Genomic DNA, 57,671 nt, shown 5'->3' on the forward strand with positions numbered 1-57,671 from the left:
ATCCTCAAGGCATACGCCACCTCCGAGGTTTGCGGCCGTGTGTAGCTGTCGACCCCAAAGAACGTACCGGGTGCGAGATACGCCTCGTCAGGTTGTGCCTGGGGCGGGAAGATCTCCCAGGCGCTGAAGTCCGTTCGCGCTCGGCTGCCCTTGTCGTCCCAGATCATGGGCCCCAGGTGCGAGCCGATCACCAGGTCCGCCCTGACACAGCGAATAGTGTTGAGGGGTGGGCGCTCGTAGCCCACGCTGCAAATGTGCCCCAAGGCGACATAGCCAGCGGGCGGAATGGGTCGCCATACGGCGATTTCGGCAGAGCCTTTCGAGCCCTGGTTGTTCCACACCGCGGTCAACTCCTCGGGCGGGCGCAGGGCGGTACCGTCCGTGGCGTTGGCGTCACTGACGACCGCGACGATCCGGCGGTTGTTGATCTGGCCGTAACCTTCAACGGCGATATCGCCTAGCGAAAAAAAGTTGTTGAGGTGGTTGGCGGAGGTTTCAGGGCGCCAGAAGCTGGCTGACTTATGCGCGCCAGAGCCTTTGTCATTCCAGAGCAGATGGAACTCGGTGGTGAAGTTGATCAGCAGGTCTTTGTATTGCAGCGAGGTCATTGAGGCACTCTCCAGTGGGTTCGAGACCTCACTATCGAGCAGTTTGCGCAGCACCCAGCGGTAGCTATGTAGGGCGCAAAAAACTAGCGGTACTTACCGTCTTTACCGTGCCCAGCCATCGCCTGGTTACTGCGCAGGCTGATCATCAACTTGATATCGATCCACTCGATGCCCTGGGACTTGAGCTTGGGCAGTTCACGCTCCAGCACCGCGAGGGTTTGCGGGTACGGGTGGCCGATCATCACTGCCGAGCCCTGCTTGTGGGCCAGCTTGATTGCGGTTTGCAATTGCGTGGTGATCGCCGCTTCGGTGCGCTCGTCATCGAGGAAAACATCCCGCGAGACGCTGGCCAAACCAATTTTCTGCGCCTCGGCGGCGGCCACGGTCTTGGCGCTGGTGCGGCTGTCGACGAAGAACTTGTGCCGGCGTTGCAACTCGCCCATCAGCCAGGCCATGGCCTGCGGCTGCGCGGTCATGCGACTGCCCATGTGGTTGTTGATGCCAGCAGTGAAGGGCACGGCCTTGAACGCGGCGTCCAGGCGTTTGCCCAACTCTTCGATAGGCAGCTCGGGGTGCCAGGCGAACGGGCCGGTGGCCGGGTCCATGGGCATGTGCAGGATCACGATTTTGCCGGCCTTGTGGGCTTCGCGGGCGAACTCGGCGGCGTGGGGCGTGTCGGGCATGATCGCCGTGGTCACCGGGCCGGGCAGGGCGAGCACGCGCCGATCCCGGGGCAGGTTTTGCCCCAGGTCGTCGATGATCAGGGTCAGGTAGGCTTTATGCGCTTCGCCGGCAGGGGCCGCTTGGGCGACCCCTGCCAGGCTGCACAGCACAGCGATGATCAGGGCAAAACGCATATCAACGGCTGCGGGTGATGCTCAGGCCTTTGAGCAGGCTCAGCGCCTGGGCCAGCTGGTAATCGTCGTCCTGCGGCATCGGCTTGGCTTTCGCGCCGCTGCCGGTAGGCTGGTCGGCGCCGCCGTTACCATTGCCCAGGTGACCTTGCAGGTCAGCTTCCTTGTAGTACTCGCTGTCGATCTCGTTGGTGATCCTGGCTTTGCGTACTTCGATGTCCGGCACGATGCCCTGGGCCTGGATCGAGCGACCATTGGGGGTGTAATACAGCGCGGTGGTGATCTTGAGTGCGCGCTCGTTGTTCAGCGGCAGCACGGTTTGTACCGAGCCTTTGCCGAAGCTGGTGGTGCCCATCAGCACGCCGCGTTTCTGGTCTTGCAGGGCGCCGGCGACGATCTCCGACGCGGAGGCGCTGCCGCCGTTGATCAGAACAGCCAATGGCACGTTCTCACTGAGGTCGTTGCCGGTGGCCGAGAAGCGCAGCTCGGAGTTGGCGATACGGCCCTTGGTGTACACGATCAGGCCTTTGGTGATGAAGTGGTCGACCACTTCCACCGCCGATTGCAGCACGCCGCCCGGGTTGTTGCGCAGGTCGAGCACAATACCGCTGAGCTTCTTGCCGTTGTCCTTGCGCAGCTTGGCCAGGGCCTTGGCCACTTCGTCGCCGGTCTTGACCTGGAACTGGGTGATGCGGATGTAACCGTAGCCCGACTCCAGCAGCTGGCTCTTCACGCTCTTGACCACGATGGTGGCGCGGGTCAGGGTCACGTCAAACGGGTTGCCACCGTCGCGCACCAGGGTCAGGGTGATTTTCTGGCCGATCTTGCCGCGCATCTTGTCGACGGCTTCGGTCATGGTCTGGCCGCGGGTGGGCTGGCCGTTGATCTTCACGATAAAGTCGCCGGCCTGGATGCCCGCCTTGGACGCCGGGGTGTCGTCGATTGGCGACACGACTTTGATGTTGCCGTCTTCGGCGCCGACTTCAATGCCCAGGCCGCCGAACTCGCCACTGGTGCTTTCCTGCAGCTCGGCAAAATCTTCCGGGCCCAGGTAGGCGGAGTGCGGGTCGAGGTTGCTGAGCATGCCCTTGATGGCATTTTCCAGCAGGGTCTTGTCGTCTACAGGTTCGACATAAGCGGCCTTGATGCGGTCCATGACCTCGGCAAAGGTGCGCAGCTCGTCCAGCGGCAACGGCGCCTTGGTGGTCGCGGCGGTGGCGGCGGGTGCAGCCGGGGCGGCCTGGCCAGCGAAAGCCAGGGGCGCGCCGATCACCAGAGCGATGGTCAGGGCCAGCGAAGTGAGGCGGGACAAATGCAGCATGTCGAACGAACTCCTAATGTAGATGCGGCCCTATCCTTGGGAACGGCACCATTGTGCAGGATCGCTTGGGCGACCCTGCTGACGAATAGCGAAGTACAGCGCCGGGGTGTCCTGGCCACCACTGTTACCCACAGTGGAGATGGATTCACCGGCTTTTACAACATCACCTGCCGACTTGAGTAAAGTCTGATTGTGGCCGTAAAGGCTCAAATAGCCATTACCGTGGTCGAGAATCACCAGCAAGCCGGCGCCACGCAACCAATCGGCAAACACCACGCGCCCACCGTGAACGGCGTGGACCTGGCTGCCGGCTGAGGCGCTGATCATCACGCCATCCCACTTGGCACGGGTGTCGTCGCCACGGGTTTCACCGAAGCGTGCCAGTAATCGACCATCAACTGGCCATGGAAGTTTGCCGCGGGCTGAAGCAAAAGGCCCACCGAACGATTCGCCGGCGCTGGAAACCACTGGGCCAGGGGCTGCACGCGCCGGTTTACGCGGCGTCGGCGCGTCCGTGGTAGCGGCCAGCTCGGCCTCACGCTGGCGCTTTTTTTCGGCTTCCTGCTGGGCGATCAGCGCTTTTTGCCGCGCTTCTTCGGCCTCACGTGCCTGGCGAGCCAGGGTTTCTTCGATGGTTTTGAGCACTTTGGCCAGGTCGGCCTGGTCTTGCTCGCGGGCCTGCAGCTTGGCGTCGCGGGCCTTTACGTCGTCATTGAGCTTGGCCAGGGCCACCTGGCGCTCCTTGCGGACCTTGTCCAGCTCGTCGCGCTGGGCGGTGAGGCTGCTTTTCTGGTCTTCCAGCTGCGATTGCTGGTTGGCGATCTCCTGTTCGACGTTGACCAGCTGGCGCAGGGTCTCGTTGAAGCTTTTCAGCTGCTCCATACGGGCCTTGCTCAGGTAGTCGTAGTAGGTCAGGGTGCGCGCGAATTTTTCCGGGTTCTGCTGGTTGAGCAGCAGCTTGAGGTATTCCTGGCGGCCGTTCTGGTAGGCGGCGCGGGCCTGGATCGCGATCAGGCGTTGCTGTTCAACGCGTGCGCTCTGGAGTTTTTTTTTCTCAGCGTCGAGTCGCTCCAGTTCCGACTCGCTCTTCTTTAGTTCTTTTTGTAGCTCCTGGACCTGCTTCTCCAGCTTGCCCATTTCGGTTTCCGTGCCGCGCAGGTCTTTCTGCACCCCGGATTTTTCTTCCTGGAGCTTGCCGAGCAGTTTTTTCAGCTCGGTAATGTCCTGACGCGTAGCGTCCAACTGTTGTTGGGTTTGTGCGCGCTCATCGGCAAATGCCGGTTGGAGCAGGCAGACAAGAGCAAGGGTAATCAAGGCGCGAAGCATAGAGGCGGGCGACACCAGGGAAAGGGACGGCCTAGTATGCCCGCCAAGCGCGGCAAAAAAAACGCCCAATTCGGGCTCCGAGGCAAGATAGGCGCCGAGTGGCGCAGGTATGGCAGAAAGATATCTACCAAACACCGCAAAGCAAATGTGGGAGGGGGCTTGCTCCCGATGGCGATGTATCAGGCACAGATGCTGTGACTGACCCACTGCTATCGGGGGCAAGCCCCCTCCCACATTGGTTTGTGGCGTGTGTTGGATTCAGACCAGAATCGAAGTGCCGGTCATCTCCACCGGCTTCTCCAGCCCCATCAGCATCAGCATGGTCGGCGCCACGTCCGCCAGTACGCCGCCGTCACGCACCTTGAAGTCACGTTTGCCGACGTAGATAAACGGCACCGGCTCGGTGGTGTGCGCGGTGTGGGCCTGGCCGGTGGATTCGTCGGACATCTGCTCGCAGTTGCCGTGGTCGGCGGTGATCAGCGCTTCGCCACCGACTTTTTCCAGGGCCTCGACGATGCGGCCGACGCACAGGTCCAGGCATTCCACGGCCTTGGTGGCGGCTTCGAGGTTGCCGCTGTGGCCCACCATGTCGCCGTTGGCGTAGTTGACCACGATCACGTCATAACGCTGGTGCTCGATGGCATCGACGATCTTGTCGGTGACTTCCGGCGCGCTCATTTCCGGCTGCAGGTCGTAAGTGGCGACTTTCGGTGACGGGATCAGGATGCGCTCTTCGCCCGGGAACGGTTCTTCGCGCCCGCCCGAGAAGAAGAACGTCACGTGGGCGTATTTCTCGGTTTCGGCGATGCGCAGTTGGGTCTTGCCGTTTTTTGCCAAGTAGTCGCCCAGCACGTTGTCCAGGCTGCTCGCGGCAAACGCGGCGGGGGCCGGGATGCTGGCGGCGTATTGGGTCAGGCCCACGTACTGCACTTTGGGCTGGCGCGCGCGCTCGAATTCCTTGAAGCCGTCTTCGACAAACACGCGGCTCAGCTCGCGGGCGCGGTCGGCGCGGAAGTTCATGAACACCACGGCGTCGCCGTCTTCCACCTTCACCGGCTCGCCGATGGTGGTTGCCTTGACGAATTCATCGCTCTCGCCACGCGCGTAGGCGGCTTCCAGGCCTTGCTGGGCGGTGGCGGCATTGAATTCGGCCTGGCCATCGACGATCAAGTTGTAGGCCTGGGACACACGGTCCCAACGGTTGTCGCGGTCCATCGCGAAGTAGCGCCCGACCAGGCTGGCGATGCGGCCTTTGCCGAGGGCGGCGAAGGTGGTGTCCAGCAGCTCGATGGACGATTGCGCGCTTTTGGGCGGGGTGTCGCGGCCGTCGAGGAAGGCGTGCAGGTAGATTTTGTCGGCGCCGCGCTTGAACGCCAGCTCGGCCATGGCGACCAGGTGGTCCTGGTGGCTGTGCACGCCGCCATCGGACAGCAGGCCCATGAAGTGCACGGCTTTGCCGGCAGCCACTGCTTTATCTACCGCCGCGCAAATGGTCGGGTTCTCGAAGAACTCGCCATCGCGGATTGCTTTGGTCACGCGGGTGAAGTCTTGATAGACCACTCGTCCGGCGCCGAGATTCATGTGGCCGACTTCCGAGTTGCCCATCTGGCCATCCGGCAGGCCCACGTCCATGCCCGATCCGGAGATCAGGCCGTTGGGAACGGTGGCGACGAGGCGGTCGAGTACTGGCTTGCTGGCCGCGTATACCGCGTTGTCGTGGTGGCTTTCACTGTGTCCGAAGCCATCGAGAATTATCAGGACCAAAGGTTTAGGCGTGGTAGTCATAGATCCTCTCGCGGCGGTAATAAAGGAAGACAATTGAAAAGGGAGTGGCAGTTTAAAGCGAAGTTCCGACGACGTCACCGCTTTACGGGGGTTGGCCCCCCCTGACGGCTGTGTATACTTACCGCCATTTTAACGCCCTGGAACCTCCTTGATGGTTGATCACCTGATTGCATTTGCCACTGCCCACTACCTGCTCGTGGGTGCCTTCGTCATCCTGCTGGCGCTGCTGATCGCTCACGAGTTGAGCCGTGGTGGCCGCAGCCTGAGCACGTCGGAGCTGACCGCGATGGTCAACAAGGATGAGGCCGTTGTCGTGGATATCCGCCCGGCCAAGGATTTTGCTGCCGGCCATATCGTCGGCGCCCTGAACATTCCGCAGGACAAGCTGATCGCACGCTTGGCCGAGCTGGAAAAGTACAAGGCCAAGACCATCATTCTGGTCGACGCCCAAGGCCAGCACGCCGGCACCCACGCCCGCGAAATGCTCAAGACCGGTTTCACCGCCGCCAAGCTGTCCGGTGGTATCGGCAGCTGGAAGGCCGACAACCTGCCACTGGTGAAGTGATATGAGCCAGGTTGTCGTGTATTCCAGCGATTGGTGCCCTTACTGCATGCGGGCCAAGGCCTTGCTGGAGAAAAAGGGCGTTGCCTTCGAAGAGATCAAGGTCGACGGCAAACCCCAGGTGCGCGCCGAAATGGCCCAGAAGGCGGGGCGCACGTCCGTGCCGCAGATCTGGATCGGCGCCAAGCACATCGGTGGCTGCGATGACCTGTTCGCCCTGGAGCGTGCCGGCAAGCTCGATGCGCTGCTGCTCGTCTGACTCCCAACCCCTAAAGACCCCAAGATCAAGAAGGATCTGCGATGACTGACCAACAGAACACCGAAGCAGCAGAAGCCCAAGCGCCACAATTCTCGTTGCAGCGGATCTACGTGCGTGACCTGTCGTTCGAAGCGCCGAAAAGCCCGGCGATCTTCCGCCAGGAATGGACCCCAAGCGTCGCGCTGGACCTGAACACTCGCCAGAAAGCCCTGGAAGGCGACTTCCACGAAGTCGTGCTGACCCTGTCGGTAACCGTCAAAAACGGCGAAGAAGTAGCCTTCATCGCTGAAGTGCAACAGGCCGGTATCTTCCTGATCCAGGGCCTGGACGATGCGTCCATGAGCCACACCCTGGGCGCGTTCTGCCCGAACATCCTGTTCCCGTATGCCCGTGAGACCCTCGACAGCCTGGTGACGCGCGGTTCGTTCCCGGCGCTGATGCTGGCTCCGGTGAACTTCGATGCCCTGTACGCTCAAGAGCTGCAGCGCATGCAACAGGAAGGTTCGTCGACGGTTCAGTAATTTCGAACCCGACGCAGGACCCAATGTGGGAGGGGGCTTGCCCCCGATAGCGGTGGATCAGTCACATAGATGTCGACTGACAACCCGTCATCGGGGGCAAGCCCCCTCCCACATTTGTTATGTGTGTTACTTGAAGCCGAGCTGGCGCCAGCCTTCGTAGACGGCGACGGCGACGGTGTTGGACAGGTTCAGGCTGCGGCAGCCCTCGCGCATCGGCAAGCGCAGGCGATGGCCGTCGGGCAGGGCGTCGAGCACCTCGGCTGGCAGGCCTCGGCTTTCGGGGCCGAACAGGAAGGCGTCGCCCTCGGCAAAGCTGGCATCATGGAATGGCCGCGAACCCTTGGTGGTGAACGCGAACAGCCGTGGGTGGCCGAGGCTTTCCAGGCAGCTGGCGAGGTCGGCATGGCGCTTGAGCGTGGCGTACTCGTGGTAGTCCAGTCCGGCGCGGCGCAGGCGCTTGTCGTCCATGTCAAAGCCCAGCGGCTCGATCAAATGCAGGTGGCAGCCACTGTTGGCGCACAGCCTGATAACGTTGCCGGTATTCGGCGGAATTTCTGGTTGAAAAAGGATGACGTGAAACATGCACGGCTCCGAAGGCAAAGATGCGCTGCATTCTACCCCCGAAGAGGACCCAAGGCCGAAGCTTATGCCGAGGGTCATGGGCTCATTGGCGATTGTCGGCCTGATGGTGGGCCTGATGATCGGCCGCCTGACCACCCCGGACCCGGTCGAACTGCAGCAGGTCGAGACCGCAGCAGACGGTGTGGTGGTGTGGTTCAACAGCGAGCCCAAGCTGCACGGCGAGCATATCGACGGCACCGTGGCGCTGCTGTTCGACGCGCAGGGCACGCCGGCCAGTGGGCAACTCAAGGTCAATGACAAGGACGTGAACTGGCGCGTGCGCAAGACCGATGGCGGCTTGCTGCTGAACCTGGTGGCGGCTCGGCCGTTGTGTGGGGAGTGGAAAGGTGCCGAGGCCGATGGCCGCTGGCGGCTGGAGATCCATCTCCAGGAGCAATAAAAGAGGGAATCCCCGGCCTGCCTGTACCAAGGTCCCCAAAACGGGCTGGGGCTATGGGCGCTGCGCCACATAAGCCCCGGGTGTAAAGAAGGGAGTTCCCGGCCTGCCTGTACCAGGGCTCCCAAAACGGGGTGAAGCCAGAGGCTTCGGTGTTAAAGAGGGAATCCCCGGCCTGCCTGTACCGAGGTTCCCCAAAGCGGTGTGGAGCGCGACGCGGTTCGCATCAAGCACCCCGGGTGTAAAGAGGGGATTCTCGGCCTGCCTGTACCAAGGTCCCCGAAACTGGGTAGTACCAGGGTTATTGCAGGGCGCGTGCCAGAGTGGCCACGTTGGGCCAAATAATCTCATCAGAAAGCGCAAAGCCCCGGAATACGGGGCTTTGGTGTTTTTGGTTTTTAATGTTTTGTTAACCGCGCAGGTTTTACAGACGTGAGATCCATGCCCGATGCCGGTTCATGGTGCATTGAAGCGGTGCACGGTCATGAACCTTGTGAAGATCCAAATGTGTAGGCGATCCAAATGTGGGAGGGGGCTTGCTCCCGATGGCGGAGTGTCAGTCGACATCCATGTGACTGATCCACCGCCATCGGGAGCAAGCCCCCTCCCACATTGGATTCTCAGAAGATTGGAGGTTGGGATTCAGCCCTCATCACCCTCGTCATCATCCCCACCATCCACCTTCATCCCCAGCTCCTTGATCTTGCGGGTCAAGGTATTACGGCCCCAGCCCAGCAACACGGCAGCATCGCGGCGGCGGCCGGCGGTGTGCTTGAGGGCGGTTTCGATCATGATCCGCTCGAAGGCGGGCACGGCGCTGTCCAGCAGGTTCGACTGGCCGCGTGCCAAGGCCTGGTCGGCCCATTGGCGCAGGGCCTGTTCCCAGTTGGTCACGGGGGCCGAGTCCTGCGGCAGGCTGAGCAGCTCCGGCGGCAGGTCGCTGATATGCACCTCGCGCCCGGAGGCCATCACGGTGATCCAGCGGCAGGTGTTCTCGAGCTGGCGCACGTTGCCGGGCCACGGCAGGTTCTTGAGGTATTCCTCGGTCTCGCTTTTCAGCAGCTTGGGCTCGACGGCCAGCTCCTGGGCGGCGCGGCTGAGGAAGTGGCGGGCCAGGGTCGGGATGTCTTCGCGACGGTCCGACATGCGCGGGATGTGGATGCGGATCACGTTGAGGCGGTGAAACAAGTCCTCACGGAATTTGCCCGCATGCACCAGGGTTTCGAGGTTCTGGTGGGTCGCCGCGATGATGCGTACATCGACCTTGACCGGCGTGTGCCCGCCGACACGGTAGAACTCGCCGTCGGCCAGTACGCGCAGCAAGCGGGTCTGGGTGTCGGCCGGCATGTCGCCGATTTCATCGAGGAACAGCGTGCCGCCGTCGGCCTGTTCAAAACGCCCACGGCGCAGGTTGGCTGCACCGGTAAACGCGCCTTTTTCATGGCCGAACAGTTCGGACTCCATCAGGTCCTTGGGAATCGCCGCCATGTTCAGCGCGATGAACGGCGAGGCCGCCCGCGGGCTGTGGCGATGCAGGGCGTGGGCGACCAGCTCTTTACCGGTACCCGACTCGCCGTTGATCAGCACGGTGATGTTGGAGTGGCTCAGGCGCCCGATGGCGCGAAACACTTCCTGCATCGCCGGTGCTTCGCCGATGATTTCCGGCGTGCGGGTCAGGGCGGGCGGGGCTTCCTGGTTCTGTTGTTCCTGGGCGTGCTGGTTGGCGCGTTTGACCAGCGCCACCGCCTCGTCCACGTCGAACGGCTTGGGCAGGTATTCAAAGGCGCCGCCCTGGTAGGACGCGACAGCGCTGTCCAGGTCAGAGTGCGCGGTCATGATGATCACCGGCAGGCGCGGGTGCTGCTCGCGAATCCGCGCCAGCAGGTCCAGGCCACTGGCGCCGGGCATGCGGATGTCGGAGATGATCACGTCAGGCTGCTGGCGTGCCAGGCGGCTCATCACCCCGTCGGCGCTGTCGAAGCTCTGGGTGGTCATGCCTTCCTGTTGCAAGGCTTTCTCGAGGACCCAGCGGATAGAACGGTCGTCATCGACGATCCAGACAGTTTCACTACGGCTCATGTCGATGGGGCTCCTTGTTCCAGAGGCAGAAAGATCGAGAACGTGGTGTGGCCGGGATGGCTCTCACATTCGATCAGACCCTGGTGCTGGCTGATGATGTTCTGGGTAATGGCCAGGCCCAGCCCGGTACCGTCCGGGCGGCCACTGACCATGGGGAAGAAAATGGTTTCCTGCAGTTCCGCAGGAATGCCCGGCCCGTTGTCGATGATCTCGACCTTGGTGACCAGGCGATGGCGCACATGGCCAATGGTGAACTGGCGCAAGGCGCGGGTGCGCAGGCTGATGCGGCCCAGGCGCAGTTCGTTCTGGCTGCTGATGGCTTGCATGGCGTTGCGCACGATATTGAGCACCGCCTGGATCATCTGTTCGCGGTCGATCAATACGTCGGGAATGCTTGGGTCGTAGTCGCGCACCAAGGTGATGCAGCCCTGGCTTTCGGCCTCGACCAGGTGGCAAACGCGCTCCAGCACTTCGTGCACGTTGGTCATCGCCAGCGACGGCAACTTGTTCGAGCCGAGCATGCGGTCCACCAGGTTACGCAGGCGGTCGGCCTCCTCGATGATGACGTTGGTGTAGTCCTTGAGGTTCTCGTCCGGCAGCTCGCGCGCCAGCAACTGCGCGGCGCCGCGAATGCCGCCGAGGGGGTTCTTGATCTCGTGGGCGAGGCCGCGCACCAGCATCTTGCTGGTTTCCTGCTTGGACAGTTGCGCTTCCTCTTTGGTGATGCGCAGCAGGCGGTCGCGGGGGTGCACTTCGAGCAGCAGCAGGGTCGCGCCGTTGCTCAGGATCGGGGTCACGGCGTAGTCGACGGTCAGGGTCTGCCCCGTCAGCGCCGTGAGCATTGCTTCGCGTTTGGTGAAGGGGTGTGCCTGCTCCACTGCCTGGCGCAATGAGCTCAAGGCTTCGGCCGACTCGGTGAACAGCTCGCTGATGAACTGCCCATGGCTGCGCTGGCCGCTGATGGCCAGGAGCATCTCCGCCGCCGGGTTCATGTACTCAAGGCGCAGGTCGTCATTGAGCAGGATGGTCGCGGTGGTCAGGTTGTCGAGTAACAAACGGTGCAGTGCATCGCTGATGGTCATCAGGACCTCTTTTGGAGCAAGGCGCGTGCTTGAGGCACACGCTGATACAAGGAAAATGCAAAAACCAAACCAAGGCTCCGAAAAGAAGCGTTAAACCCCTGAAATAGGCGTTTAAGGCTCGAAACTGTGGCGTTCTGCCAGCTTGACCGGGAAGTTTCGAACCAAAATGGGCTGGGCAGGTGGGAAGGGTGCAGTCTATCGCACCAATATAGTGCGGTTTTGTGAAGGTTGTTCAGGAAGTGATGGCGGGCGAAAAATTGTCTGGAGCAACTGGGTCGATGTGGGGGCTGGCTTGCCCGCGATAGCAGTGTCGAATGTGCCGCCGCTATCGCAGGCAAGCCAGCTCCCACATGGTTTGATTGTGGGTTGCAGTCTTTAGCCTTTGTAGATGCACAGCTCGGCGGTGGCACGGATCATCGCCAGTTGGCGCAGCGGATCATTCAGCGGCTCATGCACGGCGGCAGCCAGCCACTGCGGGCACTGCGGGTCGGTACGCTGCGGGGTGAAGTCGGCCAATTGCTGCAGCAGGCGTTTCTGCAGCTCGTCCAATTGCGGGCGGATCTGTTTCACCAGGTCGGGGCGTGGATCGTCAGGTGCCTTGCCCTGGAATTGCCAGTCGGAGAGGTGGGTGTACTGCACCAGTTTGTTGGCTTCGATCTGCGCCGAAAAGAACTGCTCGGCAGCGCCCGGTGGCAGCGTGTAGCTCGGTGCCTGGGCGGCGACGCTGGCGATCACCTCTTGTTCGCGCTTTTTATCTTCTACAGGCTTTTTGCTGTCCCATTTGCTCAGTGCGACCTGATCGGCAATCTCCAAACGTTCGGCGATGCTGTTGAGCAGCGGTTCGAGCGTGGGTGGCGCGGCACTCGCAGTGGCACTGGCGAACAACAGAGCGAATACAAATCGAAACTTCAAGGGTGATCTCCTGTGGGGAGGGGGCTTGCTCCCGATGGGGGTGTATCAGTTGACCTCTATTTGACTGAACCACCGCCATCGCGAGCAAGCCCCCTCCCACATTTGGATTGGGTTTGCAGGTTTTGAGCGGCGTCAGTCAGAGGCTACCTTAACTTGCGTGGTTGCCTACAGGTGCGCCAGAATCCGCCGGCTTGTACGGCTGGCTTGTCGTCTCTAAGGTTGCTCGGTCGCTGCTCATCAGCGATCAGGTTTAGTAGCCTGGATTCGAATTGTAGGTCGTGCATTCTCCATCAATCAGATTTCCCAAATCTGTGCTTGATGGTGGCTGTGCGCAGGGCATTTTCGGATGCGCCGGGCTTCTACATTCACCGGTCTACTAACCTGCGCACAGCCGCCACCCTTTCGTTTAGTAGCGAAGCGAAGGCGGCCTCATTTGAGGAATGTAGAAAATGTTCAAGCCAACCCCAAATCCACCCCCATCAGTCTTCACAATCGCCGCCGATATCGACGACGAAGCCCTGATGATCAACAGCTTCGAGACCTTCTCCTCGGTCAGCACCTTGTTGCTGGATCTCTCTGAGGATCTGGATGGCAAACACCGCGATGCAGCGCTGGCCATCCACCAGTTGAGTGCATTGGGCATGTTGATGGTCAGCCGGATGCTCGACCGCCAAGCGGCCATCTGATAATCCCCAGGCAAAAAAAAGACCTCCCGAGGGAGGTCTTTTTTGTCACGCCGCTTCAAGAAGCGGCGCTACCGGATCAGCAGCTGTAGTACAGCTCGTATTCCAGTGGGTGTACGAAGGTGCGAACCTTGATTTCTTCTTCGCTTTTCAGGCCGATGTAAGCGTCGATGAAGTCGTCGCTGAACACGCCGCCTTTGGTCAGGAACGCACGGCCCTTGTCCAGCTCTTCCAGGGCTTCTTTCAGGCTGCCGCACACTTGTGGGATCTCTTTGGCCTCTTCAGGCGGCAGGTCGTACAAGTTTTTGTCGGCGGCGTCGCCAGGGTGGATCTTGTTCTGGATACCGTCCAGGCCAGCCATTACCAGCGCAGCGAAGGCCAGGTATGGGTTGGCTGCTGGATCCGGGAAGCGCGCTTCGATACGGCGAGCACGAGGGCTGGACACGTAAGGAATACGGATCGAGGCGGAACGGTTGCGAGCCGAGTAGGCCAGCATGACCGGTGCTTCGAAACCTGGGACCAGACGCTTGTAGGAGTTGGTCGACGGGTTGGTGAAGCCGTTCAGGGCCTTGCCGTGCTTGATGATACCGCCGATGAAGTACAGGGCAGTGTCGGACAGGCCGGCATAACCTTCGCCAGCGAAGGTGTTCTTGCCATCTTTGGCGATGGACAGGTGAACGTGCATACCCGAACCGTTATCGCCGTACAGCGGCTTAGGCATGAAGGTAGCGGTACGGCCGTAAGCCACGGCAGTGTTGTGTACGCAGTACTTGAGGGTCTGAACTTCGTCAGCCTTGGCCACCAGGGTGTTGAACTTCACACCGATTTCGTTCTGGCCGGCAGTCGCCACTTCGTGGTGGTGCACTTCGATGACCAGGCCCATGTCTTCCATGGCGTTGCACATGGAGGTACGGATTTCGTGGTCGTGGTCGAACGGCGGAACCGGGAAGTAACCACCTTTGATACCTGGACGGTGGCCATGGTTGCCGCCTTCCACGTCCTGGTCGGACATCCACGAACCTTGTTCGGAGTAGATCTTGAACATGGAGCCGGAGATGTCGGACTTGAACTTCACTTGGTCAAAGATGAAGAATTCTGGCTCTGGGCCCACGAATACGGTGTCACCGATACCGGTGGACTTGAGGTATTCCTCGGCACGCTTGGCGATCGCACGTGGGTCGCGGTCGTAGCCTTGCATGGTCGAAGGCTCGATCACGTCGCACACCAGGATCAGGGTGGCTTCTTCGGTGAACGGGTCCAGCACGGCAGTGCTGTCATCCGGCATCAGGATCATGTCGGAGGCTTCGATGCCTTTCCAGCCGGCGATGGAGGAACCGTCGAACATTTTGCCTTCTTCGAAGAAAGCTTCATCCAGCGCGTCGCGAGCCGGCATGGTCACGTGGTGCTGAGTGCCTTTGGTGTCCGTGAAGCGCAGATCAATCCATTTAACGTCATGATCTTTGATGAGTTGAACCGACTTCGACATAGTGTCCTCCGGGTGGCTTCGGGCTGGGGTAGTGGAGTTAGCCCTTAGAATGTGGGTGATGCCGGCGCGGATACTCCGCCATGGCAACCTGCCTCACAAGAGAGCAAATTGCATGCCAGTGCGCCAACATGGGTTTTTTGCTCCAAAAAGGCCCCTATAAAGGTGCATTACCACAAAAGCTCGAAAATAGCGCACCGCAATGTTGCGTCTTTGTGTGCAAATGCACTTCTTTAGTGCGTTGCGAGTGCTGTGCATATTAACTGGTTAAACCTTGAGCGATTTCCGCTATAATCCGCGCCCCCCTTTTTCGGCAGGCCCTGCGCGCGCTGTTTCCATGAAATTAATCGTTAAAGTCTTCCCCGAGATCACCATCAAGAGCCGACCGGTACGGACGCGTTTCATCCGTCAGTTGGCCAAGAACATCCGTGCCGTGCTCCGTGACCTGGACCCGGCTGTGGTGGTGAATGGCGTGTGGGACAACCTCGAGCTGGAAACCCGTGTAACCGACGCCAAAGCCTTGAAGGACATGACCGAGCGCCTGAGCTGCATGCCGGGTATCGCGCATTTCCTGCAGGTGGATGAGTACCCGCTGGGCGACTTCGACGACATCACCGAAAAGTGCAAACAGCACTACGGCAGCGAGCTCGAGGGCAAGATTTTTTCGGTGCGCTGCAAGCGTGCCGGCAAGCACGCGTTCAGCTCCATGGACGTCGAGAAATACGTCGGCAGCAAGCTGCGTCGCGAGTGCGGCGCCGCCGGAATTTCCCTGAAAGCGCCGCAAATTGAAGTGCGCATGGAAATTCGCGACCAACGGTTGTTTGTGATCCACAGCCAGCACAACAGCATCGGCGGCTACCCGCTGGGCGCCCTGGAACAGACCCTGGTGCTGATGTCCGGCGGTTTCGATTCCACGGTCGCGGCCTACCAGATCATGCGCCGCGGCCTCATGAGCCACTTCTGCTTCTTTAACCTGGGCGGGCGTGCACATGAATTGGGCGTGATGGAAGTCGCGCACTTTATCTGGAAGAAGTACGGCAGCTCCCAACGCGTGCTATTTGTGAGCGTACCGTTCGAGGAAGTGCTGGGCGAAATTCTCGGTAAAGTCGATAACAGTCATATGGGCGTAGTATTGAAGCGTATGATGTTGCGCGCTGCGTCCCGAATCGCCGATCAATTGCAGATCGACGCGTTGGTGACCGGTGAGGCGATCTCCCAGGTATCGAGCCAAACGCTGCCGAACCTGTCGCTGATTGATTGCGTCACCGAAAAGCTGGTCTTGCGCCCGCTGATCGCCAGCCACAAACAGGACATCATCGACCTGGCAGAAGAGATCGGCACCGCCGACTTTGCCAAACATATGCCTGAGTACTGCGGGGTCATTTCGGTGAACCCCAAGACCCACGCCAAGCGCAACCGCGTGGAATATGAAGAACAACAGTTTGATATGGCGATTCTGGAGCGTGCGCTCGAGAACGCCAAACTGGTCCCGATCGATCGCGTAATCGACGAGTTGGGCCAGGATGTGCAGATCGAAGAAGTCAGCGAAGCCCTGGCCGGCCAGATCGTCGTCGACATCCGTCACCCGGATGCCGCCGAAGATGAGCCGCTGGAAATCGCTGGCATCGACGTGCAAACGTTGCCGTTCTACGCACTGAACGCGCGTTTCAAGGAACTGGATAACAGCCGTCAGTACCTGCTGTATTGCGACAAAGGCGTGATGAGTCGCCTGCATGCCCACCATTTGCTCAGTGAGGGGTATGCCAATGTGCGCGTTTATCGACCGAGCTAAGAGCCCGGGGCTGTTTGCCTGTGGCCTGCGTCACCGGCCCCCCGACTCTGCCGTCAAGCTGTAACGGCAAGGCCTGACTCTACTGTTAATCGCTGCCACGACCTGTCAGCACACCGAATCCTCTGATCGAGATACACAAGTGATCGAAAATCTACGTAACATCGCCATCATTGCTCACGTTGACCATGGTAAAACCACCCTGGTAGACAAACTCCTGCGTCAATCCGGCACCCTGGAGCGCAACGAGCTCAACGACGAGCGCGTGATGGACTCCAACGACCAGGAAAAAGAGCGCGGTATTACCATCCTGGCTAAAAACACCGCTATCAACTGGAACGGCTACCACATCAACATCGTGGATACCCCGGGCCACGCCGACTTCGGCGGCGAAGTAGAACGCGTAATGTCGATGGTTGACTCCGTTCTGCTGCTGGTTGACGCTCAAGACGGCCCTATGCCGCAAACCCGTTTCGTGACCAAGAAGGCGTTCGAAGCCGGCCTGCGTCCGATCGTGTGCATCAACAAGGTTGACCGTCCAGGCGCGCGTCCGGACTGGGTTCTGGACCAGATCTTCGACCTGTTCGACAACCTGGGTGCTACCGAAGAACAGCTGGACTTCAAAGTCGTCTACGCCTCGGCCCTGAACGGTATTGCCGGTCTGGACCACACCGACATGGCTGAAGACATGACCCCGCTGTACCAGTCGATCGTCGACAACGTACCGGCGCCAAAAGTTGACCGTGACGGCCCGTTCCAGATGCAAATCTCGGCACTGGACTACAACAGCTTCCTGGGTGTTATCGGCGTTGGCCGTATCGCTCGTGGTAGCGTCAAGCCGAACACCCCGGTTGTGGCTATCGGCGCCGACGGCAAGAAGCGTAACGGTCGTATCCTGAAGCTGATGGGTCACCACGGCCTGCACCGCATCGACGTTGAAGAAGCGTTCGCTGGCGACATCGTGTGCGTGAGCGGTATGGACTCGCTGTTCATCTCCGACACCCTGTGCCAGCCGGACAACGTCGAGGCGATGAAGCCTCTGACCGTTGACGAGCCAACCGTTTCCATGACCTTCCAGGTAAACGACTCGCCTTTCTGCGGTAAAGAAGGCAAGTTCGTGACTTCCCGTAACATCAAGGAACGTCTGGACAAAGAGCTGCTGTACAACGTTGCTCTGCGCGTTGAAGAAGGCGACTCGGCTGACAAGTTCAAGGTTTCCGGCCGTGGTGAGCTGCACCTCTCGGTACTGATCGAAACCATGCGTCGCGAAGGCTTCGAAATGGGCGTTGGTCGTCCTGAAGTGATCATCCGTCAGGTTGACGGCGTGAAGCAGGAACCGTTCGAAAACGTCACCATCGACACCCCTGAAGAATCCCAGGGCAAGGTCATGGAAGAGATGGGCCTGCGTAAGGGCGACCTGACCAACATGGTGCCGGATGGCAAAGGCCGTGTGCGTCTGGAATACAACATCCCTGCTCGTGGTCTGATCGGTTTCCGTAACCAGTTCCTGACCCTGACCAACGGTGCTGGCATCCTGACCTCGATCTTCGATCGCTACGACACCATGAAGTCCGGCGACATGTCCGGCCGTCAGAACGGTGTTCTGGTATCGGTTGAAACCGGCAAGGCACTGACCTACTCCCTGGAAACTCTGCAGGCGCGTGGCAAGCTGTTCGTAGAACACGGTCAAGAGATCTACAACGGTCAGATCGTTGGTCTGAACAGCCGTGACAACGACATGGGCGTTAACCCAACCAAAGGCAAGAAGCTCGACAACATGCGTGCTTCGGGCAAAGACGAAACCATCGCTCTGGTCCCACCTGTTCGCTTCACCCTGGAACAGGCCCTGGAATTCATCCAGGACGACGAGCTGTGCGAAGTTACGCCTAAGTCGATCCGCCTGCGTAAGAAGATCCTGGACGAAGGCGAGCGTACCCGCGCTGCCAAGAAAGCCAAGAACTGAGTTAACTCAGGCTGAATGAAAAACGCCCCCGGTCGAAAGGCCGGGGGCGTTTTTTTGTGCTTGGGTTTTGGCCGCTTTGTGGCGAGCGGGCTTGCCCGCGTTGGGCCGCGAAGCGGACCCAAAACCATGCACTGGGTTTTATCTGAAGGAAGGCGGTGAGCTTGTTGGGCCTGCTTCGCAGGCCAACGCGGGCAAGCCCGCTCGCCACAACAGCCCTGTCACCACAGCTCTGTCGTTACGCGTCGGATCAGAACTTGTCGAGGGTCTTGAGCTTGGTCTCGCGCACCACTTCTTTTGGCTTGTAAGCGCAATACCCCGGGCGTGGCCCGATTTTCGGGTGGTTGCGGCAGGTGTCCGGGCGCTTGTCATAAATAGTGCAGAAGCGCGTCTTACGATCCAGGTACAGGCAGTCGTTGTTGCTCATGCGCTGCAGGGTAAAGATTTCGGATTTGTTGTTGTAGCGCTCGACGATGCCTTCCTTCTGCAACCGCTTGGCGATGTTCTTGGGCGGGTCGCCGCGCTCGAACTCATCGACGATGCCAATGCGGATCAGGTCCTTGATCTTCACCTCGACCGGCAGCGTGCAGCAGCTGGACACGCAGCCGCCGCACATGTGGGCGGAATATTTCTGCCAGGTCTCGAGACGGTCGAGTTCCGCGGCGGCGATCAGTTGAGGCTTCATCAGGGTTCCAAGGTGGGGCTGTATCCGGGCGCGCGATCATACCGGGATTGGTGGTTTTTTGAACAATATTTTGCAGCTTTCAGCTCAAAGGGCTGCGCCCAGGCCGATCGGGCACGACCCCTGCATCTAATTCATGCAAAGGTGAATGAGTTAAAAAACTGCCGAACCAGAGCGTCTACCGTCTGTCAGACCGTCTAGGCTCTAGCAACTCCTTCTATCTCGCCCGAGGTCGCAATTGATGTCTCAGGAACCACTTGCACGAGAAGCAGAGGTAGCCGCATTTCGCGATGCCGTCTTGACCAAACTCACCTACGCGGTGGGCAAGGACCCGGATCACGCCTTCGACCATGACTGGTTCGAGGCCATTGCCCTGGCCGCCCGCGACCAGATGGTCGATCACTGGATGGACCATACGCGGCGTATCTACCGCAAAGGCCAGAAGCGGGTGTACTACCTCTCCCTGGAATTCCTCATCGGCCGTTTGCTCTACGACAGCTTGAGCAACCTTGGCGTGCTGGAAATCGCGCGTGAAGCCCTGTCCGAGCTGGGTGTGGACCTTGAGCGCATCCGCCTGCTGGAGCCCGACGCGGCGCTCGGCAACGGTGGCCTGGGCCGCCTGGCGGCGTGCTTCATGGAAAGCATGTCGACCTTGGGAATCGCCGGCCACGGTTATGGCATTCGTTATGAGCACGGCTTGTTCCGCCAGGCAATTGTCGATGGTTGGCAGCAGGAGCAGACCGAGCGCTGGCTGGATTTCGGTAACCCATGGGAGTTCGAGCGCGCCGAAGTGATCTACCCGATCGGCTTTGGCGGCAGCGTCGAAACGCTGCCGGATGCCTCCGGCAAGCAAATTCAAGTGTGGTCGCCGAGCGAAACCGTACGTGCCGTTGCCTACGACACACCTGTAGTCGGCTGGCGCGGCGCCAGCGTCAACACCCTGCGCCTGTGGCGTGCGCGGGCGGTGGAAGACCTGCACCTGGAGCGCTTCAACGCCGGTGACCACTTGGGCGCGGTAGCCGAAGTGGCGCGCGCCGAAAGCATCTCCCGGGTGCTTTACCCGGCTGACAGCACCGAAGCGGGGCAGGAACTGCGCCTGCGTCAGGAATATTTCTTTGTCTCCGCCTCGCTGCAAGACCTGCTGCGCCGCCACAAGAACATGCACGGCTCGGTCCTGAGCCTGGGCGAGCACGCGGCCATCCAGCTCAACGACACCCACCCGTCCATCGCCGTGGCCGAGTTGATGCGCCAGTTGGTCGACCTGCACGACATTCCATGGGAAGCGGCGTGGGACGTCACCGTCGAAACCCTGTCGTACACCAACCACACCCTGCTGCCCGAAGCCCTGGAAACCTGGCCGGTGGGTCTGATGGAACGCATGCTGCCGCGGCACATGCAGATCATCTACCTGATCAACGCGCAGCACATTGATTCGCTGCGCGCCAAGGGCATCCACGATTTTGACGTGCTGCGCGCCGTGTCGTTGATCGAAGAAGACAACGGCCGCCGCGTGCGCATGGGTAACCTGGCGTTCCTTGGTTCGCATAGCGTCAACGGCGTGTCCGGCCTGCACACCCAGCTGATGCGCAGCACGGTGTTCTCCGAACTGCACAAGCTCTACCCGGAGCGTATCAACAACAAAACCAACGGCATCACCTTCCGCCGCTGGCTCTACCAGGCCAACCCCAAGCTCACCAACATGCTGGTGGAAGCCCTGGGGCCGGACATCCTCGACAACATGGAAACCCGCCTGGGCGAGCTGGAAACGTTCGCCGAGAAACAGGCCTTCCGCAAAGCCTTCGCCGACCAGCGCCTGCACAGCAAGCGCGCGCTGGCCGACATCATTCATGAGCGTCTGGGCATCGCGATCAACCCGGCGGCGATGTTCGATGTGCAGGTCAAGCGCATCCACGAGTACAAGCGCCAACTGCTGAACCTGCTGCACACCGTGGCGCTGTACCAGGCGATCCGTGCCGAGCCGGGCACCGACTGGGTGCCGCGTGTGAAGATCTTTGCGGGCAAGGCGGCGGCCAGCTATCACCAGGCCAAGTTGATCATCAAGCTGACCAACGACATCGCCCGCACGGTGAACAACGACCCGACCGTGCGCGGGTTGCTCAAGGTAGTGTTCCTGCCCAACTACAACGTCAGCCTGGCGGAAAGCATCATCCCGGCGGCGGACTTGTCGGAGCAAATCTCTACCGCCGGCTTTGAAGCGTCGGGCACCAGTAACATGAAGTTTGGCCTCAACGGCGCGCTGACCATCGGCACCATGGACGGCGCCAACGTGGAAATGCACGAGCGTGTGGGCGCCGATCACATGTTTATCTTTGGTCTCAGTGCGCAGCAGGTGGAAGCCCGCAAGCACGCCGGCGAATTCAATGCCGGGCCCGACATTGCCGCCTCCCATCGTCTCAACGATGTGCTGCAAGCGATTCGCGGCGGGGTGTTCTCGCCGGACGACCCAGGCCGCTATGTGGGCTTGATCGACGGGCTGATCGACTACGACCGCTTCCTGGTGTGTGCCGACTTCGATTCCTACTGGGACGCCCAGGCGCGGGTCGAGGCGCACTGGCATGATTCCAAGGCGTGGTGGCGTTCGGCGGTGCTGAACACGGCGCGGATGGGGTGGTTCTCTTCGGACCGGACCATCCGCGAGTACGCGACGGAGATCTGGAAAGCATTGGATTAATCGCCACAGATCCAAATGTGGGAGGGGGCTTGCTCCCGATAGCGGAGCGTCAGTTTGCAGATATGTAGACTGACACTCCGCCATCGGGAGCAAGCCCCCTCCCACATTGGGCCCGCGTCGATATACTGAGCGCCGGTTTGCCCGCTTCGGGCTGGACAGGGATATCGACCATGCAATGGATTTTCACGCTGATTGGCCTGGTGCTCGGCTGGACGCTCGATGAGTCGTTCTACGATGCCGGCATCGGTGCGCTGCTGGGCCTGGGCATTGGCCAGGCGATTCGCCTGTCAAAGCTCGCGACTCAGGCGGACCAACAGGCGCGTCAGTTGGAAACCACGCAAAAGGCGCTGATCGCGCTAGGTGATCGCCTGCGGCAACTGGAAGTGCCCGCGCCGCCGAGCAATGCCATCGTCGAAGCCCCAATCCCTGAACCCACACCCGTTGCCAAGGCGCCCGAGCTTGTCTGGGAGTTGCCTGTCGAACTGGCCCCTGTCGCAATGGTTGCCGAACCAAGCCAGCCGCTGCCGGCTGACGTGTGGGCGCCCGCTCCAACCCCGCAACCTGAAGAACCCGCCATCCCCCGTGGCCCCAACCTGATCGAGCGCGCTATCAGCGGTGCACGCAATTGGCTGTTCGGCGGCAACACCGTGCTGCGGGTCGGCGTGGTGCTGTTGTTCCTCGGCCTGGCGTTCCTGTTGCGCTATGCCACTGAAGGCATGGTAGTGCCGATCGAATTGCGTTACGCCGGGGTGGCCGCTGCCGCATTGGGCCTGTTGGGCTTGGGCTGGTGGTTGCGGCTGCGCAACAGCAACTACGCCCTGATGCTGCAAGGCACCGGGATCGCCGTGTTGTACCTCACGGTGTTTGCGGCGATGCGCCTGCACCCGTTGATTGACCCCGGCGCGGCGCTCGGCCTGCTGGTGGCGGTCACGGTGTTTTCGGCGATTTTGGCGATTACCCAGGATGCGCTGGGGCTGGCCTGTGCTGCCGCGCTCGGCGGGTTTGCTGCGCCGATCCTCACCTCCACCGGCGCCGGCAACCATGTGGCGCTGTTCAGTTACTTTGCCCTGCTCAACGCGGGCATTCTCGCCATTGCCTGGTTCAAGGCCTGGCGCCTGCTCAATTTGATCGGCTTTGTCGGCACTTTCGGGATCGGCTTTGCCTGGGGCATGCGTTCGTATACGCCGGAGCTGCTGTGGAGCACCGAGCCGTTTCTGATCCTGTTTTTCCTGATGTACCTGGCCATCGGCTTGCTGTTCGCCCGGCGCAAACTGCTGGAGAGGGGCGACGCGCCCGAGGGCCGTGAGGCCCTGCTGCGTTGGTCGGCGGCCAAGGGCGATTATGTCGACGGCTGCCTGCTGTTCGGCCCGCCGCTGGTGGGCTTTGGCTTGCAGTTCGCGTTGGTGCAGCACCTGGAGTTTGCCGCTGCGTTCAGCGCGCTCGGCCTGGGCATTATCTACATGGGCCTGGCGCGTTTGCTCAGTGGTGGGCGCGCGTTGCTGTTGGCGGAAACCTGCCTGGCGCTGGGGGTGATTTTTGCCAGCCTGGCGATTCCCCTGGGCCTGGATGCGCGCTGGACGGCCGCCGCCTGGGCGGTGGAGGGCGCGGGTATTTTCTGGCTCGGCTTGCGCCAGCAGCGGCCATTGGCGCGCGCGTTTGGCGTGTTGTTGCAGTTGGGTTCGGCGCTGGCATTCCTCAGTGAAGTGCGCGTCGGCGAACTCACCTTGCTCGAGGGTGCGCCACTGGGTGCGCTGTTGCTCGGCGCGGCGTTGTTGTTCAGCTACGACCAGTTGCGCAAGGCGCCCACGCAACAGGCGGCGCCATGGGAGCGCAAAGGCCTGCCGGTGCTGGCGAGCCTCGGCCTGAGCTGTATGTACCTGCTCGCGCCGCTGCTGTTGCTGACCCAAGGCACGGCCATCAGTTGGGCGATCGCCGGTCTGGTGACGCTGTTTGTCGGCCTGCGCATCGGTTCACGTACTTTCCTGTTCAGCGCTTTCGCCGTGCAACTGTTGGGTGGCGTGCTGTTCCTGTTGCGCCTGCAGGGTGGCGACGGGGCGGCGGTGTTCAATGCTGGCTGGAGCGGTTTGCTGAGCGCCTCGTTGATCGGCCTGGCGCTGGTCGGCGGCATGTTGCTGGCGGCACGCGACGATATGGTGCGCGGCGACGTGCGTCTGCTGCGCGGGCTGTCGGTGGTGCTGCTGGCCGGGCTGGTGCTGATCAACCTCGCGGTGCTGTTCGTGCTGCCGTGGGAAAGCGCCAGCGGCGTGTGGGCGGCCAGTGGTCTGTTGATCATCTGGTTGAGCCTGTACCTGCAGCAGCGTGTCAGTTTTGTATTCGGCTTGCTGCTGCAATTGGTCGGCGGCGCCTCGTTCCTGCTGGCGGTGCCAGAGCTGCTGGGGCCGCTGACCGGCGAGGGCTTGCGCCCACTGGCCCATAGCGGGTTCTGGACGCCGATGGTGCTGGGCCTGGCCGCCCTGGTCGGCGCCTGGTGCCTGCAGCGTGAACCGCATGCGCCGGCGTTTACGGTGTTGAAGCTGCAACGCCTGTCCGATGTGCTGTTGGTGTGGGGCGCAGGCTGGTGGACGTTGGCCCTGGCGGGTGAAGTGTTGCGCTTTATCCCGAAAGAGCTGCTGGGTGCGTGCCTGCTGGGGCTCGCGGCGGTAAGCGTAGCGATCTGGGCGCTGCTCTCGGTGCGCTTGCACTGGGCCTCGCTGGGTGTGCTGTGCACGCTGCTGATGCCGGCGGCGGGCGTGGCGTTGCTGGTGTCTGCCAGCACCTATTACCATCCGGCGGCGAACTACGGCTGGCTGGCCTGGCTGGCGGTGTTTGGGGTGCATTTCATCTCGCTGCGGCGTTTGGCGAGCGTGGTTCCGCGCACGGCGCTGAGCATCGCCCACGTGCTGGGCTGCTGGATGCTGATCGGCATGCTGGCGCTGGAGTTGCGCTACGGCCTGCTGCGTTTTTCGGCCGAATACAACGCCTGGCGCTGGCTGGGCTGGGCGATTCTGCCGAGCTTGTATTTGGTACTGGCTGCTGCGCCGCGCAACTGGCCGTGGCCGGTGTCGACGTATTCAAGGGAGTATCGCGTATTGGCGGCAGTGCCCCTGGCGGTGCTGATGCTCGGCTGGTTCTGGTTGGCGAATATTTTCAGCGACGGCACGGCCAAGCCGCTGCCCTACGTGCCGCTGGTTAACCCGCTGGACCTGGGCCTGTTGTTTGCGTTGCTGGGCGTGTACCTGTTGTCGCGCAGTGTGGCACCGCAACGCGGTCCGCGTGCCGAATTGCTCGTCCAGGGCGTCGCGGGTGTTTCGCTGTTCGCGTTCTTTACCGCGTTGGTCATGCGGACCGCGCACCATTGGGGTGGCGTGCCGTTTCATCTGGACGCATTGCTGGCATCGATGCTGGTGCAGGCCGGCCTGTCGATTGTCTGGACCCTGATCGCCCTCAGTCTGATGATCGGCGGCCACCTGCGCCATCGCCGTGAGGTGTGGCTGATCGGTGCTGCGCTGATCGCTGTGGTGGTTGCCAAGCTGTTCTTTGTCGAGTTGAGCAACCGTGGCGGCCTGGCGCGGATCGTGTCGTTTATCGGGGTGGGCGGGCTGTTGCTGGTGGTGGGCTACTTTGCACCGCTGCCACCCAAGCGCGCCGACCCTGTGGTGGAAACTCAAGGAGCATCCTCTTGATCGGTAAGTTGAGCGTGATTGTGCTGGGCATGTGTACGGCGTTGTCGGTATGGGCGCAGGAAACGCCTGCCGATTTCGCCACCCAAGTGCCGCTGGCGGTGAGTGGCAGCGGCCCCTGGTATCGCCTGGAGTTGCCCTTGTCCGTGCAGTTGAACGCGCACCAGGCCGACCTCAGCGACCTGCGCGTATTCAATGCGGCGGGTGAACAGCAGGCCTATGCATTGTCGCGTCAATCGTCTTCACGCACCGAAAGCCGCAGCGTCACCGAGGTGAAGTGGTTTCCTCTGTACGCCGCCGATACCCAGCAGGCCCTGCCTGGCGTGATGATGAAAACCACCCCCCAAGGCACCGTGGTGGAGATCAAACCGGCCACCGCACCCAAGCCCGGCAAGCAGGTGCTGCGCGGTTGGGTGCTGGACGCCAGCGCGATCAAGGCACCCTTGCAGCAGTTGAGCCTCGATTGGAGCCACGAGCAGGAAGGGTTCCAGCGTTTCAGCATTGAAGCCAGCGATGACTTGCAGCAGTGGGCGCCCTGGGGCGATGGGCAGGTGGCGCGGTTGTCGTTTGCCGATGAGCAGGTCGAGCAACATGACGTCAGCCTGCCCGGGCGGTCGGCGCGCTACCTGCGCCTGGTGTGGCAAGGGCAGGCGGCGCCGCTGCTGACCTCGGCCAAGCTGGTGAGCGCAACCAGCAGCCTGCCGATGCCGTGGGTGTGGTCGCAGCCGCTGGCGGGCAAGCGGCTCAAGGCGGGCGAGTACAGCTGGCAATTGCCGAAGGGGCTGAGTGTCGAGCGCGTGCGTATCGAATTGAAGCAACCCAACACGCTGGCGCCGGTGACATTGGCGGGGCGCCGCGACAGCAATCAGGCCTGGCAGCCATTGAGCAACGGCTTGCTGTATCGCCTTACCCAGAACGGCCAGGACGTGGTGCAGGATGAGTTGCAGTTGCCTGGCCAGGCCGTGACCCAGCTCAAACTGCAGGTGGACGAGCGTGGCGGCGGCCTCGGTGTCGAGGCGCCGCCCTTGCGCTTTGCGGTGCGCGCTACGCAGGTGGTGTTCCTGGCGCGGGGTGAGCCGCCGTTCACCCTGGCGTTGGGCAATGCCACGGTCAAGGCGGCGAACCTGCCGCTGTCGACCTTGATTCCCGACTATAACGCCGAGCGTCTCAAGGCGTTGGGGCAGGCCAAGGTCGTGGGTGAGGTGGCAGTCAAGACGCCTGCCGCCGGCGTGTCGCCCGACGCTGGCAGCGACTGGAAGAAGCTCGGCCTGTGGGCCGTGCTCCTGCTGGGTGTGGCGGCGTTGGGGGGCATGGCCTACAGTCTGTTGCGCAAACCGCAGGGCAAACCGTGAACTCTATTGGTGTTAAATCCTCTGATTAGAGGAAATCAGCCCCGACTCGCGCTAAACTGCGCGGGTTTTTAGCCCCCCCATTCTCCGGAGCCTTCCATGTCCCGCGTTACCTTGAGTCGCTATTTGATTGAGCAGACCCGCAGCAACAACACGCCTGCCGATCTGCGCTTCCTTATCGAAGTGGTGGCGCGTGCCTGCAAGGAAATCAGCCACGCCGTGTCCAAAGGCGCGCTGGGTGGTGTCCTGGGCAGCATGGGCACAGAAAACGTGCAGGGCGAAGTGCAGAAGAAACTCGACGTGATCTCCAACGAGATCTTGCTCGAAGCCAACGAATGGGGCGGTCACCTGGCCGGCATGGCGTCCGAAGAAATGGACAATGCCTACCAGATCCCGGGCAAGTACCCGAAAGGCGCCTACCTGCTGGTGTTTGACCCACTGGACGGTTCGTCCAACATCGACATCAACGCGCCGGTCGGCACCATCTTCTCGGTACTGCGTTGCCCGAACGAATACCTGAGCCAGAACGAAGCCCTGAACGAAAAGGCCTTTTTGCAGCCAGGCACTGAGCAGGTCGCTGCCGGTTACGCCATCTACGGCCCGCAGACCATGCTGGTGCTGACCCTGGGCGACGGCGTCAAAGGCTTTACCCTGGACCGTGAGATGGGCAGCTTCGTACTTACCCACGAAGACATCACCATTCCTGCGTCGACCCAGGAATTTGCGATCAACATGTCCAACCAGCGCCACTGGGAAGAGCCAGTCACCCGCTACGTAGGCGAGTTGATGGCAGGCGAGGAAGGCCCGCTGAAGAAGAACTTCAACATGCGCTGGGTAGCCGCGATGGTTGCCGACGTGCACCGTATCCTGACCCGTGGCGGCCTGTTCATGTACCCACGCGACAGCCGCGAGCCTTCCAAGCCGGGCAAGCTGCGCCTGATGTACGAAGCCAACCCGATGTCGTTCCTGGTTGAGCAGGCAGGCGGCGCGTCCACCGACGGTCACCAGCGTATCCTCGACATCCAGCCCGAAGGCCTGCACCAGCGTGTGGCGGTATTCCTGGGTTCCAAGGAAGAAGTTGAGCGTGTAACGGCCTACCACAAGAAGTAACACGCGGCGATAGATTATCCGTGTTGTTGTGAGCCGGTTCACCCTTGAAGAAGCCCCGAAACGTTTCAGCGTTTTCGGGGCTTTTTTGTTTTCGCTCGTCGGGAACCAGACACCTCTTTTCCCTTCTAAGCTTCTGGCAGATACCCAAGCTGCTTGGCCCCTCCAGGAGTTTTTCCATGTCGTTACGCCGTCTCGCCCTGCTGGCTTTTTGCGTGCTGTTGGCCGCTTGCAGCAAGGTCAACCAAGAAAACTATGCAAAGTTGTCGGCCGGCATGGCCAAGGCCGAGGTGGAGTCGCTGCTGGGTAAACCGACCGACTGTTCTGGCGCACTGGGCATGTCCAGCTGCACCTGGGGCGATAAAAACAGCTTTATCAGCGTTCAATATGCCGGTGACAAGGTTCTGATGTTTTCCGGGCAAGGCCTGAAGTAAACCGGGGCGAGAGCCTGCGGGAGAAGAAGAATGATGCGTTTTGTTTTGTTCCTTTGTGCCAGCCTGTTATTGGCAGGCTGTGCCAGCCATTCTGGCGATGATCTGCAACCCAAGACCGCCGGCAGCGTCAACCTCAAGCGTTACCAGGGCACCTGGTATGAGTTGGCTCGATTGCCGATGTACTTCCAGCGCAACTGTGCGCAGTCCGAAGCCCGCTACACGCTGCTGCCTGACGGCGACATGTCGGTGTTCAACCGCTGCCTGACGACCGAGTGGAAGTGGGAAGAAGCCAAGGGCACGGCCACGCCGCAAGTGCCCGGCAAGACCGACAAGCTCTGGGTGGAATTCAATAACTGGTTTACGGCGTTGTTGCCGGGCGTTGCCAAGGGCGATTACTGGGTGCTGTACGTCAGCGATGACTACAAGACCGCTATCGTCGGCAGCCCGAGCCGGCGTTACATGTGGATCTTGTCGCGCACGCCGACGGTCAGTGCGGACACCCGCGAAGACCTGCTGAGCAGGGCGCGGCAGCAGGGGTATGACACCACGCGTTTGATCTGGCGTACGTCGGACAAGCAGATGGCGAAGACCTCGCAGTAAATTCGGATCACCGCCAGTCCAAATGTGGGAGGGGGCTTGCCCCCGATGGCGGTGTATCAGCATCAGATGTACTGACTGACACACTGCTATCGGGGGCAAGCCCCCTCCCACATTTAATATGTATTGCCTGTTAGTTCAGCAAATCCCTCAAGACCTGCGTGAACGCCCGGCTGCTGTCTTCCTCGCCTGCATGATGCCCATCGCGCACCACCCACTTGCCGTTCACCAGCACATCACGCACCTGTCGATCACCCCCGGCAAACAGCCAGCGATTGAGAATCCCATCCTCTGTCGCCGTGGCCAGGTACGGGTCATTGCCGTCCAGCACAATCCAATCCGCACGCTTGCCCACTTCCAAGCGACCAATCGGCTGCCCGAGCGCCTGTGCGCCACCGTCCAATGCCGCGTCAAACAGTGTGCGGCCAACCATCGGCTGATCACTGCGATACAAGCGATTGCGCCGCTGATCACGCAAGCGCTGGCCATACTCCAGCCAACGCAGTTCTTCCACCACGCTCAGTGATACATGGCTGTCGGAGCCGATGCCCATGCGTCCGCCCTGGGCGAGGAAGTCCACCGCCGGGAAAATTCCGTCGCCCAGGTTAGCCTCGGTGGTCAGGCACAAGCCGGCAATCGCACGGCTTTTGGCCATACGTGCCACTTCGTCGGCATCCGCGTGGGTGGCGTGCACCAGGCACCAGCGTTCATCCACTTCAACGTTGTCATACAGCCATTGCAGCGGGCGTTTGCCGCTCCAGGCCAGGCAGTCGTCGACTTCCTTTTGCTGCTCAGCGATGTGGATATGCACCGGGCACGCCTTGTCGCTGGCCGCCAGAACTGCGCTGATTTGCTCCGGCGTGACCGCGCGCAGGGAGTGAAAGCACAGGCCCAACTGCTGCGCCGGTTGCGCCGCGAGGATCGGCTTGAGGCGCGCTTGCAGGTCCAGGTAGTTTTCCGTGCTGTTGATAAACCGTCGCTGGCCCTCATTGGGTGCCTGGCCGCCGAACCCGGAATGGGTGTAGAGCACCGGCACCAACGTCAGGCTGATGCCGCTGCTGGCGGCCGCCTGGCTGATCTGCCGCGACAGCTCCGTACGGTCGGCGTACGGCTGGCCGCTGACGTCGTGGTGCACGTAGTGAAATTCGGCCACCGAGGTGTAGCCGGCCTTGAGCATCTCGATATACAGCTGGCGCGCGATCACCTGCAATTGGTCCGGGCTGATCTTGCCGACCATGCGGTACATCAGCTCGCGCCAGGTCCAGAAGCTGTCGTTGGGGTTGCCGGCTACTTCGGCCAAACCTGCCATGGCGCGCTGGAAAGCATGGGAGTGCAGGTTCGGCATTCCCGCCAACACCGGGCCTCTCAGCCGCTCGGCAGCGTCTGCTCTGGCATTGGCCTCAACGTGGGTCAGCAGGCCATCGGCGCTGACTTCAAAGCGTACATCGTTGGCCCATCCATTAGGCAGCAGTGCGCGTTCGGCAAAGAAAGCGGACATGATCAGAGCACCCCGGTCGTGTGTTTATTTGTATATACATATACAGACGTTTGCCTGCTCGGTAAACTCCGGCAATCTATGCATCTTTTCCCCCTGCAAGGATTCCCCGTGCCGACTCCGCCCGCCAAGTCTCCACTGGCTGCCCACATGGACGAAAGTCCGGCGCCCTTGTATGCCCGCGTCAAACAAATGATCAGCCAGCAGATCCTCAACGGCAACTGGCCGCCCCATTACCGCGTGCCGTCGGAGAGTGAACTGGTCAGCCAGTTGGGCTTCAGCCGCATGACCATCAACCGCGCGCTGCGCGAGCTGACTGCCGAAGGTTTACTGGTGCGCATGCAGGGCGTGGGTACTTTCGTCGCCGAGCCCAAGAGCCAGTCGGCGCTGTTTGAAGTGCACAACATTGCCGATGAGATCGCCTCGCGCGGTCATCGGCATACCTGCCAGGTCATCCACCTGGGCGAAGAGGCCGCCGGCTCCGAGCGTGCCGTCGCCCTGGAAATGCGCGAAGGCGGGCGGGTGTTCCACTCGTTGATCGTGCATTTTGAAAACGACATTCCCGTGCAAATCGAAGACCGTTTCGTTAATGCCCTGGTCGCGCCGGAGTACCTGCAACAGGATTTCACTCAGCAAACCCCCTATGCCTACCTCAATCAGGTCGCACCGCTGACCGAGGGTGAGCACGTGGTTGAGGCGATTCTCGCCGACGCCGCCGAGTGCAAGCTGTTGCAGATCGAGCCGACCGAGCCGTGCCTGTTGATTCGCCGCCGCACCTGGTCCGGCCGTCAGCCGGTGACGGCGGCCCGCCTGATCCACCCCGGTTCCCGTCATAGCCTGGAAGGACGTTTCAGCAAATGAGTGCAGTGAAGGTCTGGCGCGCCACCGATTACGTGCGCATGCCGTGGAAAAACGGCGGTGGCAGCACCGAAGAAATCACCCGTGACGCCGGCGAGGGCCTGGAGGGTTTCGGCTGGCGCCTGTCGATCGCCGATATCGGCGAGTCGGGCGGGTTTTCGACCTTCGCCGGTTACCAGCGCGTAATCACGGTGATCAAGGGCGCGGGCATGGTCCTGACCGTGGATGGCGAAGAGCAACGCGGCCTGTTACCGCTGCAGCCGTTCGCCTTCAAGGGTGATAGCCAGGTGTCATGCCGTTTGATCACCGGGCCGATTCGCGATTTCAACCTGATCTATTCGCCACAGCGCTACCACGCGCGTTTGCAGTGGGTCGATGGCGTGCAGCGCTTTTTCAGCACGGCGCAGACGGTGCTGGTGTTCAGTGTGGCGGACGAAGTGAAGGTGCTGGACCAGAAGTTGGGCCATCACGATTGCCTGCAAGTGGACGGTAACACTGGGTTGCTGGATATCTCGGTCACTGGCCGTTGCTGCCTGATCGAACTGACCCCGCGCGGTTAAAAAATGTGGGAGGGGGCTTGCCCTCGATGGCGGTGGATCAGTCGGTACATCTATGACTGAAACACTGCTATCGGGGGCAAGCCCCCTCCCACATTTGTTTCTGTGTTGTTCAAGAAATCTGTTTCCAGTTCTCGCACCAATTTGTTACCGAATGCCCCAGCGTGGCGCAAAACCATGCTGTCGTGACAAACCGCCCTCGCCGTAAAACCCCCTCCCAAGAAATTTCATCAAGCCTTGAAGCCTTAATTTCCAAGGCTCGCGCACGCGTTTTCAAAAAATCCAAACACCTCGACCGAAAAGTTGGCCGCTTGATTGCATATGCTTGTACATACAAGTAAAGATGTGTGCGTAAGACTCTCCTTCGCACCATCAATGTTCGCGCATCGATCGCCGAGGAGTCCTAGCTGTGACCAAGCCTACTAAATACCGTGATGTCGAAATCCGTGCCGCCCACGGTAACAAGCTCACCGCCAAAAGCTGGTTGACCGAAGCGCCGCTGCGCATGCTGATGAACAACCTTGACCCGCAAGTGGCCGAGAACCCGAAAGAATTGGTGGTGTACGGCGGTATCGGCCGTGCGGCGCGCAACTGGGAGTGCTACGACCAGATCGTCGAGAGCCTCACCAATTTGAATGACGACGAAACCCTGCTGGTGCAATCCGGCAAGCCGGTCGGCGTGTTCAAGACCCACAGCAACGCGCCGCGCGTACTGATCGCCAACTCCAACCTGGTGCCGCACTGGGCCAGTTGGGAACACTTCAACGAGTTGGATGCCAAGGGCCTGGCCATGTATGGCCAGATGACCGCCGGCAGCTGGATCTACATCGGCAGCCAGGGCATCGTCCAGGGCACCTACGAAACCTTCGTTGAAGCCGGTCGTCAGCATTACGACAGCAACCTCAAAGGCCGTTGGGTGCTCACCGCCGGCCTCGGCGGCATGGGCGGCGCCCAGCCATTGGCCGCAACCCTGGCTGGCGCCTGCTCGCTGAACATCGAATGCCAACAGGTCAGCATCGACTTCCGTCTGAACAGCCGTTACGTCGACGAGCAAGCCACCGACCTCGACGACGCGCTGGCTCGCATCGCCAAATACACCCAGGAAGGCAAGGCTATCTCCATCGCGCTGCTGGGCAACGCGGCGGAAATTCTGCCGGAGCTGGTCAAGCGCGGCGTGCGCCCGGACATGGTCACCGACCAGACCAGCGCCCACGACCCCCTCAACGGCTACCTGCCCGCCGGCTGGACCTGGGACGAGTACCGCGCCCGCGCCAAGACCGAGCCCGCTGCCGTGATCAAGGCCGCCAAGCAGTCGATGGCCGTGCACGTCAAAGCCATGCTGGAATTCCAGAAACAAGGCATTCCGACCTTCGACTACGGCAATAACATCCGCCAGATGGCCCAAGAAGAAGGCGTGGAAAACGCCTTCGATTTCCCAGGCTTCGTACCGGCCTACATCCGCCCACTGTTCTGCCGTGGCATCGGCCCGTTCCGCTGGGCGGCGCTGTCGGGCGACCCGCAAGACATCTACAAGACCGACGCCAAAGTCAAAGAGCTGATCCCTGACGACGCCCACCTGCACAACTGGCTGGACATGGCCCGCGAACGCATCAGTTTCCAGGGCCTGCCGGCACGTATCTGCTGGGTCGGCCTGGGCCAGCGCGCCAAGCTTGGCCTGGCGTTCAACGAGATGGTGCGCAGTGGCGAGCTGTCGGCGCCGGTCGTGATCGGCCGTGACCACCTCGACTCCGGCTCGGTCGCCAGCCCCAACCGCGAAACCGAATCCATGCAGGACGGCTCCGACGCCGTGTCCGACTGGCCACTGCTCAACGCCTTGCTCAACACCGCGAGCGGCGCGACCTGGGTCTCGCTGCACCACGGCGGCGGCGTGGGCATGGGCTTCTCGCAGCACTCCGGCATGGTCATCGTATGCGACGGCACCGACGAGGCCGCCGAGCGCATTGCCCGCGTGCTGCACAACGACCCGGCCACCGGGGTGATGCGCCATGCGGACGCGGGTTACCAGATCGCGATTGATTGCGCCAAAGAGCAGGGCCTCAATCTCCCGATGATCAAGTAACCCATGTGGGAGGGAGCTTGCTCCCGATGGCGGTGTATCAGCCAATAGGTCTGGTGACTGACCCACTGCTATCGGGAGCAAGCCCCCTCCCACAGTTGAGCGGCGGCGACCCCCAAAACAATCCATCAGAGGTTGAACACCCATGGCTGCAAGTGACGCGCGTGCAAGCACCACCCCGTTGATCGAGAAACGTTCGATCGACTACATCCCCGAAGCGGAAAGACACGGTCGTCTGTTGAGCCAGTTCACCCTCTGGCTGGGTGCCAACCTGCAGATCACTGCAATTGTCACCGGGGCCCTGGCCGTGGTGCTCGGCGGTGATGTGTTCTGGTCGTTGATCGGTCTGTTGATCGGCCAATTGATCGGCGGCGGCGTCATGGCGTTACATGCGGCGCAAGGGCCCAAGTTGGGCCTGCCGCAGATGATCTCTAGCCGCGTGCAATTTGGTGTGTATGGCGCGGCCATCCCGATCGTGCTGGTGTGCTTGATGTACCTGGGTTTCACCGCCACCGGCACCGTGTTGTCCGGCCAGGCGCTGGGCCAGTTGTTCGGGGTCAGCGACAGCGTCGGTATCCTGATCTTCGCCAGTGTGATTGTGCTGGTCACGGTGCTGGGTTACCGGGTGATCCACTTCATTGGTCGGGTTGCGAGCGTCATTGGCGTGATTGCCTTTGTCTACCTGTTCAGCCGCTTGATGGGCCAGGCCGACGTCGGTGCACTCCTGCAAATCCGCCACTTCAGCTGGAGCAGCTTCCTGCTGGCGGTGTCACTCGCGGCCTCCTGGCAGATCGCCTTCGGCCCTTACGTGGCGGACTATTCGCGCTACCTGCCGAGCAAGACGTCTTCGGTGAAAACCTTTCTCGCCGCCGGCGCAGGTTCGGTGATTGGCGCGCAGGTGGCGATGATCCTCGGCGTGTTTGCCGCTGCAATGTCCAACGGTAAGTTTGCCGGTCACGAAGTGGCTTACATCGTCGGCCTGGGCGGGACGGGGGCCACGGCAGCGCTGCTGTATTTCAGCATTGCGTTCGGCAAGGTGACTATCTCCACACTGAACTCCTACGGCAGCTTCATGTGCATAGCGACCATCATCAGCGGCTTCCGTGGTCGCCTGGAGGTCACGCGCTTGCAGCGCCTGGTTTTCGTATTGGTCATCGTCGGCACGGCGACCCTGATCGCGCTGCTCGGCCAGCACTCGTTCCTGGGGGCGTTCAAGTCGTTCATCCTGTTCCTGCTGGCGTTCTTCACGCCTTGGAGCGCGATCAACCTGGTGGACTACTACTGCATCACCCGCGACCGCTATGACGTGCCGGCGCTGGCCAACCCCAATGGCCGCTACGGCCGCTGGAACCCGATTGGTATCAGCGTGTATGTGTTCGGCGTGCTGGTGCAATTGCCGTTCATCTCCACCAAGTTCTACACCGGCCCGCTGGTGGCGGCCCTGGGGGATGTGGACATTTCCTGGATCATCGGCCTGGTGCTGCCCGCTGCGCTGTACTACTGGGCGGCGAAAAAATGGCCGCGTACACACCCTGATCACCTGATCCTGCCGACAGAGCAGGGCGTTGCACCGACGACGACAAGCGGGCTGGCTGCACAAGTCTGATGGGACGTGGACAGGGCAGGATGCCTACTGACTGCCGTAATCCATTTCAAGATTTGGGAGCGTCACAACAATGAAAATGCATAAGACCCTGTTAGCTACCGTGCTTTCTGCGGGTTTACTGGCCTGCGCTGGCGCCCAGGCAGCCGGTTGGTGCGAGTCCGGCAAACCGGTGAAATTCGCCGGCCTGAATTGGGAAAGCGGCATGTTGCTTACCGACATCCTGCAGACCGTGCTGGAAAAAGGCTACGACTGCAAAACCGACAGCCTGCCGGGCAACTCCATCACCATGGAAAATGCCCTGAGCAGCAATGACATCCAAGTATTTGCCGAAGAATGGGTGGGCCGCAGCGAGGTCTGGAACAAGGCCGAGAAGGCCGGCAAGGTCGTCGGCGTTGGCGCACCTGTGGTGGGCGCGATCGAAGGCTGGTACGTGCCGCGCTACGTGATCGAAGGCGACGCCAAGCGCAAGCTGGAACCCAAGGCGCCGGACCTGAAAAACATCGCCGACCTGGCCAAATACGCCTCGGTGTTCAAGGACCAGGAAGAGCCGTCCAAAGGCCGCTTCTACAACTGCCCGGCCGGCTGGACCTGCGAGCTGGACAACAGCGAAATGCTCAAGAGCTATGGCCTGGAAAGCACCTACACCAACTTCCGCCCAGGCACCGGCCCGGCGTTGGATGCGGCGGTGCTGTCGAGCTACAAGCGTGGCGAGCCGATCCTGTTCTACTACTGGTCGCCGACGCCGCTGATGGGCCAGGTCGACCTGGTGAAGCTGGAAGAAAAACCCGGTGTGGACAAGAGCGTGAGCATCAAGGTCGGCCTGTCCAAGACCTTCCACGAGCAAGCCCCGGAGCTGGTCGCCGTGCTGGAAAAAGTCAACTTGCCCATCGACCTGCTGAACCAGAACCTGGGCCGCATGGCCAAGGAGCGAATTGAGTCGCCGAAACTGGCGAAAATTTTCCTCAAGGAACATCCTGAAGTCTGGCATGCCTGGGTAAGCGACGAGGCAGCCAAGAAAATCGACGCGGCCTTGTAGGTCAAGCGTGCCCGGCTACCCTGAGGGGCAGCCGGGCGCCTGGCCTCAACCCACTGGATCGAGAGCACGTTATGTTTCCTGAGAGTTTTACGTTTTCCATTGCCGACTGGGTCAACGGTTGGGTGGATTCGCTGGTCACCAACTACGGCGACGTGTTCCGGCACATCTCCGACACCCTGCTGTGGGCCATCGTCAACCTGGAAGGGTTGCTACGCGCGGCGCCCTGGTGGCTGATGCTGGCCATCGTCGGCGCGGTTGCCTGGCACGCCACCCGCAAGGTGGTGACCACGGCGGTGATCGTCGGTTTGCTGTTCCTGGTGGGCGCGGTCGGGCTGTGGGACAAGCTGATGCAAACGCTGGCGCTGATGATGGTCGCCACGGTGATCTCGGTGCTGATCGGCATTCCCTTGGGCATTCTGTCTGCGCGCAGCAATCGCCTGCGTTCGGTGCTGATGCCGTTGCTCGACATCATGCAAACCATGCCCAGCTTCGTGTACCTGATCCCGGTGCTGATGCTGTTCGGCCTGGGCAAGGTGCCGGCGATTTTCGCCACGGTGATCTACGCCGCGCCGCCGCTGATCCGCCTGACCGACCTGGGCATTCGCCAGGTCGACGGTGAAGTCATGGAAGCCATCAATGCCTTTGGTGCCAACCGCTGGCAGCAACTGTTCGGCGTGCAACTGCCGCTGGCGTTGCCAAGCATCATGGCCGGTATCAACCAGACCACCATGATGGCGCTGTCGATGGTGGTGATCGCCTCGATGATCGGCGCCCGTGGCTTGGGTGAAGACGTCCTCGTGGGCATCCAGACCCTTAACGTCGGCCGTGGCCTCGAAGCCGGGCTGGCGATCGTGATTCTCGCAGTGGTCATCGACCGCATAACCCAGGCCTATGGTCGTCCACGGCATGAGGCGAGCAAATGACTACTGTCAGCAAAATCGAAGTCAAAAACGTCTTCAAGATCTTCGGCAACCGCTCCAAGGAAGCGCTGGCGCTGGTCGGCCAGGGCAAGACCAAGGATCAGGTACTGGCCGAGACCGGTTGTGTGGTCGGCGTGAACGACCTGTCCCTGAGCATCGGCACCGGTGAGATCTTCGTGATCATGGGCCTGTCGGGCTCGGGCAAATCCACCTTGGTGCGCCACTTCAATCGCCTGATCGACCCGACCAGCGGCGCGATCCTGGTGGACGGCGAAGACATCCTGCAGCTGGACATGGAAGCCCTGCGCCAATTCCGTCGGCACAAGATCAGCATGGTGTTCCAGAGCTTCGGCCTGCTGCCCCACAAGAGCGTGCTCGACAACGTTGCCTACGGCCTCAAGGTGCGGGGCGAAACCAAGCAGGTCTGCGCCGAACGCGCGCTGCACTGGATCGAAACCGTGGGCCTCAAGGGTTACGAAAACAAATACCCGCACCAGCTCTCTGGTGGCATGCGCCAGCGTGTGGGCCTGGCCCGCGCCTTGGCGGCCGACACCGACATCATCCTGATGGACGAAGCCTTCAGCGCCCTTGACCCGCTGATCCGCGCCGAGATGCAGGACCAGTTGCTGGAGCTGCAAAAGACCCTGCACAAAACCATCGTGTTTATCACCCACGACCTCGACGAGGCCGTGCGCATCGGCAACCGCATTGCGATCCTCAAGGACGGCAAGCTGATCCAGGTCGGCACGCCTCGGGAGATCCTGCATTCGCCGGCGGATGAGTATGTCGACCGGTTTGTTCAGCGGCGCGCTGCGGTGGTGTGAGCCAGGTTTTGTGGTGAGGCTACTGGCCTCATCGGGAGCAAGCCCCCTCCCACCTTTTGAACTGTGAACACGATCAAAGGTGGGAGGGGGCTTGCCCCCGATAGGGCCAGTGAAGCTGCACAAGAATTAAAGAAGGTATGAAGATGTCCCAGGCAGCAAAAATCACCATCGCCGACACCCCATTGCGCTGGCAGGACGTAGTCGCCGTCGCCCGTCATGGCGCGCAGCTCGAACTCTCGGGCCAGGCCTGGGCGCGCATCGACAATGCCCAGGCCATCGTGCAGCGCATCGTCAGCAGCGGTGAGCGCGCCTATGGCGTCAACACCGGCCTCGGCGCGCTGTGCAATGTGTCGCTTGAGGGCGAGCAACTCAGCCAGCTGTCGCGCAACACCCTGCTCAGCCACGCCTGTGGCGTCGGCCCGATGCTGAGCGATGAGCAAACCCGCGCGATCATTTGCGCGGCCGTCATCAACTACAGCCACGGCCACTCCGGGCTGCATCCGCAGGTGGTGCATGCGTTGCTGGCGCTGCTCAACCACGGCATCACGCCGCAAGTGCCGTCCCAGGGTTCGGTGGGTTACCTGACCCATATGGCCCACGTCGGTGTGGCTTTGCTGGGTGTGGGGCACGTGAGCTACCGGGGCCAAATTGTCCCGACGCAACACGCCTTCAGCGCAGAAGGTTTGCAGCCTGTGGTGCTCGGCGCCAAGGACGGCCTGTGCCTGGTCAACGGCACGCCGTGCATGACTGGCCTGAGCTGCCTGGCCCTGGCCGATGCACATCACCTGCTGCAATGGGCCGACGTGATCGGCGCCATGAGCTTCGAGGCCCAGCGCGGGCAGATCGATGCCTTCGATGAAGCCATCATTGCCCTCAAGCCACACCCCGGCATGCAGCATGTCGGCATCAACCTGCGCGCGTTGCTCGACGGCAGTGAAGTCATCGCCAGCAGCCAGGGCGTCCGCACGCAGGACGCGCTAAGCATCCGTTCGATCCCGCAGATCCACGGCGCGGCGCGTGACCAGGTGGAACACGCCACCCGCCAGATCGAGACAGAACTCAACAGCGCCACTGACAACCCGCTGCTGCTCGGCACGCCGGGCGACTACCGCGTGGTGTCCCAGGCCAACCCCCACGGGCAGTCCGTGGCACTGGCCGCCGACATGCTCGCCATCGCCATGGCTGAAATCGGCTCGGTGGCCGAGCGCCGTCTGGACCGCCTGATCAACCCGCACGTCAGCGGTTTGCCCGCGTTCCTGGTGAGCAACCCCGGGGTCAACTCGGGGATGATGATCGTGCAGTACGTCGCCGCGTCCTTGTGCGGGCAGAACCGCCAATTGGCGCAGCCGGCGGTGCTCGACAATTTTGTCACCTCGGGCCTGCAGGAAGACCACCTCAGCATGGGCACCAATGCCGCGCTCAAGCTGCATCAGTTGTTGGCCAACGTCACCCAGATTCTGGCCATCGAATACCTGCTGGCGGCCCAGGCCTTCGAATTTCTCCAGGCGCAGCGCTTTGGTGCGGGCACCGGCAGCGCCTGGCGCCTGTTGCGTGAAGTGGTGCCTGCCTACGAGCAGGACCGCTGGCTCGCGCCGGACATCGCGACCACCGCCGCGTTGCTCAATGACACCGCGTTGCTGCATCAAACCTTTCCCGATTTGCACTGAAAAATAATTCAAAAGGAGCATGAATGTGACTGCCCTAAACCTGATCCCGGGCCAACTGAGCCTTGCCCAACTGCGGGCCATCTACCAGCAGCCGGTAACCCTCACTCTGGATGCCAGCGCATCCGACCCGATCGAGGCCAGCGTGGCCTGCGTGGAGCAGATTCTCGCCGAGAACCGCACCGCCTACGGCATCAACACCGGCTTCGGCCTGCTGGCCTCGACCCGCATCGCCAGTGAAGACCTGGAAAACCTCCAGCGTTCCCTGGTGCTCTCCCACGCTGCGGGCGTCGGTGAGCCGATCAGCGACGCGCTGGTGCGGCTGGTCATGGTGCTCAAGGTCAACAGCCTGAGCCGTGGCTTCTCCGGGATTCGTCGGCAGGTGATCGACGCGCTGATCGCGTTGATCAACGCCGAGGTGTACCCGCACATTCCGCTGAAAGGTTCGGTGGGTGCCTCCGGTGACCTCGCGCCATTGGCGCACATGTCCCTGGTACTGCTGGGCGAAGGCAAGGCGCGCTACAAGGGCGAATGGCTGGAAGCCACCGACGCGCTGAAAGTCGCCGGCCTGACGCCGCTGACCCTCGCCGCCAAAGAAGGCCTGGCGCTGCTCAACGGCACCCAGGTGTCCACGGCCTATGCCCTGCGCGGGCTGTTCGAAGGCGAAGACTTGTTCGCCGGTGCATTGGCCTGTGGCGGCCTCACCGTCGAAGCCGTGCTGGGTTCGCGCTCGCCGTTCGATGCGCGCATTCATGCAGCCCGTGGCCAACGTGGGCAGATCGACTCGGCTGCGGCCTATCGCGACCTGCTCGGCGACAGCAGCCAGGTGTCGCAGTCGCACCAGAACTGCGACAAGGTGCAAGACCCGTACTCCTTGCGTTGCCAGCCACAAGTCATGGGCGCCTGCCTGACCCAGTTCCGCCAGGCCGCCGAGGTGCTGGTGGTGGAAGCCAACGCCGTGTCGGACAACCCGCTGGTGTTCGCTGCCGAAGGTGATGTGATTTCCGGCGGTAACTTCCACGCCGAGCCGGTAGCCATGGCCGCCGACAATATGGCCTTGGCCATCGCCGAAATCGGCTCCCTGAGTGAACGCCGTATCTCGCTGATGATGGACAAGCACATGTCGCAATTGCCGCCGTTCCTGGTCGGCAATGGCGGGGTCAACTCCGGTTTCATGATCGCTCAGGTTACCGCCGCCGCGCTCGCCAGCGAGAACAAGGCGCTGGCCCATCCCCATAGCGTGGACAGCCTGCCGACGTCGGCCAACCAGGAAGACCACGTGTCGATGGCGCCAGCTGCCGGCAAGCGCCTGTGGGAAATGGCTGAAAACACCCGCGGCATCCTCGCCGTGGAATGGCTGGCCGCGTGCCAAGGCCTGGACCTGCGCGAAGGCCTGAAAACCTCGCCCAAGCTGGAAAAAGCGCGCGCCATCCTGCGCAACAAAGTCGCGTTCTATGACAAGGACCGCTTCTTCGCCCCGGACATCATCGCCGCCACTGAGCTGCTCGCCAGCCGTTGCCTGAACGAGCTGGTGCCGGCCACGCTGCTGCCAAGCCTGTAACCGAGGAGGGTGGGATGAAAACGCTTTGGCAACACTGCCACGTCGCCACCATGGCGCAGGGCAACTACTCGATCATCGAGGATGCCGCCCTGGTCACCGTCGGCTCGCTGATCGAGTGGGTCGGCCCGCGCAGCCAGGTGCCGACCGCCGATTACGCCCAGGTCCATGACCTGCAAGGCGCGTGGGTAACCCCGGGGCTGATCGACTGTCACACCCACACGGTGTTCGGCGGCAATCGTAGCGGCGAGTTCGAGCAACGCCTTGAAGGCGTGAGCTACGCCGAGATCGCCGCCAAGGGTGGCGGTATTGCCAGCACCGTGCGCGCTACCCGTGCGGCCACTGAAGATGAACTGTTCGACAGTGCTCGCAAGCGCCTGCGCAGTCTGTTGCGTGATGGCGTGACCACGGTGGAGATCAAGTCCGGCTACGGCCTGGACCTGGCCAACGAACGCAAAATGCTGCGCGTGGCGCGGCGCCTGGGCGAAGCGCTGCCGGTCAGCGTGCGCGCTACCTGCCTGGCGGCCCATGCGTTGCCGCCGGAGTACAAGGACCGCGCCGACGACTACATCGAGCATATCTGTAATGAAATGCTGCCGGCTTTGGCAGCGGAAGGGTTAGTGGATGCGGTGGATGCGTTCTGCGAGTACCTGGCGTTTTCCACCGAGCAGGTAGAGCGGGTATTCAATGTTGCCCAGCAACTTGGCCTGCCGGTGAAGCTGCACGCCGAGCAACTGTCGTCGCTGCACGGCTCCAGCCTGGCGGCGCGTTACCACGCGTTGTCGGCGGACCACCTGGAGTTCATGACAGAAGAAGACGCCATCGCCATGGCCGCCTCCGGCACTGTCGCCGTGCTGCTGCCGGGCGCGTTCTACTTCCTGCGCGAAACCCAGCTGCCCCCCATGGAGGCCCTGCGCAAGCATGGGGTGAAGATCGCCATCGCCAGCGACCTCAACCCCGGCACTTCGCCGGCGCTGTCGTTGCGCCTGATGCTCAACATGGCCTGCACCCTGTTCCGCATGACCCCGGAAGAAGCCCTGGCCGGCGCCACGCAACACGCGGCCACCGCCCTCGGGCTGGGCGACACCCATGGCTCGCTGGAAGTCGGCAAGGTCGCGGACTTTGTCGCCTGGCAGATCGATCGCCCGGCCGACCTGGCCTACTGGCTGGGTGGCGAGCTGGATAAACGCGTGGTGCGCCACGGCGTCGACGTTACTGTGTGAGGAGTACTGCTTGTGGATAAGGTTCTGAATTTCAAACAAGGCCGCGTGCCGCTGCTGATCAGCATGCCCCACGCCGGCCTGCGCCTGACGCCGGCGGTGGACGCCGGGTTGATCCCCGAGGCGCACAGCCTGCCGGACACCGACTGGCACATCCCAACGCTGTATGACTTTGCCGAGGAACTGGGCGCCAGCACCCTGTCGGCGGAGTACTCGCGGTTTGTCATCGATTTGAACCGCCCAGCGGACGACAAGCCGCTGTACGCCGGCGCCACCACCGGGCTGTACCCGGCAACGCTGTTCGACGGGGTGCCGTTGTTCCGCGAAGGGCTGGCGCCCAGCGAGACCGAACGTGCCAGTTACCTGCAGAAAATCTGGGGCCCGTATCACCGTACGCTGCAAGAGGAGCTGGCGCGGCTCAAGGCCGAGTTTGGCTATGCGCTGTTGTTCGACGCGCACTCGATCCGCTCGGTGATCCCACACCTGTTTGACGGCAAGCTGCCGGACTTCAACCTCGGCACCTTTAATGGCGCCGCGTGCGACCCGCAACTCGCCAGCCAGCTGGAAGCCATCTGCGCCGCCCATCCGCAGTACACCCACGTGCTCAACGGGCGTTTCAAGGGCGGGCACATCACCCGGCACTATGGCGACCCGGCGCAGGATATCCACGCGGTGCAGCTGGAGTTGTGCCAGAGCACGTACATGGAAGAGTTCGAGCCGTTCCGCTATCGGCCCGACTTGGCCGAACCGACGCGGGTCGTATTAAAGCAATTGCTGGAAGGGTTGCTGGCTTGGGGGCGTGGGCATTACCGGTGATTTGCGGTGTTGCTGAAATAGCTATCGGGAGCAAGCCCCCTCCCACATTTTGAACGCATTCTCATAGTTGAACTCGGTCAAGTGTGGGAGCGGGCTTGCTCGCGAAAGCGGCCAGATGGTCGCCCAAAACGTGGCCAGGCAGTGGCTACGCGACCACCCCGTGGCCCTCACCGCGTGCGCAGTCATATGCCGACCTCGCCCACACCACTCGCCGGGTGACCCCGCCCTCTTTAAATACCGGCATGGCGAACTGCTGACACAGGTCTAAGTACTCAAGGACATGCTCATTGCACAATTCGGGTTTATAGTGCCAGACGGCAAAATAAAAGACGTCCCCCCAGGGATGAACCCGACCCCCTACGGAGCGCGCAATGCAGACTTGGTACCCGCAGATCAAACCCTACGCCCGGCACGATCTGGCCGTCGATGACACCCACACGCTGTATGTCGATGAAAGTGGCTCCCCCGAAGGCTTGCCCGTCGTATTCATCCATGGTGGCCCAGGCTCCGGTTGCGACGCCCAGAGCCGCTGCTATTTTGATCCGAACCTGTACCGCATTGTCACCTTCGACCAGCGCGGCTGCGGCCGTTCCACCCCGCGCGCCAGCCTGGAAAACAACACCACCTGGGACCTGGTCGCCGACCTTGAGCGCATTCGCGAACACCTGGGCATAGAAAAATGGGTGCTGTTCGGCGGCTCATGGGGTTCGACCCTGGCCCTGGCCTACGCGCAAACTCATCCCGAGCGCGTGCATGGCCTGATCGTGCGCGGTATTTTCCTCGCCCGCCCTCAGGACATTCACTGGTTCTACCAAGAGGGCGCGAGCCGCCTGTTCCCGGATTACTGGCAGGATTACCTCGCGCCGATCCCGGCCGACGAGCGCCACGACATGATCGCGGCCTACCACAAGCGCCTCACCGGCAACGACCAGATCGCCCAGATGCATGCCGCCAAGGCGTGGTCCGGCTGGGAAGGGCGCATGCTGGGCCTGTGCCCGAGCCCGCAGCATGTGGAACGTTTTTCCGAGCCTCAGCGCGCGCTGTCGATTGCGCGTATCGAGTGCCACTACTTCACCAACAACTCCTTCCTGGAGCCCAACCAGCTGATTCGCGACATGCACAAGATCGCCCATCTGCCTGGCGTAATCATTCATGGCCGCTACGATATGATCTGCCCGCTGGACAACGCCTGGGAGCTGCACCAGGCCTGGCCCAACAGCGAATTGCAGGTGATCCGCGAAGCGGGCCATGCGGCGTCCGAGCCGGGAATCACCGACGCGCTGGTGCGCGCCACTGGCGAAATGGCACGGCGCCTGCTTGATCTGCCGCCAGAAGAAGCATGAAGGGTCTGTTGCAACGGGTGCGTGGCGCCCGGGTCGAGGTAGAGGGCGAAACCGTCGGCGCGATTGACCAGGGTTTGCTGGTACTGGTGGCCGTCGAACCGTCTGATACGCCCGAGAGCGCCGACAAACTGCTGCACAAGCTGCTTAACTACCGGGTGTTCAGCGACGACGGCGGCAAGATGAACCTGTCGTTGAAAGACATTGAGGGCGGTTTGTTGCTGGTGTCGCAGTTCACGCTGGCGGCGGACACCAAAAGCGGGCTGCGCCCAAGCTTCTCCACAGCGGCCCCTCCGGCACTGGGAGCGGCGCTTTTTGATCACTTGTTGTTACAAGCGCAACAATTGCATGGCAAGGTGGCGTCGGGGCGTTTTGGGGCCGATATGCAGGTGCATTTGGTCAATGATGGCCCCGTGACCTTCCTGTTGCAGACATGAATGTATTAAAAACGACTTTAATGCCTAAAAACGCAGGGTTTCGCTACAAATACTTCGTTGTCCCTGGTGCGTTGTTTCGCGGGCTACTAGATAATCGCGCGCTACGGGGATCAGCGTTGGTTGGTCCATTTTTGACTTAGGTAGAGACTTGTCCGACGGCCATTGGGGAATCATTCTGATCCAATGCAGTCGGAACAATGCTCGCCAACCTGGCATATAGATAGCTGGCCGTTGGTTTTTTGATCTGTTTTCGGCGAGGGTTGCTCGTGATTGTTAGTCCCTGTAATGCACCAAAATTGTCTGCCAAACGGTTACGTAACGCCCTGGTAACGGGCTCCGCCCTGTTTTGCCTGTTCGGCGCGGGTCAGCTGTGGGCATTCAGTCTGGATGATGTGTCGGCCAAGGCTAAAGAGCTGGCCGGGCAGAAATACGAAGCTCCGCGCAGCAATCTGCCGAACGAATTCCGCGAGATGAAATTCGCTGATTACCAGAAGATTCGTTTCCGTACCGACAAAGCCGAGTGGGCCGATCAAAATACCCCGTTCAAGCTGTCCTTCTATCACCAGGGTATGCATTTCGATACACCGGTGAAAATCAACGAAGTCACCGCTGACAGCGTGCAGGAAATCAAATACGACGCGTCGCGTTTCGATTTCGGCGACGTCAAGGTTGATCCCAAGGCCACCGAACAGCTGGGTTATGCCGGTTTCCGTGTGCTGTACCCGATCAACAAGGGCGACAAGCAAGACGAAATCATGACCATGCTCGGCGCCAGCTATTTCCGCGTCGTCGGCAAGGACCAGGTGTACGGCCTGTCCGCGCGTGGCATGGCGATCGATACCGCGCTGCCGTCCGGCGAAGAATTCCCGCGTTTCACCGAGTTCTGGATCGAACGTCCCAAGCCTGGCGACAAGCACCTGGTGATCTTTGCCCTGCTGGATTCGCCACGCGCCACGGGTGCCTATCGCCTGATCCTGCGTCCAGGCACCGACACCGTGGTGGACGTCAAATCCCAGATGTTCCTGCGCGACAAGGTCAGCAAGCTGGGCGTTGCCCCGTTGACCTCGATGTTCCTGTTCGGCGCCAACCAGCCGTCCAAAGTGCTTAACTACCGTCGTGAGCTGCACGATTCCAGCGGCCTGTCGATCCATGCCGGGAATGGCGAGTGGATCTGGCGCCCGCTGAACAACCCTAAACACCTGTCGGTCAGCAACTTCACCGTAGAAAACCCGCGCGGGTTCGGCCTGCTGCAACGCGGCCGCAACTTCAGCCACTACGAAGACCTGGACGACAACTACGACAAGCGCCCAAGCGCCTGGATCGAGCCTGAAGGCGACTGGGGCAAGGGTTCCGTCGACCTGGTAGAAATTCCGACTGCCGACGAAACCAACGACAACATCGTGGCCTTCTGGAGCCCGGCCGAACTGCCGGAAGTCGGCAAGCCGCTGGATGTCGCCTACCGCCTGCACTGGACCCTGGACGATGCCGCGTTCCATTCGCCGGACAGCGCCTGGGTCAAGCAGACCCTGCGTTCCACCGGTGATGTGAAGCAATCCAACCTGATCCGTCAGCCGGATGGCAGCGTCGCGTACCTGGTGGACTTCGAAGGCCCGTCCCTGAAAAAACTGCTGCCGGACGCTCCGGTGCGCAGCCAGGTGAGCGTCGGTGATAACGCTGAGCTGGTCGAAAACAGCGTGCGTTACAACGAACACACCAAAGGCTGGCGCCTGACCCTGCGTATGAAAATCAAGGACGCAGGCAAGCCGACCGAAATGCGTGCGGCCCTGGTGCAGGACATTCCTCAGCCTGAGCCGGAAAAAGTCTCGAGCCAAGTGCTCAAGGCCGACAAAGTACTGGCCAAGCAGCACGAGAAGCAGGCCAAGAAAGACGCGAAAGACAAGGAAGCCAAGCAGCCAGAAGCTGCCCCAGCCACACCGGAGCCGATCAAGACCGAGCAAGTCCTGACCGAAACCTGGAGCTATCAGTTGCCTGCCGATGAGTAATTCTCAAGTCACGCCCGAGACTCTGTCCGAGTATCTGGCGCATCTCCCGATGACCGCTGAGCAGCGCGCCGAACTGGCAGGCTGCTCATCCTTCAGCGAGCTGCATCAGCGCTTGGCGTCCTCGACGTTCGATGCGCCGGCTGACGCCGCCCAAGCCTCGGTTGGCCGGCGGTTGACCCTCAACACGGCCGAAGAACTGCAGGACGCCGAAATGCTGGCGCTCGACGCCAGCGGTCGCGTGTGCCTCAAGGCCACGCCGCCGATTCGTCGCACCAAGGTCGTACCGGAGCCGTGGCGTACCAATATCCTGGTACGCGGCTGGCGCCGTATGACCGGTCGCACCAACCCGCCCAAGCCGCCGAAAGATGAACGCGTGCTGCCGGCTGCGCGCTGGCGCACCGTCGGTTCGATCCGCCGTTACATCCTGCTGGTGCTCATGCTCGGCCAGACCATCGTGGCTGGCTGGTACATGAAAGGCATCATGCCGTACCAGGGTTGGTCGCTGGTCGACTTCGACGAGATCCGCAACCAGACCCTGCTGCAAACCGCGACTCAGGTACTGCCTTACGCCCTGCAAACCAGCATCCTGATCATGTTCGGGATTCTGTTCTGCTGGGTGTCGGCCGGGTTCTGGACCGCGCTGATGGGCTTTCTCGAGTTGCTCACCGGTCACGATAAATACCGGATCTCCGGTAAAAGTGCCGGCGACGAGCCGATCCCGAAAGACGCGCGCACCGCGCTGGTGATGCCGATCTGCAACGAAGACGTGCCGCGTGTGTTTGCGGGCCTGCGCGCCACGTTCGAATCGGTCGCCGCTACCGGTGACCTGGATCGCTTCGACTTCTTCGTGCTCAGCGACAGTAACGATGCCGACATCTGCATCGCCGAGCAGCAAGCCTGGCTCGACGTGTGCCGCGAAGCCGGTGGCTTTGGCAAGATCTTCTATCGCCGTCGCCGCCGTCGTGTGAAGCGCAAGAGCGGCAACCTCGACGACTTCTGCCGTCGCTGGGGCGGTGACTATAAGTACATGGTAGTGCTCGACGCCGACAGCGTGATGAGTGGCGAATGCCTCACCAGCCTGGTACGCCTGATGGAAGCCACGCCGGATGCCGGGATTATCCAGACCGCGCCGCGTGCGTCGGGCATGGACACCCTGTATGCGCGCATGCAGCAGTTCGCCACCCGCGTGTATGGCCCGCTGTTCACCGCTGGCCTGCACTTCTGGCAATTGGGTGAATCCCACTATTGGGGTCACAACGCAATTATCCGCATGAAGCCGTTTATCGAGCACTGCGCCTTGGCGCCGTTGCCGGGTAAGGGTGCGTTCGCCGGTGCGATTCTGTCCCACGACTTCGTTGAAGCCGCGCTGATGCGCCGTGCCGGCTGGGGCGTGTGGATTGCCTACGACTTGCCGGGCAGCTACGAAGAACTGCCGCCGAACCTGCTGGACGAACTCAAGCGTGACCGTCGCTGGTGCCACGGCAACCTGATGAACTTCCGCCTGTTCCTGGTCAAGGGCATGCACCCGGTGCACCGCGCGGTGTTCCTGACCGGGGTGATGTCTTACCTGTCGGCGCCGTTGTGGTTCTTCTTCCTGGTGCTGTCGACGGCGTTGCTGGCGGTGAACACCTTGATGGAGCCGCAGTACTTCATGGCGCCGCGCCAGCTGTACCCGCTGTGGCCGCAATGGCATCCGGACAAGGCGGTGGCGCTGTTCTCCACCACTATCGTGCTGTTGTTCCTGCCTAAGCTGCTGAGCATCATCCTGATCTGGGCCAAGGGCGCGAAAGAGTTCGGCGGCAAGTTCAAGGTAACCTTGTCGATGCTGCTGGAGATGTTGTTCTCGATGCTGCTGGCGCCGGTGCGGATGATTTTCCACACGCGTTTCGTGCTGGCCGCGTTCCTCGGCTGGGCTGCGACCTGGAATTCGCCGCAGCGTGACGACGACTCCACGCCATGGAGCGAGGCGGTCAAACGCCACGGTCCGCAAACGCTGCTGGGCTTCCTTTGGGCACTGCTGGTGGTGTGGCTGAACCCGAGCTTCCTGTGGTGGCTGATTCCGATCGTCGGTTCGCTGATGCTGTCGATTCCGGTGTCGGTGATTTCCAGCCGGGTCAAGCTGGGCCTCAAGTCCCGCGACGAGAGCCTGTTCCTGATCCCTGAGGAGTACAACCCGCCGCAGGCGTTGCTGTCGACCGAGAAGTACACCCACGAAAACCGTTGGCACGCCCTCAATGACGGCTTTGTGCGTTCGGTGGTCGACCCGCAGCAGAATGCCCTGGCCTGCGCCCTGGCGACCTCGCGTCACCGTGAAGCGGAGCCGATCGAGTACCTGCGCGCCGAGCGTGTGCGTCACGCGTTGAAAGTCGGCCCGGCCGGCCTCAACAACGGCGAGCGCCTGGCTTTGCTCAGCGACCCGGTGGCCCTGGGTCGCCTGCACGAGCAGGTGTGGAGCGAAGGGCATGCCGAATGGCTCGCCGCTTGGCGTGATTCGATCAAGTCCGATCCGCACGCGCCGTTGCTGCCACTGCAACCGCTGTCGTCCCAGGCCCAACCGGCCTGATTCAGACGCCCCCTAGGGTCAACTTAGGGGGCGTTTGAGGCGCTGGTCCTACAGCGTTTCAACCTCCTTCCTCGTCGCCCTGACGCCTTGTTATTTCGAAACAAAAGACCCTCCCCCAAGGCATATTGCCGGGCCCGAGGCTGGGTTAGCATCGCCCCGAATTTGACGTGGTCGCGGGGTATTCATGAACAAACGCTTTTGCTTGGCACTGCTGGCAGGCGCTGCTGCATTGCTTCACATCAGCCTGGTGCAGGCGGGGGCCATCGACGACGCCGTGCGGCGTGGCGTGCTGAAAGTCGGCACGACCCCCAATTACGTGCCTTTCGAAATGACTGACAAACAGGGGCGCATCGTCGGCTTCGAGATCGATTTGCTCCGGGCGATGAGCCGTGCCCTGGGCGTCGAGCTTGAGTTGGTCGCGTTGCCCTATACCGAGTTGCTGCCGGGCTTGATGGCCAAACAATTCGATTTGATTGGCAGCGGCATGACCGTCACGCAGGAGCGCAACCTCAAGCTGAATTTCAGCGACGCCTTTATCGTGGTGGGCCAGACCGTGCTGATGCACCCCAGCCTGGCTGGCAAGGTGTCCAGTATCGAAGACCTGGACGAGGCCGGTTACCGCATCGCTGCCACACAAGGCACCACCGCAGAGGCTGCTGCACAACGTTTCCTGGGCGCAGCCCGGCTCAGCAGCTTTGCCACGTCCGAAGAAGGCCTGCGCCAGGTAGTGGAGGGCAAGGCCGATGCCTTTATCCATGATGCGCCCTCCAACCTGATCGCCATGACCCGCCCGGAGAACCGCGCGTTGCTGGCGCTCGAGCAGCCTTTCACCTATGAGCCGTTGGCGTTCGGCTTGAACAAAGGTGATTACGACAGCCTCAACTGGATCAATCATTTTCTCAGCCAGGTGGCCCAGGACGGGACTTACGATCGGCTGCACGACAAGTGGTTCAGCGACACTGCCTGGCTCACCGAGATCTACTGATGGTCATAACTTTTTACACATCAGCCCAGCGCTGCGCAGGTTGCCTGATCGGTCTATCTCCTGCGCTCGGCTGCACCGTTGTAGTGCCTATCCGACATACGCCATAACAATTACCCGTGAAACCTTTGTGCCGGGCAGCGAGTGGGTTAGGATCGCACCCCGAAATGGTGCAGCCCTTTTGCGCGCCGACCTCATAAGAATCGTTCAGGGGACTTGATGATGAAAAAGTATCTTTCGATGCTGCTGCTAGGCGTCACTGCACTGGTGGCTGCGAATGCGGCCCAGGCCGGCGCCATCGATGATGCGGTCAAGCGCGGCACGCTGAAAGTCGGCATGGACCCGACCTACATGCCGTTTGAAATGACCGACAAGCGCGGTGAAATCATCGGCTTCGAAGTCGACATCCTCAAGGCCATGGCCAAGTCCATGGGCGTCAAGCTCGAGCTGGTGTCCACGGGTTATGACGGGATTATCCCGGCGTTCCTGACCGGCAAGTTCGACATGATCGGCAGCGGCATGACCCTGACCCAGGAGCGCAACCTGCGCCTGAACTTCAGCGAACCCTTCATCGTGGTCGGCCAGACCCTGCTGATTCGCAAGGACCTGGAAGGCACCATCAAGTCCTACAAAGACCTGAACGACGAGAAGTACCGCCTGACTTCCAAGCTCGGCACCACCGGTGAGATGGTCGCCAAGAAGCTGATTTCCAAAGCCAAGTACCACGGCTATGACAACGAACAGGAAGGCGTGCTGGACGTGGTCAACGGCAAGGCTGACGCCTTTGTGTATGACGCGCCGTACAACGTGGTTGCCGAGAAAAAAGTCGGCAACGGCAAGCTGGTGTTCCTGGAAGAACCCTTCACCTTCGAACCGCTGGCCTTCGGCCTGAAGAAAGGCGATTACGACAGCATCAACTACATCAATAACTTCCTGCACCAGATCCGCAACGACGGCACCTACGATCGCATCCATGACAAGTGGTTCAAGAGCTCCGAGTGGCTCAAGGACATGGAATAAGGGCTGACACCGAGCCGACTTCATCGGGGGCAAGCCCCCTCCCACCTTTGAAGGTGTTCACAACTCAAAATGTGGGAGGGGGCTTGCCCCCGATGACGGCCTGCCAGGCGACACATATCCCGGAAAGTGAAATGAAACAGAAAAAAGCCCAATGGCCCTGGCACCTGCTGACCGTGGTCGTGCTGGTCGGCCTGGCCGGCGCCTTGTACTACGCCACCTCGTTGATGTCCTACGAGTGGCGCTGGAACCGCGTGCCGCAATACTTCGTCTATCAGGCCGAAACGTCCCAGCGCGCAGCCGACATCTCCACCGTCGTTGAGCTGGTGCGCAAAGGCGATGTGGCTGAAGTTACCTTGCGCAACGACGCGGGCGCCCTGCAAACGCTGACGGTGGCGGACAACAGCCTGCAAGTGGCACGCGGCGACGACGTGGCCGAAGGCGATGTGGTCGGCGTGACCCGGCACTGGGCGCTGGGGCCGTTGATGTGGGGCCTGTGGACCACGTTGTGGTTGTCAGTGGTGTCCGGCATCCTGGGCCTGGCGATTGGTTTGGCGACCGGGTTGTGCCGGCTGTCAAATAACCCGACCTTGCGCGACCTGTCGACGATCTACGTCGAACTGGTGCGCGGGACGCCGCTGTTGGTGCAGATCTTCATTTTCTACTTCTTTATCGGCACGGTATTGAACCTGTCCCGCGAGTTTGCCGGGATCGCCGCGCTGTCGCTGTTCACCGGCGCCTATGTGGCCGAAATCGTGCGTGCGGGCGTGCAGTCCATCACCCGTGGTCAGAACGAAGCCGCGCGCTCCCTGGGCCTGAGTGCAGGCCAGTCGATGCGTCATGTGGTGCTGCCGCAAGCGTTCAAGCGCGTGCTGCCGCCGCTGGCGGGGCAATTCATCAGCCTGGTGAAGGACACTTCCCTGGTGTCGGTGATCGCGATTACCGAACTGCTCAAAAGCGGCCGCGAAGTGATCACCACCTCGTTCTCGCCGTTTGAAATCCTGTTCTGCGTGGCAGGCCTGTACCTGCTGATCAACCTGCCGCTGTCGAAAATGGCCAGCCGGCTTGAGCGGAGGCTCGCGCAAAGTGATTGAAGTCCGCGATCTGGTAAAAGTCTTCGACACCCGTGGCCATGTGGTGCGCGCGGTGGATAACGTCACCACCCAGGTGGCCAAGGGTGAAGTGCTGGTCGTGATCGGCCCGTCCGGCTCCGGCAAGTCGACCTTCCTGCGCTGCCTCAATGGCCTGGAAGAATTCGACTCGGGTTCGGTGAGCATCGACGGCCTGCAACTGGCCGACCCGAAAACCGACGTGAATGCCTATCGCCGCGAAGTCGGCATGGTGTTCCAGCACTTCAACCTGTTCCCGCACATGACCGTGCTGGAAAACCTGTGCCTGGCGCAAAAAGTTGTGCGCAAGCGTGGCAAAAAGGAGCGCGAGGCCAAGGCCATGGCGCTTTTGGAAAAGGTCGGCATTGCGCAGAAGGCCAACGAGTTCCCGTCGCGCTTGTCCGGCGGCCAGCAACAGCGCGTGGCGATTGCCCGGGCGCTGGCGATGGAGCCCAAGGTGATGCTGTTCGATGAGCCCACCTCGGCACTCGACCCGGAAATGGTCGGCGAAGTGCTGGATGTGATGAAGACCCTGGCGCTGGAAGGCATGACCATGGTCTGCGTCACCCACGAAATGGGCTTTGCCCGCGAAGTAGCCGACCGCGTGTTGTTCTTCGACCACGGCAAGCTGCTGGAAGATGCGGCACCCGCCGAGTTCTTCGACGCGCCAAAAGACCCACGGGCCCAGGCATTCCTGCGTCAGGTGCTTTAACCTCCAACACCTGGGAGGTCACACCTTGAACCTCCCCACGCACTGCTGCAGATCCGTTCCCAGCCGTGCCAACTCCTGACTTGCTGCCGCCGTCTGTTCACTGGCGGCGGCGGTTTGCTCCGAGACGTCCCGCACCTTCAGCACGCTGCGGTTGATCTCTTCGGCGACCGCGCTTTGCTCCTCGGCCGCCGCTGCAATCTGCGGGTTCATTTCCTGGATCACTGCCACGGTGCGGGCGATTTCAGTGAGTGCGTCCCCCGCATTGCGGGCCAGGCCGACGCTGTTGTCGGTCAGGGCGCGGCTGTGGTCCATGATGTCGGCCACCTGTTGTGTACCGCCGTGTAGCCCCCCGATCAACTCTTCGATTTCCTCGGCCGACTGCTGGGTGCGCTGCGCGAGGCTGCGCACCTCATCGGCGACCACCGCAAAACCTCGGCCGGCCTCGCCGGCGCGGGCCGCTTCGATTGCTGCGTTAAGCGCCAGCAGGTTGGTTTGCTGGGACACCGACTTGATCACATCAAGCACGCTGCCGATCTTCTGGCTTTCCCGTTGCAGCCCCAGCATCGCTTGGCTTGAGCGTGCCATCTCATGGGCAAGGTGTTCGATCTGCGCCACGGCATCCGTCACCACCTGGCCGCCCAGTTCTGTCTGTTGATGGGCCTGACCGGCCGCCAGCGACGCTGCTTCTGCGTGGCGGGCCACCTCCTGGGCGGTAGCCAGCATCTGGTTCATCGCCGTCGCCACTTGCTCGGTTTCTTCACGCTGGTTATTTACCCCCGTGCGCGTTTGCTGGGTCACCGCAGAAAGCTCCTCGGCGGCGCTGGCGATCTGCCGGGCATTGCTGCTGATATTGCCGATCAGCTCCCGCAGGTTCTGGGTCATCTGGCTCATGCTGTTTTGCAACTGGCCCAGCTCATCCTTGCGCCGGGTGTGCGTGTCCTGACTCAGGTCGCCCTCGGCAATGCGATTGGCGGCTGATAACGCGATGCGCAACGGCTTCACGATTTGCCCGGCAATCACCCAGGCCGACAGGGCGCCGAACAGCAGGGCGATTGCGGTGATGCCCAGGGTTTGGGTGCGGGCCTGCTCGGCTTCGCGGTCGCGTCGCTGGGTCTGGTCCTGGCTCAGCAGGTCGCTCTGGCGGAGCAACTGATCCAACTGTTGCTCCAACTGGTTTTGGGTATTTTCGGTGGTGAGTTGGGTTTCCTTGAGGCGCGTGAGCTGGGTGCGAATGCCCAGCAGGGTGTTTTTCAGCGCGGCGCTGTCCACCGGCAGTTTCGCCACGGCGGCCTCGCTGAGTTCAAGGTTGCGCTCGGCGTCGCTGACGGCCTGGGTGTAGGCGTCCAGCGAATCGGCGGCCCAGGCCGGGCTTTGGGCGCGGTCCTCGGCCTGCTCGATCGCCTGGCGCAGGCTTTCGATAGCGTCGAGGGCTTTTTCATCTTCCTGGTTGGGCAAATCGCTGGCCAGTTGCGCCAGTACGTCACCGGTGCGGGTGGAGCTTTGTTTGAGTTGTTCGCGGGCCGTCTCGCGGTTTCCAGCCAGTGTGGGCACGTCCTTGAGGGTGGTTTTGAACGTGGTGGAAATACGCGTCATTTCCTGCAGGTAAGCAATCGCTTCCGACGCCCTGAGCCGGTCGGAAAGCGCCGCCAGGGACGTGTCGATTTTCTCCAGGCTCACGCTCAATTTGTTCAGGCTGTTGGTGTCATCCAGGGTGCGGTAGACGATTCTGTCGGCGCGCATTTCCTCGCCAGCCACGGCCAGTTGCGCGAGCAGCGTCAGGGTTTGCGAGCGATACAGGGAGGCGGCCAGGGCCTGCCAGCCGGTTACGGCAATCACCAGGCTCAGGGCCAGGACCACGGAAAATCCCAGGGCCAGTTTGAGGGTGACACGGGTGTCACCCAATAGATGAGTCATTCGGCGCAGCATGGTCGACCTCCGGCAAGTGAATAGCACTGGCTTGAACGCTAGTGCTCTTGACGGTGGGGCGGGCCTGAAAAGCGCGTAGGAAATTTCAGAGGTTGCAGGCGGCGGCCCAAGACAGGCCGCCGCGCGGGGGGAGGGTGTCAGACCCGGAAGCGGCCGACCAGCATTTGCAGGTGGTTGCCCAGGCGCGCCAGTTCGGTGCTCGACGCCGCCGTCTCTTCACTGGCTGCCGCCGTTTGCTCCGAGATATCACGCACGTTCAGCACGCTGCGGTTGATCTCTTCGGCCACCGCGCTTTGCTGCTCGGCGGCGGTGGCGATCTGGGAGTTCATCGCCTGGATGGTCGAAACCGTGCGGGTGATGTTGCCCAGGGCGCTACCGGCGCGGCGGGTCAGTTCGACGCTGCTGTCGGTGAGGTCACGGCTGTTGTCCATGATGGTCGCCACCTGCTGGGTACCGCTCTGCAGGCCGACGATCAGCTCCTCGATCTCTTCGGTAGACTTCTGGGTGCGCTGGGCCAGGCTGCGTACCTCGTCGGCCACCACCGCAAAACCCCGCCCGGCTTCACCGGCACGTGCCGCTTCAATCGCGGCGTTGAGCGCCAGCAGGTTGGTTTGCTGGGCCACGGATTTGATCACATCGAGCACGCTGCCGATCTTGTCGCTTTCGCGCTTGAGATCGCCCATGGCTTGGGTGGAGTTGCCCACCTCAGTGGCCAGGCGTTCGATCTGGGCGATGGCTTCACCGACCACCTTGTCGCCTTCGCGCGCCTGCTGGTCGGCAGCCACTGCGGCTTCAGAGGCTTCTTCGGCGTTGCGTGCCACTTCTTGCACGGTGGCCGCCATTTCATTCATGGCGGTCGCCACCTGGTCAGTCTCGACCTTTTGACTGTTGACCCCGGCGCTGGTCTGTTCGGTTACTGCTGACAGCTGCTCGGCGGCGCTGGCGATCTGGGTCACGCCGTCGCTGATGCCACCGATCAGTTCGCGCAGGCCCACGCTCATGCTCTGCATGGCGCGCTGCAGCTGGCCCAGTTCGTCCTGACGCAGGGAGGTCAGGTTGTGGCTCAGGTCGCCTGAGGCGACGCGCTCGGCGACCGCCAGGGTCTGGTTGAGCGGGAGGGTGATTTGACGGGTGATGGCCCAGGCCGCGACCAGGCCCAGGATCAGCGCCAGCGCCGTGACCAGCAGCAACAGGTATTTGGCTTCTGCGGCGTCGGTGTCGCGCACCACGGTCTGGGAGGCGGTGAGTTTTTCACTGTGGGCCAACAATGTATCGCCCTGGGCGACCATGGTCTTGAGGGCCTCTGCGCTGGCTACCTGGGAATCGCGGTACTGGCTGACGGCGGCGCGGTAGGCTTGCAGCGAGACGCTGGCCTCCTGCAGATTGGCCTGGTACTGGGCGGGCAGTTGGCCGTCGAGTTCGGTGATTTTTTTGAGGGCGTTGTCGATGGCATCCAGGGCCGGCTGTTCGGCCTCGACCTTGCCGCTGTAGGTGTAGCCGCGCACCTGGAAGCGCGCTTGCTGGATCAGCTTGCTCAGGTCGACCACGCTGTTGAACTGAATGACGCTGTCGCCTTGCAGCAGGTTTTTTTCAATTTCGTTGATCTTCGCCACGGCATTGTCGGCAGTGTCGCCGAGCTTGCTGCGCGCGCCTTCACGCTTGAGGCCGGCCTGGACCATGGCCGCGAAAGCCTTTTTGTACTGGTTCAAGGCGTCCTGTTGCTGTTCCACCAGGGCCTTGTCGTTGGGCTGCTCGATCAGCTCGCCGGCGGTTTTCAGGCCGTTATCCAGTTGGGTGAGCAGGGCGGTGACCGCCCCGGTACCTTGTTCGCCGCGACGCATTTCGAAGTCCAGGCGTGCCAGGCGCAAGTCCTTGGTCAACCCGTTGAGGCTGGAGATAAAGCCCAGCTTGTCACCACGACTGATCACATCGCCCAGACCGGTCCAGCCAGTCAAGGTGATCACCAATGTCAGCAGCAATACCAGGCCAAACCCGACGCCCAGTTTGGTTTTTACCCTGACATTCCCCAGCTTTTCGGCTAACCAACCATACATGTTGCGGACTCCCCTGGAACAAGGCTTGGACTTATTCAAGGGTTATCGGCCTGCATGCGGGATTCTGTAGCGCAGCTACACCAATGTGGGAGGGGGCTTGCCCCCGATAGCGGG

45 protein-coding genes and 2 pseudogenes are annotated in these 57,671 nt (G+C 61.6%); 32 read left to right on the forward strand and 15 right to left on the reverse strand.

Annotated elements, in window-relative coordinates:
- The 5 genes from GIW02_RS01740 to gpmI form a co-directional block, all read right to left on the reverse strand.
- A partial coding sequence (locus GIW02_RS01740) for a Vps62-related protein (protein WP_236421760.1) occupies window positions 1-608 on the reverse strand: 608 nt, incomplete at its 3' end.
- A gap of 83 nt (window positions 609-691) precedes the next feature.
- Complete coding sequence (locus GIW02_RS01745) at window positions 692-1,465, reverse strand: divergent polysaccharide deacetylase family protein (RefSeq protein WP_236418630.1); 774 nt, start codon at window positions 1,463-1,465, stop codon at window positions 692-694.
- A gap of 1 nt (window position 1,466) precedes the next feature.
- A complete protein-coding gene (locus tag GIW02_RS01750; RefSeq protein WP_236418631.1) occupies window positions 1,467-2,783 on the reverse strand; it encodes a S41 family peptidase in 1,317 nt (438 codons plus the stop codon).
- A 30-nt stretch (window positions 2,784-2,813) separates the two neighbouring features.
- Window positions 2,814-4,109, reverse strand: coding sequence for a murein hydrolase activator EnvC family protein (locus tag GIW02_RS01755; RefSeq protein ID WP_236418632.1), 1,296 nt, complete (start codon window positions 4,107-4,109; stop codon window positions 2,814-2,816).
- 258 nt (window positions 4,110-4,367) lie between these two features.
- On the reverse strand, window positions 4,368-5,894 hold the full coding sequence (gene gpmI, locus GIW02_RS01760) for a 2,3-bisphosphoglycerate-independent phosphoglycerate mutase (protein WP_236418633.1): 1,527 nt from the start codon (window positions 5,892-5,894) through the stop codon (window positions 4,368-4,370).
- Between the two features lie 151 nt (window positions 5,895-6,045).
- On the opposite strand from gpmI, the gene GIW02_RS01765 reads away from it, so the two are divergent.
- The 3 genes from GIW02_RS01765 to secB are packed head-to-tail and all read left to right on the forward strand — an operon-like array spanning window position 6,046 to window position 7,236.
- A complete protein-coding gene (locus GIW02_RS01765) occupies window positions 6,046-6,459 on the forward strand; it encodes a rhodanese-like domain-containing protein (protein WP_236418634.1) in 414 nt (137 codons plus the stop codon).
- Between the two features lies 1 nt (window position 6,460).
- Window positions 6,461-6,715, forward strand: a complete 255-nt coding sequence (grxC, locus tag GIW02_RS01770; protein WP_010213876.1) for a glutaredoxin 3 — start codon at window positions 6,461-6,463, stop codon at window positions 6,713-6,715.
- Window positions 6,716-6,756: 41 nt separating this feature from the next.
- Entirely contained in the window at window positions 6,757-7,236 is a 480-nt protein-coding gene (gene secB / locus GIW02_RS01775; protein ID WP_236418635.1) for a protein-export chaperone SecB, read from the forward strand.
- 126 nt (window positions 7,237-7,362) lie between these two features.
- Here the strand turns inward: secB and GIW02_RS01780 are convergent, their stop codons facing one another.
- The gene (locus GIW02_RS01780; RefSeq protein WP_003171120.1) at window positions 7,363-7,818 is read right to left on the reverse strand and encodes a tRNA (cytidine(34)-2'-O)-methyltransferase; all 456 of its coding nucleotides are present in this window, start codon (window positions 7,816-7,818) and stop codon (window positions 7,363-7,365) included.
- Here GIW02_RS01780 and GIW02_RS01785 point away from each other — a divergent pair.
- Complete coding sequence (locus tag GIW02_RS01785) at window positions 7,817-8,257, forward strand: hypothetical protein (RefSeq protein WP_236418636.1); 441 nt, start codon at window positions 7,817-7,819, stop codon at window positions 8,255-8,257. The two genes, GIW02_RS01780 and GIW02_RS01785, sit on opposite strands and share 2 nt — an antisense overlap.
- Before the next feature lie 639 nt (window positions 8,258-8,896).
- Here GIW02_RS01785 and ntrC read toward each other — a convergent pair.
- From ntrC to GIW02_RS01800, 3 genes are all read right to left on the reverse strand, one after another.
- A complete protein-coding gene (ntrC, locus tag GIW02_RS01790; RefSeq protein ID WP_003218003.1) occupies window positions 8,897-10,333 on the reverse strand; it encodes a nitrogen regulation protein NR(I) in 1,437 nt (478 codons plus the stop codon).
- Entirely contained in the window at window positions 10,330-11,415 is a 1,086-nt protein-coding gene (gene glnL, locus GIW02_RS01795) for a nitrogen regulation protein NR(II) (RefSeq protein ID WP_032890142.1), read from the reverse strand. Before glnL ends, ntrC begins: the two co-directional genes overlap by 4 nt.
- 375 nt (window positions 11,416-11,790) lie before the next feature.
- A complete protein-coding gene (locus GIW02_RS01800) occupies window positions 11,791-12,327 on the reverse strand; it encodes a chorismate mutase (protein ID WP_236421761.1) in 537 nt (178 codons plus the stop codon).
- Between the two features lie 449 nt (window positions 12,328-12,776).
- Between GIW02_RS01800 and GIW02_RS01805 the strand changes: the two genes are divergently transcribed.
- A complete protein-coding gene (locus GIW02_RS01805; protein ID WP_236411279.1) occupies window positions 12,777-13,013 on the forward strand; it encodes a DUF6124 family protein in 237 nt (78 codons plus the stop codon).
- 76 nt (window positions 13,014-13,089) lie between these two features.
- Here the strand turns inward: GIW02_RS01805 and glnA are convergent, their stop codons facing one another.
- Complete coding sequence (gene glnA / locus GIW02_RS01810; RefSeq protein ID WP_236411277.1) at window positions 13,090-14,496, reverse strand: type I glutamate--ammonia ligase; 1,407 nt, start codon at window positions 14,494-14,496, stop codon at window positions 13,090-13,092.
- 334 nt (window positions 14,497-14,830) lie between these two features.
- On the opposite strand from glnA, the gene thiI reads away from it, so the two are divergent.
- Window positions 14,831-16,285, forward strand: a complete 1,455-nt coding sequence (gene thiI / locus GIW02_RS01815) for a tRNA uracil 4-sulfurtransferase ThiI (RefSeq protein WP_236411275.1) — start codon at window positions 14,831-14,833, stop codon at window positions 16,283-16,285.
- A 139-nt stretch (window positions 16,286-16,424) separates the two neighbouring features.
- Window positions 16,425-18,245 carry a translational GTPase TypA gene (gene typA / locus GIW02_RS01820; RefSeq protein WP_098480533.1) on the forward strand — a complete coding sequence of 607 codons (1,821 nt, stop codon included), beginning with the start codon at window positions 16,425-16,427 and terminating at the stop codon, window positions 18,243-18,245.
- Window positions 18,246-18,492: 247 nt separating this feature from the next.
- Here the strand turns inward: typA and GIW02_RS01825 are convergent, their stop codons facing one another.
- Window positions 18,493-18,927 (reverse strand): YkgJ family cysteine cluster protein, encoded by a 435-nt coding sequence (locus GIW02_RS01825; protein WP_236411273.1) that lies wholly within the window; start codon window positions 18,925-18,927, stop codon window positions 18,493-18,495.
- Between the two features lie 238 nt (window positions 18,928-19,165).
- Here GIW02_RS01825 and GIW02_RS01830 point away from each other — a divergent pair, with 238 nt between their 5' ends.
- The 6 genes from GIW02_RS01830 to GIW02_RS01855 all read left to right on the forward strand — a co-directional run bounded on the left by GIW02_RS01830 (window position 19,166) and on the right by GIW02_RS01855 (window position 28,786).
- Window positions 19,166-21,616: a glycogen/starch/alpha-glucan phosphorylase gene (locus tag GIW02_RS01830; protein ID WP_236411271.1), complete on the forward strand. Its 2,451-nt coding sequence runs from the start codon at window positions 19,166-19,168 to the stop codon at window positions 21,614-21,616.
- A 170-nt stretch (window positions 21,617-21,786) separates the two neighbouring features.
- The gene (locus tag GIW02_RS01835) at window positions 21,787-25,299 is read left to right on the forward strand and encodes a DUF2339 domain-containing protein (RefSeq protein WP_236411269.1); all 3,513 of its coding nucleotides are present in this window, start codon (window positions 21,787-21,789) and stop codon (window positions 25,297-25,299) included.
- The gene (locus GIW02_RS01840; protein WP_236411284.1) at window positions 25,299-26,648 is read left to right on the forward strand and encodes a DUF3999 domain-containing protein; all 1,350 of its coding nucleotides are present in this window, start codon (window positions 25,299-25,301) and stop codon (window positions 26,646-26,648) included. The genes GIW02_RS01835 and GIW02_RS01840 overlap by 1 nt, the downstream gene beginning before the upstream one ends.
- Before the next feature lie 96 nt (window positions 26,649-26,744).
- The gene (locus GIW02_RS01845; RefSeq protein ID WP_003237460.1) at window positions 26,745-27,755 is read left to right on the forward strand and encodes a class 1 fructose-bisphosphatase; all 1,011 of its coding nucleotides are present in this window, start codon (window positions 26,745-26,747) and stop codon (window positions 27,753-27,755) included.
- A gap of 176 nt (window positions 27,756-27,931) precedes the next feature.
- Complete coding sequence (locus tag GIW02_RS01850) at window positions 27,932-28,186, forward strand: hypothetical protein (RefSeq protein ID WP_017849914.1); 255 nt, start codon at window positions 27,932-27,934, stop codon at window positions 28,184-28,186.
- 30 nt (window positions 28,187-28,216) lie between these two features.
- Complete coding sequence (locus GIW02_RS01855; protein WP_236411268.1) at window positions 28,217-28,786, forward strand: lipocalin family protein; 570 nt, start codon at window positions 28,217-28,219, stop codon at window positions 28,784-28,786.
- 130 nt (window positions 28,787-28,916) lie between these two features.
- On the opposite strand, the gene GIW02_RS01860 is transcribed toward GIW02_RS01855, so the two are convergent.
- Entirely contained in the window at window positions 28,917-30,281 is a 1,365-nt protein-coding gene (locus GIW02_RS01860) for a formimidoylglutamate deiminase (RefSeq protein ID WP_236411266.1), read from the reverse strand.
- Between the two features lie 78 nt (window positions 30,282-30,359).
- Between GIW02_RS01860 and hutC the strand changes: the two genes are divergently transcribed.
- The 19 genes and pseudogenes from hutC (at window position 30,360) to GIW02_RS01955 (ending at window position 53,577) form a co-directional block, all read left to right on the forward strand.
- Window positions 30,360-31,139, forward strand: coding sequence for a histidine utilization repressor (gene hutC / locus GIW02_RS01865; RefSeq protein WP_236421762.1), 780 nt, complete (start codon window positions 30,360-30,362; stop codon window positions 31,137-31,139).
- The gene (locus tag GIW02_RS01870) at window positions 31,136-31,696 is read left to right on the forward strand and encodes a HutD family protein (RefSeq protein ID WP_236411264.1); all 561 of its coding nucleotides are present in this window, start codon (window positions 31,136-31,138) and stop codon (window positions 31,694-31,696) included. Before hutC ends, GIW02_RS01870 begins: the two co-directional genes overlap by 4 nt.
- Before the next feature lie 406 nt (window positions 31,697-32,102).
- Window positions 32,103-33,773 (forward strand): urocanate hydratase, encoded by a 1,671-nt coding sequence (hutU, locus tag GIW02_RS01875; protein WP_236411262.1) that lies wholly within the window; start codon window positions 32,103-32,105, stop codon window positions 33,771-33,773.
- Between the two features lie 142 nt (window positions 33,774-33,915).
- Window positions 33,916-35,376, forward strand: coding sequence for a cytosine permease (locus GIW02_RS01880; RefSeq protein WP_236411260.1), 1,461 nt, complete (start codon window positions 33,916-33,918; stop codon window positions 35,374-35,376).
- 70 nt (window positions 35,377-35,446) lie between these two features.
- Window positions 35,447-36,412, forward strand: a complete 966-nt coding sequence (locus tag GIW02_RS01885) for an ABC transporter substrate-binding protein (RefSeq protein ID WP_236411258.1) — start codon at window positions 35,447-35,449, stop codon at window positions 36,410-36,412.
- A gap of 71 nt (window positions 36,413-36,483) precedes the next feature.
- Complete coding sequence (locus GIW02_RS01890; RefSeq protein ID WP_012721776.1) at window positions 36,484-37,335, forward strand: ABC transporter permease; 852 nt, start codon at window positions 36,484-36,486, stop codon at window positions 37,333-37,335.
- Window positions 37,332-38,156: a quaternary amine ABC transporter ATP-binding protein gene (locus GIW02_RS01895; RefSeq protein ID WP_046034013.1), complete on the forward strand. Its 825-nt coding sequence runs from the start codon at window positions 37,332-37,334 to the stop codon at window positions 38,154-38,156. Before GIW02_RS01890 ends, GIW02_RS01895 begins: the two co-directional genes overlap by 4 nt.
- A 143-nt stretch (window positions 38,157-38,299) precedes the next feature.
- Window positions 38,300-39,823: an HAL/PAL/TAL family ammonia-lyase gene (locus GIW02_RS01900; protein ID WP_236411256.1), complete on the forward strand. Its 1,524-nt coding sequence runs from the start codon at window positions 38,300-38,302 to the stop codon at window positions 39,821-39,823.
- Between the two features lie 19 nt (window positions 39,824-39,842).
- Window positions 39,843-41,381, forward strand: coding sequence for a histidine ammonia-lyase (gene hutH, locus GIW02_RS01905; RefSeq protein WP_236411254.1), 1,539 nt, complete (start codon window positions 39,843-39,845; stop codon window positions 41,379-41,381).
- A gap of 14 nt (window positions 41,382-41,395) precedes the next feature.
- Window positions 41,396-42,601, forward strand: a complete 1,206-nt coding sequence (hutI, locus tag GIW02_RS01910; RefSeq protein WP_236411253.1) for an imidazolonepropionase — start codon at window positions 41,396-41,398, stop codon at window positions 42,599-42,601.
- 12 nt (window positions 42,602-42,613) lie between these two features.
- Entirely contained in the window at window positions 42,614-43,414 is an 801-nt protein-coding gene (gene hutG, locus GIW02_RS01915; RefSeq protein ID WP_236411252.1) for an N-formylglutamate deformylase, read from the forward strand.
- Window positions 43,415-43,785: 371 nt separating this feature from the next.
- Window positions 43,786-44,757 carry a prolyl aminopeptidase gene (gene pip / locus GIW02_RS01920; RefSeq protein ID WP_236411250.1) on the forward strand — a complete coding sequence of 324 codons (972 nt, stop codon included), beginning with the start codon at window positions 43,786-43,788 and terminating at the stop codon, window positions 44,755-44,757.
- A complete protein-coding gene (dtd, locus tag GIW02_RS01925; protein ID WP_236411248.1) occupies window positions 44,754-45,191 on the forward strand; it encodes a D-aminoacyl-tRNA deacylase in 438 nt (145 codons plus the stop codon). The genes pip and dtd overlap by 4 nt, the downstream gene beginning before the upstream one ends.
- Window positions 45,192-45,457: 266 nt before the next feature.
- Window positions 45,458-47,194 (forward strand): glucan biosynthesis protein G, encoded by a 1,737-nt coding sequence (locus GIW02_RS01930; protein ID WP_236411246.1) that lies wholly within the window; start codon window positions 45,458-45,460, stop codon window positions 47,192-47,194.
- Window positions 47,187-49,795, forward strand: a pseudogene (gene mdoH / locus GIW02_RS01935) (glucans biosynthesis glucosyltransferase MdoH). Before GIW02_RS01930 ends, mdoH begins: the two are co-directional and overlap by 8 nt.
- Window positions 49,796-49,941: 146 nt before the next feature.
- Window positions 49,942-50,742, forward strand: a complete 801-nt coding sequence (locus GIW02_RS01940; RefSeq protein WP_236411245.1) for a transporter substrate-binding domain-containing protein — start codon at window positions 49,942-49,944, stop codon at window positions 50,740-50,742.
- Window positions 50,743-50,961: 219 nt separating this feature from the next.
- Entirely contained in the window at window positions 50,962-51,759 is a 798-nt protein-coding gene (locus GIW02_RS01945; RefSeq protein ID WP_105695026.1) for a transporter substrate-binding domain-containing protein, read from the forward strand.
- A 131-nt stretch (window positions 51,760-51,890) separates the two neighbouring features.
- A complete protein-coding gene (locus tag GIW02_RS01950; RefSeq protein ID WP_236411244.1) occupies window positions 51,891-52,850 on the forward strand; it encodes an amino acid ABC transporter permease in 960 nt (319 codons plus the stop codon).
- Window positions 52,843-53,577, forward strand: coding sequence for an amino acid ABC transporter ATP-binding protein (locus GIW02_RS01955; RefSeq protein WP_236411242.1), 735 nt, complete (start codon window positions 52,843-52,845; stop codon window positions 53,575-53,577). The genes GIW02_RS01950 and GIW02_RS01955 overlap by 8 nt, the downstream gene beginning before the upstream one ends.
- Window positions 53,578-53,595: 18 nt before the next feature.
- On the opposite strand, the gene GIW02_RS01960 is transcribed toward GIW02_RS01955, so the two are convergent.
- The 3 genes and pseudogenes from GIW02_RS01960 to GIW02_RS27170 all read right to left on the reverse strand — a co-directional run.
- Complete coding sequence (locus tag GIW02_RS01960; RefSeq protein ID WP_236411240.1) at window positions 53,596-55,503, reverse strand: methyl-accepting chemotaxis protein; 1,908 nt, start codon at window positions 55,501-55,503, stop codon at window positions 53,596-53,598.
- 137 nt (window positions 55,504-55,640) lie between these two features.
- Entirely contained in the window at window positions 55,641-56,513 is an 873-nt protein-coding gene (locus GIW02_RS27165; protein ID WP_456362082.1) for a methyl-accepting chemotaxis protein, read from the reverse strand.
- Window positions 56,499-57,557 (reverse strand): annotated as a pseudogene (locus tag GIW02_RS27170) (methyl-accepting chemotaxis protein); the annotation flags it as partial. The pseudogene GIW02_RS27170 and the gene GIW02_RS27165, both read right to left, overlap by 15 nt.
- Window positions 57,558-57,671 lie beyond the last annotated feature (114 nt).

The sequence above is a fragment of the Pseudomonas syringae genome, from assembly GCF_021606685.1.
GTDB classification, from domain to species: domain Bacteria; phylum Pseudomonadota; class Gammaproteobacteria; order Pseudomonadales; family Pseudomonadaceae; genus Aquipseudomonas; species Aquipseudomonas syringae_R.

Bases quoted from the DNA above. Each gene is read 5' to 3' on its own strand.
- GIW02_RS01745 (WP_236418630.1), bottom strand. From the start codon at position 1,465: ATGCGTTTTGCCCTGATCATCGCTGTGCTGTGCAGCCTGGCAGGGGTC.
- GIW02_RS01750 (WP_236418631.1), bottom strand. From the start codon at position 2,783: ATGCTGCATTTGTCCCGCCTCACTTCGCTGGCCCTGACCATCGCTCTG.
- GIW02_RS01755 (WP_236418632.1), bottom strand. From the start codon at position 4,109: ATGCTTCGCGCCTTGATTACCCTTGCTCTTGTCTGCCTGCTCCAACCG.
- gpmI (WP_236418633.1), bottom strand. From the start codon at position 5,894: ATGACTACCACGCCTAAACCTTTGGTCCTGATAATTCTCGATGGCTTC.
- GIW02_RS01765 (WP_236418634.1), top strand. From the start codon at position 6,046: ATGGTTGATCACCTGATTGCATTTGCCACTGCCCACTACCTGCTCGTG.
- grxC (WP_010213876.1), top strand. From the start codon at position 6,461: ATGAGCCAGGTTGTCGTGTATTCCAGCGATTGGTGCCCTTACTGCATG.
- secB (WP_236418635.1), top strand. From the start codon at position 6,757: ATGACTGACCAACAGAACACCGAAGCAGCAGAAGCCCAAGCGCCACAA.
- GIW02_RS01785 (WP_236418636.1), top strand. From the start codon at position 7,817: ATGCACGGCTCCGAAGGCAAAGATGCGCTGCATTCTACCCCCGAAGAG.
- GIW02_RS01780 (WP_003171120.1), bottom strand. From the start codon at position 7,818: ATGTTTCACGTCATCCTTTTTCAACCAGAAATTCCGCCGAATACCGGC.
- ntrC (WP_003218003.1), bottom strand. From the start codon at position 10,333: ATGAGCCGTAGTGAAACTGTCTGGATCGTCGATGACGACCGTTCTATC.
- glnL (WP_032890142.1), bottom strand. From the start codon at position 11,415: ATGACCATCAGCGATGCACTGCACCGTTTGTTACTCGACAACCTGACC.
- GIW02_RS01805 (WP_236411279.1), top strand. From the start codon at position 12,777: ATGTTCAAGCCAACCCCAAATCCACCCCCATCAGTCTTCACAATCGCC.
- glnA (WP_236411277.1), bottom strand. From the start codon at position 14,496: ATGTCGAAGTCGGTTCAACTCATCAAAGATCATGACGTTAAATGGATT.
- thiI (WP_236411275.1), top strand. From the start codon at position 14,831: ATGAAATTAATCGTTAAAGTCTTCCCCGAGATCACCATCAAGAGCCGA.
- GIW02_RS01825 (WP_236411273.1), bottom strand. From the start codon at position 18,927: ATGAAGCCTCAACTGATCGCCGCCGCGGAACTCGACCGTCTCGAGACC.
- GIW02_RS01830 (WP_236411271.1), top strand. From the start codon at position 19,166: ATGTCTCAGGAACCACTTGCACGAGAAGCAGAGGTAGCCGCATTTCGC.
- GIW02_RS01835 (WP_236411269.1), top strand. From the start codon at position 21,787: ATGCAATGGATTTTCACGCTGATTGGCCTGGTGCTCGGCTGGACGCTC.
- GIW02_RS01845 (WP_003237460.1), top strand. From the start codon at position 26,745: ATGTCCCGCGTTACCTTGAGTCGCTATTTGATTGAGCAGACCCGCAGC.
- GIW02_RS01850 (WP_017849914.1), top strand. From the start codon at position 27,932: ATGTCGTTACGCCGTCTCGCCCTGCTGGCTTTTTGCGTGCTGTTGGCC.
- GIW02_RS01855 (WP_236411268.1), top strand. From the start codon at position 28,217: ATGATGCGTTTTGTTTTGTTCCTTTGTGCCAGCCTGTTATTGGCAGGC.
- GIW02_RS01860 (WP_236411266.1), bottom strand. From the start codon at position 30,281: ATGTCCGCTTTCTTTGCCGAACGCGCACTGCTGCCTAATGGATGGGCC.
- hutC (WP_236421762.1), top strand. From the start codon at position 30,360: ATGCATCTTTTCCCCCTGCAAGGATTCCCCGTGCCGACTCCGCCCGCC.
- GIW02_RS01870 (WP_236411264.1), top strand. From the start codon at position 31,136: ATGAGTGCAGTGAAGGTCTGGCGCGCCACCGATTACGTGCGCATGCCG.
- GIW02_RS01880 (WP_236411260.1), top strand. From the start codon at position 33,916: ATGGCTGCAAGTGACGCGCGTGCAAGCACCACCCCGTTGATCGAGAAA.
- GIW02_RS01885 (WP_236411258.1), top strand. From the start codon at position 35,447: ATGAAAATGCATAAGACCCTGTTAGCTACCGTGCTTTCTGCGGGTTTA.
- GIW02_RS01890 (WP_012721776.1), top strand. From the start codon at position 36,484: ATGTTTCCTGAGAGTTTTACGTTTTCCATTGCCGACTGGGTCAACGGT.
- GIW02_RS01895 (WP_046034013.1), top strand. From the start codon at position 37,332: ATGACTACTGTCAGCAAAATCGAAGTCAAAAACGTCTTCAAGATCTTC.
- GIW02_RS01900 (WP_236411256.1), top strand. From the start codon at position 38,300: ATGTCCCAGGCAGCAAAAATCACCATCGCCGACACCCCATTGCGCTGG.
- hutH (WP_236411254.1), top strand. From the start codon at position 39,843: ATGAATGTGACTGCCCTAAACCTGATCCCGGGCCAACTGAGCCTTGCC.
- hutI (WP_236411253.1), top strand. From the start codon at position 41,396: ATGAAAACGCTTTGGCAACACTGCCACGTCGCCACCATGGCGCAGGGC.
- pip (WP_236411250.1), top strand. From the start codon at position 43,786: ATGCAGACTTGGTACCCGCAGATCAAACCCTACGCCCGGCACGATCTG.
- dtd (WP_236411248.1), top strand. From the start codon at position 44,754: ATGAAGGGTCTGTTGCAACGGGTGCGTGGCGCCCGGGTCGAGGTAGAG.
- GIW02_RS01940 (WP_236411245.1), top strand. From the start codon at position 49,942: ATGAACAAACGCTTTTGCTTGGCACTGCTGGCAGGCGCTGCTGCATTG.
- GIW02_RS01945 (WP_105695026.1), top strand. From the start codon at position 50,962: ATGAAAAAGTATCTTTCGATGCTGCTGCTAGGCGTCACTGCACTGGTG.
- GIW02_RS01950 (WP_236411244.1), top strand. From the start codon at position 51,891: ATGAAACAGAAAAAAGCCCAATGGCCCTGGCACCTGCTGACCGTGGTC.
- GIW02_RS01960 (WP_236411240.1), bottom strand. From the start codon at position 55,503: ATGCTGCGCCGAATGACTCATCTATTGGGTGACACCCGTGTCACCCTC.
- GIW02_RS27165 (WP_456362082.1), bottom strand. From the start codon at position 56,513: ATGCAGAGCATGAGCGTGGGCCTGCGCGAACTGATCGGTGGCATCAGC.